The sequence below is a fragment of the Lentzea sp. NPDC058436 genome, assembly GCF_042721515.1.
In the GTDB taxonomy this organism is placed as follows: Bacteria; Actinomycetota; Actinomycetes; order Mycobacteriales; family Pseudonocardiaceae; genus Lentzea.
In genome coordinates this window covers 1-57455 of record NZ_JBHXLF010000008.1, presented here as the reverse complement: position 1 = coordinate 57455, position 57455 = coordinate 1, and the positions used below count along the sequence as shown (strand labels likewise).

Genomic DNA, 57455 nt, shown 5'->3' with positions numbered 1-57455 from the left:
GAACGGGTGGTCGCCGACTACAACGTGTCGCGGTACGAGGCGACGCAGAAGATCGACACGTACTACCTGTCGCAGTTGTCGGAGGACGCGGCGCCCGCGCTCGTGAGGCTGCCCGAGCACGAACGCTCGTGTGCGTTGCGGTGGATGAAGAACCGCACGCCCGAGAAGGACTGGCGGGAGTGGAACCTCGCGCGCCACAACGCGAAGAAGTCACTCGAAAGTGTTGTCGTGACTGAGGTCACCTGTGAAGGCGCGTACTCGGGCGAGAGGTAGTCCTTGACGTGGCTGTAAAGTTGCTCGGCTACCAGTTGTCGAAAGGGTGAGAAGTGACGCTCAAGTGACGATCGCGGCAGAACCCGTTGTCCTCCCATCGATGTTCACCGCAGGCGAGGCGCCCACACCGCGCACCCTCCTGGACATCCTGCGCGCGAGTGCGGAGACGCACCCGAACGCGCTGGCCGTCGACGACGGCACCACCGCGCTGAGTTACCGCGCACTGATCACGGAAGTACTGGAACTCAAGGACAAGCTCGCCGCCGAGGGCGTCGGGGTCGGCGACCGGGTCGGCATTCGCGTGCCGTCCGGGACGGTCGACCTCTACGTGTCGATCCTGGCGACCCTCGCGGCCGGCGCGGCCTACGTGCCCGTCGACTTCGAGGACCCGGACGAGCGCGCCGAGCTCGTTTTCGGTGAGGCACAGGTGAGTGCCGTGCTCGGCGAGGGCCGATCCCTTGTGCGGCACGGCACCACGCTCGGCGTGCCCGGCGAGCCCGGTCTCGACAACGACGCGTGGATCATCTTCACGTCCGGTTCGACCGGCAAGCCCAAGGGCGTCGCCGTGACGCACCGCAACGCCGCCGCGTTCGTCGACGCCGAGGCGGGCCTGTTCCTCCAGGAGGAGCCGATCGGGCCGGAGGACCGCGTGCTCGCGGGTCTCTCGGTCGCGTTCGACGCCTCCTGCGAGGAGATGTGGCTCGCGTGGCGCTACGGCGCCTGCCTGGTGCCCGCGCCGCGTTCGCTGGTGCGCACGGGCATGGACCTGGGGCCGTGGCTGGTCGAGCAGGAGATCACCGTCGTCTCCACGGTGCCGACGCTGGCCGCGCTGTGGCCGGTCGAGGCGCTGGACGACGTGCGGTTGCTGATCTTCGGCGGCGAGGCCTGCCCGCCCGAACTGGCCGAGCGGCTCGCCGTGCCCGGCCGCGAGGTCTGGAACACCTACGGGCCGACCGAGGCCACCGTCGTCGCCTGCGCCGCGCAGATGACCGGTCAGGGCCCCGTGCGCATCGGCCTGCCGCTCGACGGCTGGGAGCTCGTCGTCGTGGACGCCCGGGGCGAGGTCGTGCCCATGGGCGAGTCCGGCGAACTGGTCATCGGTGGCGTCGGCCTGGCCCGCTACCTGGACGAGGCCAAGGACGCCGAGAAGTACGCGCCGCTGCCCTCGATGGGCTGGGACCGCGCGTACCGCAGCGGTGACGTGGTCCGCGCCGAGCCGGAGGGTCTGCTCTTCCTCGGCCGCGCGGACGAGCAGATCAAGCTCGGCGGCCGCCGCATCGAGCTCGGCGAGGTCGACGCGGCCCTGGCCGCGCTGCCCGGTATCGCCGGTGCCGCCGCTGCCGTGCGCACCACGCGCGGCGGCAACCAGATCCTCGTCGGCTACGTCGTCACGGACGGCGAGTTCGACCAGGACGCGGCCGTCGACCAGCTGCGCGCCGAACTGCCCGCCGCCCTCGTCCCGCTGATCGCCGTGGTCGAGACGCTGCCGACGCGCACGTCCGGCAAGGTCGACCGCGCCGCCCTGCCGTGGCCGCTGGAGTCGATGGACACCGCTGGAGTCGTGTTCTCCGGCCTCGAAGGCTGGCTCGCGGAGCAGTGGGCCGCCGTGCTGGGCTCCGGACCGGCCTCCGAGGGCGCGAACTTCTTCGCCTCCGGCGGCAGCTCGCTCGGTGCCGCGCAGCTGGTCTCGACGATCCGCACGCGCTACCCGAGCACGTCGGTGCAGGACGTCTACCAGAACCCGACGCTGTACAAGCTGGCCCGCAGGCTGGAGTCGTACGGCGAGACCGCCGAGGTGCGCGAGGTCGCGCCGACGCCGCGCTGGACCGGTGTCGTCCAGACGCTGCTGATGGTCCCGCTGCTCACGGTCGCCGGCGCGCGCTGGGTCGTGGCGCTCACGGCGTTGTCGAACGTGCTGGGCTGGACGTCGGTGTCGTGGTGGTGGGTCGCGGCCGGGTTCGCGGTGTTCCTGAGCCCCGCCGGACGCCTCGCGATCTCCGCCGGTGGCGCACGCCTGCTGTTGCGTGGCGTGAAGCCGGGCACGTACCCCCGCGGTGGATCCGTCCACCTGCGACTGTGGACCGCCGAGATGCTGGCGCAGATGTCCCGCGCCACCGAGCTGTCCGGCTCCTGGGTCACGCACTACGCGCGGGCGCTCGGCGCCAGGATCGGCGAGGGTGCCGACCTGCACTCGTTGCCGCCGGTCACCGGCATGCTCAAGGTCGGGCGCGGCGCCGCCGTCGAGCCCGAGGTCGACCTGTCCGGCTGGTGGATCGACGGCGACAGGCTGCGCATCGGCCGCATCCGGATCGGCGCCGGCGCGACCGTCGGTGCCCGCAGCACCCTGTTCCCCGGCGCGCGGATCGGCAAGAAGGCCGAGATCGCGCCCGGTTCGGGTGTGCGCGGCTCGGTGCCGACCGGCCAGCGCTGGGCGGGCGTCCCCGCGATCCGCGAGGGCAAGGCGGCGCGCTCGTTCCCGTCGCGCCGCCCGGAGCGGTCGCGGTTCTGGAACCTGATGTACGGCGTCTCGTCCGGCCTGCTGGCCACGCTGCCGCTGCTCGCGGCGGCTCCGGCCCTGCTGTACGTGCTGCGCCGCCCCGTCACGCTGTCCTCCGCGCTGTGGGACGTCCCGGTCGCCTCCGCGATCTGGTTCGGCTCGTACGCGCTGATCGTGCTGGTCGCGGTGCGCCTGCTGGGCATCGGCATGCGCGAGGGCCACTACCCGGTGCACAGCCGCGTCGCGTGGGCGGCGTGGACGACCGAGCGGTTGATGAACAACGCGCGCTCGGCCCTGTTCCCGCTGTACGCGTCGCTGTTCACACCGGTGTGGCTGCGCCTGCTGGGCATGAAGGTCGGCCGTGGCGTCGAGGCGTCCACGGTGGTCGCGCTGCCGAAGATGACCAGGGTGGGCGACGGCGCGTTCCTGGCCGACGACACGATGGTCGCGTCCTACGAGCTCGGCGGCGGCTGGCTGCGGATCGCCACCGCACGCGTGGGCAAGCGGGCGTTCCTGGGCAACTCGGGCATGACCGCGCCCGGCCGCAACGTCCCCAAGGGCGGGCTCGTCGGCGTGCTGTCGGCCGCTCCGAAGCGCGCCAAGGCCGGGTCGTCGTACCTGGGCATGCCGCCGATGAAGCTGCCGCGCGCCGCCGAGGTGTCGGACCAGTCGCGCACGTTCGACCCGCCGAAGCACCTGATGTGGGCGCGGGCGATCGTCGAGCTGTGCCGGTTCGTCCCGGTGATGCTGAACGTCGCGCTGGTCGTGCTCGTGCTGTTCGCGCTGAAGGAGTTTGGGCTCTGGGCCTCCGGCCTCGTGCTGCTGGGCGCCGGTGTGGCCGCGTGCCTGGTCGCCGTGGTCGCCAAGTGGACGCTCGTGGGCCGCTTCAAGACCCGTGAGTACCCGCTGTGGTCGGCGTTCGTGTGGCGCAACGAACTCGCGGACACGTTCGTCGAGGTGCTCGCGGTGCCGTGGCTGATCGGGTTCTCCGGCGGCACGCCGATCATGAACCTGTGGCTGCGCTCGCTGGGCGCGTCCGTCGGCCGCGGAGTGTGGTGCGAGTCGTACTGGCTGCCCGAGGCGGATCTCGTGAAGCTGGGCGCCGGGGCGACCGTGAACCGCGGCTGCGTCGTGCAGACGCACCTGTTCCACGACCGGATCCTGCGCATGGACCGCGTGGAGCTGGGCGCCGGGTCCACTTTGGGCCCGCACGGCATCGTGCTGCCCGGCGCGTCGGTCGGCGACCACACGACGATCGGACCCGCCTCGCTGGTCATGCGCGGAGAGGATGTACCGTCGGGAACCCGTTGGCTGGGCAACCCGATCTCCGCGTGGACATGAGCTTCTCCGTACACCATTACGCGCTAGAGCTTGACTACAAGCCGCACTCCGCGCGCCTTTCGGGGCGCGCGGTGCTGCAGGCTTCGTGCGCCTCTCCGCTGTCGTCGTTCTCGCTGTCCTTCGGGTCCCTGCGGATCTCGAAGCTGCTGGTGAACGGCAGGCCCGCGCGCTACGGGCACGCCGGCGGCGTCCTGAACGTGCGGGCGGCCGTGCGTGGGGCGTTCACGGTCGAGGTCCGGTACTCGGGCACGCCCAGGCCGATCTCGACGCCGGAGTGGGGCGACCTCGGCTGGGACGAGCTGACGGACGGCTCGATCGTGGCCTCGCAGCCCATCGGCGCCCCGTCGTGGTTCCCGTGCCTCGACGAGCCGTCGTCGAAGGCTTCGTACCACCTGGAGGTCGTCGCACCCTCGCCGTACACCGTGGTGTGCAACGGGGTTCTGGTGGACGGCAAGGTCTCCGGCAGCACGACCAGGTGGACGTACTCGATGGCCGCGCCGATGGCGACCTACCTCGCGACCGTCCAGATCGGACAGTACGTCGAGGCGCTGCCGGACGTGTGGGCGCCTTCACGGCTCAAGCGCCTGGTGGCACACGACTTCGGCCGGCAGAACGCGATGGTCGAGCTGTTCTCGTCGCTGTTCGGGCCGTACCCGTTCACCAGGTACTCGGTCGTGGTCACCGACGACGCGCTCGACGTTCCCGTTGAGGCGCAGGGGTTGTCGACGTTCGGCGCGAACCACGTGGACGGACGGCGCGGTTCGGAACGGCTGGTGGCGCACGAGCTGGCGCACCAGTGGTTCGGCAACTCCGTCGGACTCGCCTCGTGGGAGCACATCTGGCTGAACGAGGGCTTCGCCAGCTATTCGGAGTGGTTGTGGTCCGAGGCGTCCGGCGGCCGGTCGGCGGACGCGTGTGCCGCGAGCGCCCGGGACCTGTTGCGGCGCCTGCCCCAGGACATCGTGATCGGACGGCCGCAGCGGTCGCAGTGGTTCGACGACAGGGTCTACAAGCGCGGGGCGCTGACGGTGCACGCGCTGCGCCGCGAGATGGGCGACGACTCGTTCTTCGCGCTGCTGCGCGAGTGGTGTGCGCGCCACCGGCACGGTGTCGTGACGACCGAGGACTTCCTGCTGCTCGCCGGGCACCGCGACCTGCTCACCCGCTGGCTGTTCAAGCCCGAACTGCCGCGCTAGGTGAACAGGCCCGGGCAACCTGGCCAACATGCGCTTTCCGTGCCCTCACCATCGCCGCTCTCACGTCGATCCTGGGTACACCGGCCGTCGTGACCGACGCACCCACGTCGGCGAAACCCGGTGACTGCATGGGGGTGCATCTCAGCTTCGCGCGGGCGTAGTTGTTCTTCCGAGCGGAGCCGTCAACGGCGATGGCTCCGCGTTACGCGGTCCACTTCCACACCAGCGGCGGACGGCCGCCCTTCGGCAGCGCCGAGGCGTGCTCGCTGGTGCGTTCGAGACCGGGCACGCGGTCCATCGTGCGACCGAGGTTGGCCGGGTAGGGCCGGTCCCCGGTCAGCGACTCGGTCACGTCGAGCGCCTGCGCCGTCGTGAACTCGCGCCCGAGCAGGCCCGCCGTGAACGCCACGTCACGCCAGAGCCTGTCCGCGAGCAACGGCCTGCAGTCGGCGACGATCCTGTCGTGGTCGAAGGCCAGCGCGGGCACGTCGTCCAGCCGCGCCCAGGCCGCCAGGTCACCGGTCGGATGGGAGACGGTGGCCCACAGGGCGACGGACAGCGTCGGGCCGCGCGGGTCGCGCGACGGCTCGTCGAACGTGGCGAGCTGGCCGGTCGCCGTCACGGACTCCTCGGCCAGGCCGAGCTTGCCCGTGACCGCCCTGGTGCTCGCGTCGCGCAACCGCTCGCCCCTGCCCAGCAGGACGCCGGGCAGAGCCAGGGCGCCCGCGAACGGCTCCCCGGCGCGCGGCGCCACCCCCACGAGCACCGCGCGTTCCTCCGGGTCAAACCGGAGCACGATCACGTCCACCGATACCAACGTCGACTCGATCACGTCGTGGATTCTCCCGCACCGCGTAGTCCGCCCTGGTCGGCCCCGCGCCGGTGACGAGCACGTCGACGTCGAGCAGGGTCTCCAGGTAGGCGACGGGATCGGACAGGTCTTCCAGGGTCTCGCCGGTGGCGACTCGAAGGCCGCTGGCGTCCAGGTGAGTCACCGCTAGTCCGTCGATACCCCCACAGCAATCGACGGCGTAGCGCAGCAGGTTCGCGTCCAGGTGGCCCGCCCGCCAGGCGCCCTGGAACTCCCCTGTGCCGTTGTGCGCCTCCGGGAACCTCGCGAGCACCGCCGGGTCCTCCGTCGGCAGCGGGCCGGCGCCGTGCCGGGTCTGGTAGGTCCTGGTCACGCCGATCACGCGTGCCGGTCGGCCGCCGAGCAGCTCCCGGGCGTTGCGCGGCACGACCGTCGACCAGGTGGTGTGCGGGTGGAAGCCGTAGGTCTCGTCGAGCAGGACGCCCTGCGCGCCCTCGAAGACGACTCGGCCCGCGTCGAGCAGCCCTTCGTGGCCCTGGGTGATGCGGACGGCGTCGGCGAACGAGCGGTAGAGCTCGACCAGCTCGTCCACGCTCGGGCCGTCGCCGATCAGCGGCTCGTAGAACCGCGCGAGAGCGTCGAGCTTCTGCCTGAGCCGCAACGGGTTCAGGCAGTCGCCGACGGTCGGGGCGGGGCCGGGCTCGCCGAGCACCAGCTGGTCCTCGACCACGTCCCCCTCGGCCGCCCCGGCGAGCAGCCCGTACCAGACGGTCTCGCCGATGCCCTTGCCGCACGACCCGTGCCGGTCGCCGCCGCGCGCCCTCTCACGAGCCCGGTTCGCGGCGACGTGGAACGGCGTCGTGAGCAGCGCGTCAGCGTCGATCGACATCAGCGACAGCGGGTCGGCGACGCCGATCTCCTCCAGCTCGCGAGACTCGGTCGCCAGCGCGATCGGTTCGACGAGCACGTACCGGGAGAGCCAGGTCGGCACGCCCGCGAGCGTGCCGGACCCGAACTGGCTGAAGGTGTGGTGCCGGCCGTCGGTGACCACGTTGTGCGCGGCCTGCGCTCCCCCGTTGAACCGCACGACGGCCGACACCGGGCGGTCGGCGCACAGCGCGTCGACCACCGCCCCCTTGCCCTCGTCGCCGAACCCCAGCCCGACGACGATCACGTGGTCGTTCATCAGCTCAGCGCCACGTCGTCGGGGCCGTCGATGCCGAGCGGCGCGGCCACGACCTCGCGCTTGCCGGTGCCGACCGCGACCAGCGCCTTGCCGACGGCCTTGCTCTCGGCGACCGACCCGATCTCGGCGAGGTCCACCAGGGCCTGGTCGAGGTCGACCACCTGCTCCTCCAGGCCGATCGTCGCGGCGATCAACTCGCACACGGCGCCAGGGTCGTCGAGCTTGAGGAAGTTCTGCCCGAGGATCGTCCGCCAGTGCTCACCGATGCTGTCGTCGTTGAAGTACGACGACTGGTTGGGGAGGATGAAGTAGACGTTCCACTTGCGGGCGAGCTCGCGGTAGACCGACACCGGGTCGATGTCCTGCTTGACGTCGTCACCGATGATCCGGCGGATGTGCCTGGCCTCCAGCCGCGGCTTGTTCAGCTCGTCGCCGATGATGAACAGGTAGCCCTTGCGGCCGCGCTTCTGCCACGCGTCGGTGACGACGTGCCGTGCGACGAAGTACGCGGCCAGCTCGTAGGACTCGCTCTTCTGCCCGCCGCCGTTGCCTTCGAGGAAGATGTCGCGCAGCTGCTCGTCCATGCGGTTGTCCGACTCGAACTGACCGACCTGCAGCGGTACGCGGTCGCTGTCGGCGTCCCCGATGCCACCGAACATCAGCTGCGGGTCCGCGAGATATCCCTTGCGCTGCAACAGACCGTGCAGCTTGCCGAGCTTGCCCTGCATGATCCGCGGCACCGCGCCCATCGACCCGGTCACGTCGAACAGCACGGCGATCGGTGTCGAGTCGGCGTGGTCAGGCGAGTCGCGGCACTCGCGGTAGGCCACCTTGAACGGGTCGAGCGACGGAGCGGCCTTCCAGCTCGACGCGGGCGTCGACTTGATCGCGGCGGTGTAGCCGAAGTCGGCGATTCCCTTGGCCGCGCGGAAGGTCTTCGCCGCGGCGTAGGCGTTGTCGTCCCACTTGCCGTGTCCCATGGTCATGCTCCTTCTGGAAGTGCGAACGGGCGGAAAACCCGTGGGCCGTAGAGGTCGTCGAGCAGTTCGTCGTACTCGTCGAGCAGGTCTCTCGCGTCAGGGCGCCTGGACGGACGGTCCTGGAGACAGCCCCGCGCGAAGGTTCGTTGCCGATGTTCGTTGTGTGCCAGCAGGTCGAGCATCAGCGTGTGTGCCATGTGGACGTCCGTGGCGGCCGTGACCGGTTCGCCCGCCTCGACCTCCGGCGGGTAGGCGATGGTGCGGCTGGTGGCGAGGAGCCGCTGGCCCTCCTCGACGGCGAACGACCAGCCGGCCAGCACGATCCCGTGCTGTTCCGGGTGCACCAGGACGTTCTCGGCGGTGACCGCGCCGTGCACCAGACCGATCTGGTGCGCACCGGCCAGTGCTTTGAGCAGCCTGCGGTGCATCCACGCGTAGTCGCGGCCGTCGAGCCCGTTCGGGAACGCGTTCTGAACGTCCTTCAGCGTCACGAAGCCCTTGCGCAGCGGGTCCAGGACCGTGAAGGCCCTGCTGCCCTTGGCCACGTCGCCCGACGTGTCGAGCAGGCGCGGGTAGAACGGCCGCAGCCACTGGTTCCGGTCCGTGAAGCGTTCGAGGGACCGCAGCGCGTGCCACTCGCCGTGCAGCAACGGGTTGAGAGCCGGGTTGCGCACGACCTTGACCACGTGCGGCCCGTCCGACTCGTACAGGTTGGCGATGCTGCCGACCGCGAACGGCTCCCCGACGCGGTAGACGCCGGTCCTGGTCCTGAGCTCGACCGTCGTGCTCTGGGTCCACTCGTGGTGCAGGCGGGTCAGGTTCGCCGACGCCGCGTGCGCCCTCGCACCGGCCGCCACGTCGGGGTGCAGGACCGAGGCCAGCGCGTGGTACAGGCGTTTCGCCTGCCTGCGCTTGTCCGGGTCGGTGGTGCGCGGCCCGAACAGGTCCTCGGCCGACCTGGCGCTCTCGACCCGTTCCAGGGCCTCCGCTGCGGTGAACATGGTTTGAGTCTTACAAACTCAAACCCAGGTTGCAACCCCCTTTTGGTCGCTGTGACTCAAACCGCAGGAGCGCGACCCGTCGTGAGGTGACTCATGGTGTTCCTCGCCCAGCGGGCCGGGTACCCGGCCCCGATACGGGAGGAGGAAACGTGCTGTTCGTCGTCATGGGCTGCTCCGTGGTCTTCGCACTGCTCGTGGTGGAGGTGATCCACCGGCTGGTGCGCCGCTTCACCCACAGCGGGAAGATGTACCGGCCCGGCCAGGTGTTCGGAGCGTTCCTGGCCGCCCAGATAAGCCTGAGCGTGTACCCGGTGGACGCGCCGGTGGTGCTGCACGTGCTGGGCATCGCTCTGATCCTGGCCAGTGCGTGGCTGCTGGCGGCGCTGATCAGCACCCTTGTGGACATATCTCTCTCGCGGATCCGCACGGACGTCACGGACAACCGGCACGCGCGGCGCGTGCACACGCAGGTCACGCTGGTGCGGCGGCTGGTGCTGGTGGTCATCGGCGTGCTGGCGGTGGGCGCGATCCTGATGACGTTCCCCGGTGCGCGGGCGGTCGGGTCGACGGTGCTGGCGTCCGCGGCGGTGATCGGTGCGGTGGCGGCGTTCTCCGCGCAGTCGTTGCTGGGCAACCTGATCTCGGGGCTGCAGATCGCGTTCAGCGACGCGGTGCGGCTCGACGACGTCGTGGTCGTCGAAGGCGAGTGGGGACGCGTCGAGGACATCACGCTCACGTACGTGGTGCTGCACCTGTGGGACGACCGGCGGCTGGTGCTGCCCACGTCGCACTTCCTGAAGACCCCGTTCGAGAACTGGACGCGCACGCAGTCTGCGTTGCTCGGGACCGTCGAGCTCGATCTCGACTGGACGGTGCCGGTCGAGGCGATGCGGCAGGAGATGCGGTCCATGCTGGAGGGCAGTGACCTGTGGGACGGGCGGGTGTCCGTGTTGCAGGTGACGCAAGCGACGCAGGGGTTCGTGCGGGTGCGTGCGCTCGTGAGCGCGGCCGACGCAGGCAAGCTGTGGGATCTGCGCTGCCTCACGCGGGAGCACCTGGTCGACTGGGTGCACCGTCAGCACACCGGTGCGCTGCCGCAGATCCGGACGCGCGCGGTCACCGGCGTCAAGAAGGCACAACCGGCCTCTGACCAGCACACGGACGCTCGGGTGTTCGGCGAGAGCGTGGACGGAGCGCTGCGTGAGCAAGCGTTTGCGGGTCCCAAGCAGTAGAACTTCCGGAAATCAGGTGCAACCGCCTGCCGAACCCGTTCCGTCCTCCCACCATGAGAAGACCGCTCGCCGTCGCGTTTTGCGCGCTGGCTCTCGGTAGCTGTGGTACGAACGGGTCCCCAACCGTGCCGTCCGCGGAGGTCCCTGTCGTGTCATCGGCGAAACCGGACAAGAACCGGATCGAGCAGGCGAAGCGCGACGGCCACCTCACAGTGCCACTGATGATCTCCGTGCAGCCGGGACGCGACGAGGAGGTCGAGCAGGCACTGACGAGGCTGGGCGCGACCGTCGAGTCGCGGGATCCCAGAATCGGCTACCTGCGCGCCGAGATGCCGGTCGACGCGGTGGAGAACGCGTATCTGATCACAGGTGTGTCCAAGGTGGACTTGGACGAACCGATGAGCAACAAGCTGCCGGAACCGTAGAAAGCCCCAGAATCTCGTGGATTCTGGGGCTTTCTACGTACTACCGAGCTGCTAGCTGACTGCCTGGACGATCACGGCGCCGGTACCGACAACGGTGTTGTCGGCCGTGCGCACCTCGAGCTCGCCACGCAGCACGCGGCCGGCACCGGGCTGGCCCAGCGGCGTGATGACACCCGTCGCGTTCCACGTCGCACCGGCGGCGCGCTCGGCGTTGGTGTCGGACACGGTGAGCGTGCCGAGACCGGCCGAGGTGAAGACGTCGAAGTAGTCGAACTCCGTGGTGCCCGCGGGCACCGCGTAGCCGTCCACCAGGGCGACCCAGTTGCCTGCGGCCGGGTTGTTGATGGTCACGGACTCCTCGGAGTCCGCGTCCGCCGACTGACCGGCGAGCACGCAGCTGCCCGACGTGCAGTTGTAGACCAGCAGGTCGAGGTCAGCGCCCTGGTCGGCGGTGTTGCTGATCGTGACGGTGAGCCGCGTCGAACCGGCCGCGACGGTGATCGGGTACTGCTGCTGCGCGAGGTTCGCGATGGTCGGGCGGGCCGTCTTGGCACTGCCGACCGAACCCGCCGCGAGCCGGCCGTTGAAGCTGGCCTGCGTGTTCGTGACGGTGTACGCGCGCTCGACCGGGGCACCCAGCGCCGCGGACGGGATGACGTCCGGGTTCGGGCTGATGGTCGTGCCGAGCACCGACGCGGTCACCGAGTACGGCGCCTCGGCGGCGTCGGAGGTGCGACGCGCCTCGATCACGATCTCCCACACACCGGCCATCGGGCTGGCGACCGTGCGGCTGGTGGGCGAGCCACCGGCACAACCGGCACCGGCGTCCGGGTTGTAGCAGTTGGTCGACGAGTTGACGTCGAAGCCGACACCCTGCGGGGTGTAGCGCAGGAAGCGGACCTGGCCCTTGCCGGCCTCGGCGCCGCCGCCGGTCAGGTCGACCTTCAGCGCGGTGGTGCCCTTGGGCACGTTCACGAAGAGGCTGGTCGACTGGTTGCGCGCGATCTTGCCGGACTTCGTGACCGAGAACTTGTTGGCGGCGTTGAAGTTCTCCGCCGCGAACACGGTGTTCAGGGTCTGCACGTCGACGCCGGGCGTCTCCGGGTTGTCGAGCTGCAGGACGGCGCTGTGGGCGCCCGAGTTCTTCGCCTTGATCTTGACGGGGAACTGGACCGGCGTGTTCAGCGGCAGCTTGATCTTCTTCGCCGCCGTGAACGTGCCGTCGTTGCCCTTCCAGGAGACGTTGAACGTCTCGTCCTGGTGGCCCGTGGTGCGGGTCAGCGTGTAGGTGCGGGTGTACTCCTGGCCCGCGGTCACGCCTTCGCGGTCGTGGATGCCGACACCGACGCCCGGCGTGGCCAGCAGGCCCGCGAGGACGGTGTTGACCGGGACGGACGTGGTGACCTGGTTCGGCACACCGTGCTTGTCCAGCAGCTTCCACGCGGCGTTGGTGTTGAACAGACCCGCGCCCTGCTCGTAGGCACCGAGGGTGTCCACGTAGTTCGCGCTGCGCTGGATCGCGTAGCGCAGCTCGGCGCTGGTCGGGCGCTGGCCGTTGTGCGTGGCCTTGTACGCGCTCACGAGCAGCGCGGCGGCACCGGTCGCCTGCGGGGAGGCCATCGACGTGCCGTTGAACTGCGAGTAGCCGGGCGGGAGGGCGTAGGTGCCGGTCACGGGGCCACCGGCCTGCCAGCGCGGCGTGGTGGAGATCGCCGAGCCGGGCGCGACGATGTTCGGCTTGAAGCCGCCGTCCTCACGCGGGCCGCGCGACGAGAAGCCGTGCAGGTTCTGCTTCTGCGCGGTCTTCGAGCCGTAGTTGGAGAGCCAGGTCTCCTTGGTGATGTACGAGCCGACGCTCACCGCGTCCGTGGCGACCGACGGGTCACCGACGGTGTTGGCGCCAGCGCCCGAGTTGCCCGCCGAGATGAAGATCTGGACGTTGTACTCGTTGATCGTGCGGTTGTAGAGCTCCGCACGGGCGTTGTTGCCGTCGTTGAGCGCCGGGAGGCCACCGATGGAGATGTTCACGACGTCGGCGCCGTTGCGCGCGGCGTAGAGGACACCGTCGATGAGACCGGAGCTGGTGCAGGACGGCGTCGAGAGGCAGGCCTTGATGGCGATGAGCTTCGCGCCCGGCGCCGCACCGGCCATCTTGCCGTCGAACATCTTGTTGGCGGCCGTGATGCCGGCGACGTGCGTGCCGTGCGCGGCGCCCGAGATGCCCAGGTTGACGTACGGGGTGCCCGCGTTGTCGTAGATCGAGCGGTCGGTCTGCACGACGAACGCGATGCGGTCGACGACGGGGGTCGCGGGGTTGTCGGTGCCGAAGAAGCCGACGTCCTGCTTGACCTTGTAGTCGATCATGCGCTTGTTGTTGGTGAAGTCGCCGTCACCGTCGGTGTCGACGAAGACTTCCTTCGTCGTGATGTCCTGGATGACACCGAACGAGTCCGTGCGGTCGCCGTCGCGGTTGATGTCACCGCCGGTCTCGCTGTTCGACAGGTTCAGGTCGCCCGCGGTCTCGCTGAAGAGGCCGAACGAGTAGGGGCCGCCGGTGGCGGGCGCCTTGTAGGTCTTGCCGCCCTCGGTGAACGTGCCGGTGCGGCCGGTCTTGGTCATGGTGACCCAGGTGCCGTCGCCGGAGTTCGTGGCGTTCGCGTTGTACCAGTCGATGATCTTGCGCTCACCGGTGCTGGTCGTCTGCAGGGCCGGCGTGTCCAGGTCGATGCCGGAGTCGATCACCGCGATGGTCGTGCCGCGGCCGTCCCACTTCGGGTGCGCGGTGGCGAACTGCGCCGCCTGCGTGTCCTGCGTCGGCATGTACGGGTTCGTGCGCGGCGTCTTCGAGTCCGGCGCCTTCTGCGGGGCCGGGTTCTCCATGCCTTCAGGGCGCGGGTTGTCCAGCGCGACCAGGCCGTCGACGTCCACGGTGCTGACCGAGGCCAGCTTGGCGGCCTTCTCCGCGTTCTCACGCGGGATGGTCACCTTGACGTAGTCGACGTCCTTCTCGGTCTTCTGGACCGTGGCGCCGAGCGCCTTGAGGTCGTTGACCGCGGCGTCGGTCTTGCCGTCCTCGGCGGCGACCAGCAGGTCGACGGTCGCCTTGCCCTCCTGGGCGGCCTGTTCGACGAGTGCGCGGTCCTGCTTGTCCAGCTGCTTGTCAGCGGCCGGCTGCTGTTGCTGTGATGCGTTCTGCGCGATGGCAGGGGTGGCGGCGAAGCCGAACCCGGTAGTGCCCAGCACCGCGGTCAGCAAGACCGTGCCGGTGCGGCGTCTCCAGTTCTTCACGGCGCATGTGCCCTTCGTGGGGTAAAGAGTGCTCCGAAGCACATCTCTTCGCCTCGCGAGGGGCAATCGTCGGAACAGACCAATTGTTGTTTCCACATTGGACTGTTCAGCGGCTTGAAAGGGCGCACTTTTAGTGCTGCGCGTTTCATTTCAAGCGTGGAACGAGCAACCACCCTCCAGTCAAGAGCTGATGGAGGGGAATGTCAAGGCTGTGTCAACGGTGAACGGCGTTGGCGTGTAACGAATCCCGTCACCGGACGATGGACCGATCGCTATTTCCGCCCATTAGACCGCGTAATCTCGCACGCAGCCGTCCGACCATCCCGACCGGCGCCGCGAGTGCTTTGGGCTGCGCTCCGCACACAGAACAACTTGCGCGGTGCTTCGCGAGCGCCTGCTCGAGTTCCGTCACCTGCTTCGCGGTCCGTTCGGGCACGAAGTCCTTTTTGATCGAGAGCAGGCTCAGCTCGGTCAGCACGTGCGTGCCGCGCCGGAGCTGCGCCGCGGGCGTGATGGTGTGGAAGAAGATCAGGTTCCGGCTGCGCTTGGGCTCGAACCCCTGGACGTCGCACCACTCGATGCTCGTCTGGCTGTCGAGGCCGCTCGACGTGATGCCCTCGGCCGTCAGCTTCGTGCCCATGGCGAACGTCCGCCACGCGACCGTCGCGCCCATGAGGAACCACAGGCCGCCGAAGAGGTACGCGTACCAGGGGCCGTCCTTGGCCGCGAGCGGACCGATGGCGGCCACGGCGATGCCGAGGCCGAACAGAACCCATCTCCACCTGGTGTGCATGTCTCCCTCCTGTGTACCCGAAAGCCGGGCGCCTAACATCGTTGCGTGCCAAACCAGGACGGCGGGATGCCGCTGCACGCGGAATACCGGGATCTGCCGGTCGTGCCTCCCGATCCGGTCGACCAGGTGGTCACGGGGTCGATTCCCGACCCGTCTCCCTACTTCCAGACGCCGGCGGCACTCGATCTGTTGAACGAACCCGTGTGCGTCGTCACGGGGCAGCCCGGAGTGGGCAAGACCCAGATCGCCGCGGCGTACGCCCGGCGGCGGCGCAAGGACGGCTGGCTGGTGGCGTGGATCAGCGCGGAGACGGCCGTCCAACTCGAGGCAGGGCTGGTCGAACTCGCCGACCAACTGGGGCTGTACCAGCCGGACGTCGGCACCGGCATCGTCTTGGCGCGTGTGCGCAACCACCTGCACACACGGTCTGGGTCCGCATTGCTGGTGTTCGACAACGTCGAGTCGCTGGACGTGGTCCGGCCGCACCTGCCGTCCTCCGGCTCCTGTCAGGTTGTGATCACCAGTACTGCGCGCGGGTCGCGACTCAGGCACGAGGTGCCGGTGGAGGTCTTCACCCCGGAGGCCGCGTCGCGGTTCCTGTGTGAGGCCACCGGACTCGACGACGCCGCGACAGCGGCCGAACTCGCCGCCGAACTCGGCCACCTGCCGCTGGCACTCGCGCAGGCGGCGGCAAGGATCAGGATCGATTTCTGGGACTTCGCCGGATACCTGGAGGCATTCCGCAACTTCCCCGTGGAGGAGCAGCTCGGCCGGGAGGACGACCCGTACCCGGTCAGCGTGGTCACCGCGATCCTGCTGGCGCTGGAACCGTTCCGGGGCAGCACACTCGTCCCGCTGCTGGGGGTGCTGTCACCGGACGGCGTGCCGCGGCGGCTGCTCCAGGGCTTCGCGAACGACGAGTTGAGGCGGCTGCGCAGGGCCTCGCTGGTGGAGTTCGCGGGTCGCTCCTCGGTTCTCATGCACCGCTTGGTGCAACGGGTGGTGCGCGACCGCGTCAGCGGGGTGGGGCTCGCCGCGAAGCTGCTCCTCGACCACGTCGAGTTCGGCGACGCCTGGCAGATCCGCCACCGCGGGAACGAGCTCGTGCAGCAGATCGACGCCCTGTGGGCCAACACCGATCCGGCAGCAGCCCCCGAGGTCACCAAACGGGTGCTGCTCCTGCGGGTGTGGCAGGCGGGCTTCCTCGGGAGCGCCGCGAACTTCTCCCGAGGCCGGGTGATCGCGGAGGAGGCGTACGCGCAAGCCGCCGCACGACTCGGCGACGACGAGGAGTTGCTCCTGCTCTGCCGCCAGGTCCTGTCGACCAGCGTTCCGACCGGGTCGGAAGATCTCCTGCCCCAGCTGCGGATCGACCTCGGCGTCAGCCGCGAGACGCGGGGTGCGGAGGACCCGGCCACGCTCACCGCGGCCCGCCTGCTCGGCACGTACTGCGCGCAGCACGGTCACGCGGAGGAAGCCGTCTCCGTGCTCGAAGAGGCGCTGGAACCGTGGCTGGACAAGCCCCTCCAGGCCGACGAGCACTTCGGCGCCCTGGACGACCTCGCCTGGGCGTACCTGCTCGCCGGCCGCGCGGAGGAGGCGGTCGCAGTGCTCGACCGGTCCCTCGACGCGAGGCCGGACGCGCTCTACACGAAGACGTTGCTCGACACCGCGTACACCCAACTCGGCCGGCACGCGGACGCACGGCGGTTGTGCGAGGAGATCTGGGACGCCTACCGGAAGACCGCCGGACCCGACCACCCGAACACCCTGTTCGCCGGCGCCAAGCTCGGAACGGCGCTCTTCCTCAACGGCGAACGCGACCTGGCCTGGAGCCTGCTGCTGGTCGTGCGGGCCATCGGCACCGACCTGCTCGGACCGGATCACCTGCTCGTGACCACGGCCGAAGGGGCTCTCCAGATCATTCGGCAGGACTGAGGGCTGTTCAGGCGCTACCTTGCGCCCATGGACCTGAAGCCGGTCGCCGACGAGCTCTACGGGCTGCCCCCGAAGGACTTCACCGCGGCCCGCAACGCCGCGGCCAAGCAGGCCGACGACAAGGACCTCGCGAAGGCCATCCAGGAGCTCCGCAAACCGTCCGTGGGCGCCTGGGCCGTCAACAAGCTCGTGCGGGACGCCCCCGAGGGCCTGGAGGAGGCGCTGGGCCTCTCCACGGCCAAGCTGACCATGCGGGAGCTCGGCCGCAGGCGCAAGGAGCTCATGGAGGCTCTGATCTACCGCACGCTGGAGCTCACGGGGCCGCTCGCGGACGACGCCGTCACGCAGGTCCGCAACACGCTGACGGCTGCGATGGCCGACCCCGAGTCCGCCGGGCAGGTGCGCGACGGGCACCTCACGAAGGGGCTGGAGTACTCCGGGTTCGGGTTCGCGCTGCCGGAGCCCGAACCCGCGCAGGACGGCGAGGACGCGCTCGCCCGCAAGCGCAGGGAACGGCAGGAGCGCAAGCGGGCCGAGGCGCAGCAGGCGCTGGACGAGGCCGAGCAGGCGCTCGGGGAGGCGCAGGCCGACCAGCTGGCGGCGAAGCGGGCGTTCGACAGGGCCGCGGAACGGCTGGAGGACGCCAAGCGGGTCACGTCGGGTGCGGAGAAGGCGCGCAAGGCCGCGGAGCGCAAGCTCAACGACCTCTCGTGAGCACCTGATCACCGGAAATCACCGAACCTGAAGACCAGCTGAAGGAATTGAGCCTGGTCACAGTGAAAGCCGACCGGAACACGACGGTCCGGTTGTACGTTCAACAAAGTGGTTGGCCGCTCGCGCTCGAGCTGCGCGCCAGGGCCTGTCCGACACCCCCAGGTCGGAGATGCCCTTCCGCAGGCGTCGCGTGCTCGCGCGGCGGTCGACCCGCCGTCGGCCGGCACTCCGGTAAACCCCCCTCACCGGTAGTGGCGGTCGGCGGCACCCTCAGAGGTTGTACTGGTCGTGCCGCTCGTAGAACGCGACCAGCTCGTCCGGCGAGAGGTTCTTCGCGTCCCCGACCTCCAGGAAGAAGTTCTCCCGCGCGATGCCCGGTGAGAAGAGGATCAACATCCGCGCCGGCGCGTCGCTGTCGTTGCGGAATGCGTGGGGCCGGTCCACGGGCACGTACAGGAAGTCGCCCTCGCCGGCGCGGGTCCACTCGTCCCCGTCGAGCAGCGTGATCTCGCCTTCGAGCACGTAGAACGACTCGGAGAACGTCCTGTGGAAGTGCGGCCGCGGTCCTGGCCGACGGGCCTCCATCCGCCACTCGAACAGCCCGAACTCGCCGTTGGTGACGGAGCCGGGCGCCACGAAACGCGTGGTCGGAGTGCTGAAACCCACCTCGGACGCCGGTCGGAACGACATGAACACCCTCCCCAAAAAGTGAAATTGACTCAGGTCTCGTGCGTGACCAGGGGCCGCTCTAGACTCGCCCGATGGCACATGACGCGGATGTCATCGTCGTCGGCGCGGGCCTCGCAGGTCTCGTCGCGACCGCAGAGCTCGCGGACGCGGGTCGCAAGGTCATCCTCCTCGACCAGGAGCCTGAGGCGTCGATCGGCGGCCAGGCCTGGTGGTCGTTCGGCGGACTGTTCCTGGTGGACAGCCCCGAGCAGCGCAGGCTTCGGGTCAAGGACTCGCACGACCTGGCGTTGCAGGACTGGATGGGCTCGGCGGCGTTCGACCGGGAGGAGGACCACTGGCCACGGCTGTGGGCACAGGCCTATGTGGACTTCGCCGCCGGTGAGAAGCGCCCCTGGCTGCACAACATGGGGGTGCGCTGGTTCCCGTTCGTGCAGTGGGCGGAACGTGGTGGCTACCTGGCGGACGGGCACGGCAACTCGGTGCCGCGCTTCCACGTCACGTGGGGCACCGGGCCCGGCATCGTCGAACCGTTCGAGCGCCGGGTGCGGGAAGGTGTCGCGAAGGGACTCGTGACGCTCAAGTTCCGCCACAAGGTCACGAGCATCAACGTCACCAACGGCGTGTGCGACGGCGTGTCCGGCGAGGTGCTGGAGCCGTCGTCGGTCGGCCGCGCGGAACCCAGCTCCCGCACCGCCGTCGGCGAGTTCTCGCTCAGCGCACAGGCCGTGATCGTCACGTCCGGCGGCATCGGCGGCAACCACGACCTGGTGCGCAGGAACTGGCCCGAGCGGATGGGCACGCCGCCCAAGTTCATGCTCGCCGGTGTGCCGGACTTCGTGGACGGCTCGATGATGGAGATCACGCAGAAGGCCGGCGGCGCGATCATCAACGCCGACCGCATGTGGCACTACCCCGAGGGCATCGCGAACTACGCGCCCGTGTGGTCGCGGCACGGCATCCGGATCCTGCCCGGCCCGTCACCGCTGTGGCTCGACGCCGACGGCAAGAGGCTGCCGATCCCGCTGTTCCCCGGTTTCGACGCGCTGGGGGCGTTGCAGCACATCACTTCGAACGGTCACGAGCACTCGTGGTTCCTGCTGAACAAGAGGATCATCGGCAAGGAGTTCGCGCTGTCGGGCTCCGAGCAGAACCCGGACCTGACGGGCAAGGACACGCGGGCCGTCCTGAAGCGCGCGCTGCCCGGCGCGGTCGCGCCGGTCGAGGCGTTCGCCCAGAACTCCAAGGAGTTCATCCAGGCGGGCACGGTCGCGGACCTCGCCCGCGGCATGAACGCGCTGACCGGTGACAGCAGGATCGACGCCGCCGCGCTGGAGAAGGTGATCGTCGAGCGCGACCGCCAGGTGACCGCCGGTCTGAGCAAGGACTCGCAGATCAACGCGATCCGCCAGACCAGGAACTTCCTGACGGACAAGCTGATCCGCGTCGTCGAGCCGCACCGGCTGCTCGACCCGAAGGCCGGTCCGCTGATCGCGGTCAGGCTCTCGGTGATCACCCGCAAGACGCTGGGCGGTCTGCACACCGACCTGTCGTCGCGGGTGCTCGACACGTCCGGCGAGGTGCTGCCGGGCCTGTACGCCGCCGGTGAGGCCGCCGGGTTCGGTGGCGGTGGCGTGCACGGCTACCGGGCGCTGGAGGGCACGTTCCTCGGCGGCTGCCTGTTCTCCGGACGGGTGGCGGGACGTTCGGCGGCGGAGGCCGTCAAGTAGTTCTCGCGTGGTGGACGCGGGTTGACGGTCCCCGAGCTTGCGGCTGTGCTGGAGGGCATGACGCAGATCGGTGTTCTGGTCGGCAACCCGCGGCCCGCCTCCCGCACGCTCCAGGCGGCCCTGGCCCTGCGCGAGGCGGTCGCCGCGACGCTGGGCGTGCCCGTCGAGGGGCCCGTCGTCGAGGCGGCGGAACTGGCACCGGCCGTGTTCACGGAACCGGACGCGATCAAGGCCGCGTTGCAGGTGCTCGGCCAGGCCGACGTCCTGGTCGTGGCGACGCCGACCTACAAGGCCGCGTACACCGGCCTGCTCAAGGCCGTGCTGGACCAGGCACCACCGGCCTGGCTCAAGGGCAAGGTCGTCGTCCCGCTGCAGATCGCGGCCGCCGACAAGCACGCGCTGGCCGTCGAGGTGCACCTGCGGCCGGTGCTCGCCGAACTGGGTGCCGTCGTGCCCCAGGCGTTCTTCCTCAACGAGGCGGCGCTGCCCGCCGACGCCACGACCTTCGACCTCGACGCGCTGAAGGTGCTGCGATGAAGGATCAGCTGCGCAACGCGCTCAAGCACCACGCCCAGGCCGTCACGATCGTGACGGCCAGCGGAGCCGAAGGTCCCGTCGGCACAACGGTCTCCTCGTTCACGTCGGTGAGCTTCGAACCACCGCTGGTCGTCGTGTGGATCGGCGAGGGCGCGTCGGTGTGGCCGGTGCTGCGGACCGCTCCCCTGTTCGCCGTGCACCTGCTGGAGGCCGCGCAGTCCGGTCTCGCGGACCTGTTCGCGTCGAAGGGCGTCGACCGGTTCGGTCCCGGTACGCGGTGGCAGTCCGACGACGACGGCGTGCCGTGGCTGCTGGACGCGCCGGTCCGGTTGCGGTGCAGGACCTCCCGGCGGATCGCGGTCGGCGACCACATCGCGCTGGTCGGCGAGCCGCTCGACATCACGCACACCGACATCGCGGCGCCCCTGGTGCGGCACCAGGGGCGCTACACCTCAGTCGCCTAGAACCTTGAGGATCTCCCTTGCCAGGAGGTCGTTCTGGCGGAACGCCGGGGCGTTCGTGTTCGGTCGCGCGAACGCCGCGTACGCCTTCCCGGTCGTGTAGGGCCCCACGGCGAACCGGACGGGGTCCTCGTCGCCGGCCTCGTTGATCAGCCTGCCCGCCGGCGACACCCGCACCAGACCGGCGGCGTCCTCGGAGACGTTGCCGACCGCGCGCAACGACCGCAGCACCGGGTCCGCCGTGCGCGACAACGAGTGCGTGGGCAGGCGGGCCTCGATCAAACCGTTGGCGCGCACCACCTCCGGTGTCGTCGCGCTGCCGGCCACGAAGGCGTCGTCCTCCGCCTCGACCCACATGTCGGCACCGAGGAACTTCACGATTCCCGCGCGGGACAACGCGAGCAGCTCCTCCAGCCGGTCCGGCGGCGGGCCGGAGGCGAGGTAGCTGAAGTAGCCGTGCCACCAGCCGTCGAACGGCATGAGGCCCGCCAGCTGGCCGTAGACCGAGAGCAGCGCCAGGAACGCCCCCAGATCGGCGCTGTGCCGCGGATCGGAGCGGCGGGCCACGTCCGCCTCGACGTACGAGCGCAGGTGCTCCTGGAACTCCTCGGCCGTGCCGAACGTGACGCCGGTCAGCGGGCGGTCGAGGCGTTCGAAGTCGATGCGGTCTGCCGGGTCGGGCACCGCCAGCAGTTCCAGCTCGCGCATCTCCTCGCTGTACCAGGGCAAGGCGGTGAACGACGCGGCGAACTCGACGAACGGCATCCGAACCAGGCCGGGGTGCCCGGTGAAGAGCTCGTGGTAGTGGCCCCACGCGATCTCCTTGGCCATCAACGGCCACACGTCGGCGCGGAAGTCGAGCTCCTGGCCCTGCAGCTCACCGGCGACGAAGAAGTGCGGCAACGACGGCCGCGTTCCCTGCAACCGGTAGCCGGTCTTCGAGTGGTACGGCACACCGCGCCGCGAACCCACGTACAGCGTCGGTTCGGCACCGGAGGGCAGGTAGGTCAGCCCTTCAGGGCCTCGCACGTACCGACCGCCGCGGCCCTCGGTCAGCAGCACCATCAGGTCGATGAACGCCAGACCGAACCCGCGCAGCACGACATCCCCGTGCACCGCCGACAGGTCCGCGTCGGCCGAGTACAGCGGCGGCACGTAGACCAGGCCGTGCTCCGACGCGTGCTCGGCGAGCTTGCGGTGCTCGGGCTCGGGGTCGGCGTCGAGGTGCCCCAGCGCGAGCACCACCACGTCGCCCCGCAGCGAGGTGCCGTTGTCGAGCCACACCCAGTTGCCGACGACCTTCAACGCAGTGGCCTGATGCACTGTGACAGAGATGTTCGGAGGCAGAGATTTCCTTACGTGGCCGAAGAACCACTCCAGGTACCGGCTCTGCACCTGACGTGACGGGAACGACGTCGGGTCGATGTCGATCCAGTCCGCGAGCGACGGGCCGGGACGGATCGGGCCCTCGCCGTCGAACGAGTCGTCCGTGAAGACCGTCACGTCCTCGGCCATGGAGTTCATGCGCAGCAACGGGGACTGGGCGTGCCGCCACACCCGGCCCGCACCCGGCGGGAACGGGTCGACGACGTGCACGGCCAGCGGCAACGCGGGCGACTGGGCGGCGATGCGTTCCAGCAGGCCGGCGGCACGGGGGCCGCCACCGATGACGACGAGTGAGCGCATGCGCGTCTTTCCGTTGGAGGGCAACGAAGAACAAGCCGCGCCCCTCAACGCGAACACCACCACGGTACCCCGCGCGTGCAAGCAAATCCCGCTCTGTGGACGTCGTTGCACCCGCCGATCCCGAGGTGTGCACTCGAAGAGCGTCTCCCTCAACGCGTCCCACTCCCACTACCAGTTCTGGGGAATCGGTCATGCCAGTTGAGTTTCTCGGGATCGCCGCCACGAACGACGGGTCGGAGACGAACCCGCGTTCGTCGAGCGGCGCGTTCGACAAGGACTACACGCTCAGGCTCGCCAGGGCCCACGAGGAGCACGGGTGGGACCGCGTGCTGTTCGCGTACGGGTCGGGCGCTCCGGAACCGTCGGCGGCCGCCGCGTACCTCGCCAGCAGGCTCGACAAGCTGCAGATCCTGCTGGCGCACCGGCCGAACGTGTCCTACCCGACGTTCGCCGCCAAGACGTTCGCGACGCTCGACCAGATCAGCGACGGCCGGCTGACCGTGCACTTCATCACCGGCGGCACCGACCACGAGCAGCAGCGCGAGGGCGACTACCTGACCAAGGACGAGCGCTACTCCCGCACCCGCGAGTACATCCAGATCGTCAAGAAGGCCTGGACCAGCAGGTCCGCGTTCGACCACGACGGCGAGCACTACCACTTCGCGGACTTCGTGAGCGACGTGTTCCCCGTGCAGCAGCCACGCCCGAACGTGTCGTTCGGCGGCTCCTCCCCCGCGGCCTACGCGGCGGGCGGCGCCGAGGCGGACATCTTCTGCCTGTGGGGCGAACCGCTGGCCGAGACGGCGCAGCAGATCGAGTCGGTGAAGCAGGCGGCGAAGGACGCGGGCCGCACTGACGTGCCGCGGATCCAGGTCGCGTTCCGGCCGATCATCGCGCCGACCGAGGAACTGGCCTGGGAGAAGGCGCACCGGACGGTCGAGCGGATCGAGGCGCGCAAGGCGGGCGGCCCGTTGAGCCGCCGGCACTCGCTGACCAACCCGGAGAACACCGGCTCGCAACGGCTCCTGGCCGTGGCGGAACGCGGTGAGCGGTTCGACCGCGCCCTGTGGACGCCCACCGCGAAGGCAACGGGCGGCGCGGGCAACTCGAACGCGCTGGTCGGCACCCCGGAGACCGTCGCGCAGGCGTTGCTGGACTACTACGACCTCGGCGTCGACGTCCTGTCGGCCCGCGGCTACGACCTGCTCGACGACGCGATCGACTTCGGCCGGTACGTGATCCCGATCGTGCGCGAGGAAGTGGCGAAGCGAGACCGGGCCAAGGCGGCATGACGACTCTCGAAGTGCGCCGCGTCCGGCAGTCGGATCCGGAAGCGGCGCCGTTGGTCGCAGAGCTCACGCACGAATACACGACCCGCTACGGGCCAATGGGCGCAGAGGAGATGCAACGACCGGCGGACGTGTTCGAACCGCCGAACGGCCAGTTCCTTCTGCTCGTGGAAGGCGGAGTGGCCGTCGCGGGTGGCGCGTTCAAGCGGTACGACGACGAAACAGCCGAGATGAAGCGCATTTGGACCCATTCGCAACACCGCAGGCGCGGATTGGCGCGGCGGGTGCTCGTCGAACTGGAGAACGAGGCCAGAACGTTTGGGTACACCAGGATCTACCTGACCACGGGCCCGCGCCAGCCGGAGGCGAAAGGGCTGTACCTGGCGACCGGTTACACACCGTTGTTCGATGTTGAGACAGACCCGCTGACAATTGGCCCGCTGGCCTTCAGCAAGGTGATTCATTAGTTCAAACGAGTGAATTCGTGGCCGATCAGTCGATTCCTGACCGGGATTCGAGGTTCGGTTGGACAGGTTGTGACTGATCAGTAAGCTTGTCGGTCGGACCTGCCAGCGGATCATCCGGTCTCCACGAATGGCCATCTGAGCTGAATGAACATGGTCGACACCCACGAGACCGCCGTGCAGTGGGCGGCGGCGATCTCCAGCACCCTCGTCGCGAACTACACGCGCGAGAAGCTCCAGCAACTGCTCGGCGGCTACGTCGAGCAGTTGCTCAGCGGTGGCGTCACGGAGGCCCGGCGGGTGGGCCGGTCGATGGTGGAGCACGACCTCATCACCTCGGCCACGCTGGAACGGACGATCAAGTACCTGGGTGAGCACTCGACGGTCACGCCTGCACGGCTGGCCGCGCTCGCCGCCGGGTACGCCGAGGGCCTGCGCGACCGGACGCTCGACCAGCAGGAGCTCACCCGCACGGCCGCGATCAACACGATGCGCAGGGCCGAGAGCGCGGTCAGGGCGAGCGAGGCCAAGTTCCGGGCGATCTTCTCCAGCGCCGCGTTCGGGATCATCGTGAGCGACCTCAAGGGCGAGATCATCGACGTCAACGAGGCGTTGCTCGTGATGCTCGACCACAAGCACGAGGACGTGCGCCGGATGAGCGGCCGCGACCTGGTGCACCCGGACGACAGGGAGGGACTGCGGCAGCTCACGAAGCAGCTGATCGCGTCCGAGCACGACAACGTCCGGGTCGAGAGACGCATGGTCCGCAGCGACGGCGAGACGATCCAGACGCACATGGCGATCTCGGTGGTGCGCGAGGAGGACGGCATGCCGCCGTACCTCGTCACGATGGTCGAGAACATGGACGAGATGCGCGCACTGCAGTCGCAGCTCGTGCGGCAGAGCCTCAACGACATGCAGACGGGCCTGCCGAACCGCTCGCAGTTCCTCGGCTGGATCGAGGGCGCGGTCGGGTCGAAGGGCCCTGACACGCTCGCGCTGGTCCAGATCGACGTCGACGGGTTCCGCGGCATGAACGACGCCTTCGGCCACGACGTGGGCAACCGGGTGCTGATGCACGTCGCGACGCACCTGCGGGAGGTCTTCACCGAGGACGTCGGCAAGGTCGCGCGCATCGGCGAGGACGAGTTCGGCGTCCTGATCAGGGACCCGCGCGACATCCCGTCCGTCATCGCGCTGATCGACGAGTTCACCGCGCGCCTGGAGGAGCCGACGTGGATCAACGGCCACGGCGTCGGCGTGACGACCAGCGTCGGCGTCGTGGTGCGGGCGGCGCGCGGCGGTGACGCGGTGGACCTGCTGCGCGCGGCGGACGTGACGGTCGCCTGGGCCAAGCGCGACGGCAAGGCGCAGTGGGCGCTGTACGACCGCGAACGCGACCGGCGCGACAGGGAGAGGTACGCACTCGCCGCGTCGATCCCCGGCGCGCTGGAGGAGGGCCAGTTCCGCATCGACTACCTGCCGCTGCGCTCGCTGGCCGACGGCTCGGTGCTCGCCCTCGAAGCCAAGATCGTGTGGGACCACCCGGAGCAGGGCGTGCTGTGCCCCGAGGTGTTCCTGGGCCAGGCCACCGAGAACGGCATGATCGTCCGGCTCGTGCGCTGGGCACTGGAAGAGGCCTGCGCGCAGGTGGCCGAGTGGCACGCGGAGCTGGGAGCCCGGACGCCCGCGCTGACGATCGACCTGCCGCTGCGGCTGTGCCAGGAGCCCGAACTCGTCGCCGAGGTCCTCCGCGTCCTGGACCGCACCGGGCTGCCCGCGTCGTTGCTGCGATTCGAGCTGCACGAGCACGTGCCGACGTTGCTGAACGAGGACCAGCTCGACGAGCTCACGATCCTCACCGAGCGCGGCGCCGGTCTGGTCGTGGACCAGGTGAGCGGCGGCAACGTCCGCGTCAACCGGCTGCGCGTGCTGCCGTGGAGCGGCGTGAAGTTCAACAGCGCCGTCGCCCACGCCTTCGGGGCCGACGCGATCCGGATCGAGGAGCGCGCCGCCGTCGCCCTGCTGAAGTGGGCGACGAGGCTGAGGCTTCCCCTGTACGCCGACGGCGTGCGCACCGCCGCCGAGGCGGAGCGGCTGACGGCGCTGGGCGTGACGGGGGCGCAGGGCCCGCACTTCGGTCCGGCGCTGTCGGCCGGCGAGACCACCGCGCTGCTTCTCGGCTAGTAGCGAGGCTCGGCTGGTTCTTCTCAGCTGGTTCTTATCAGGGTTTTCGAGGGTTTCGGCACAGGTTGCTCACAAGGTCGGGGTCCATCGTGGAGTCATGACCGAGCAGAGCTTCCCCGCGATGAGCGGGTCACTGGTGGAACCGCAGCCCGTCGTCGTCGCCCCGAAGTTCTGGCGCCGAACGGCCCCGATGCTCACGGCCGCGGCACTCGTCGCCGGCCTGTTCGGAGGCGTCACCGGAGCGGTGATCGCCTCGCCGGACTCCACCCCCGCGACGTCCTCCGTCGCCGCGCAGACGATCTCCAACACGTCCACTCTGGACTGGAGCGCCGTCGCCTCGGAGGTGCTGCCCTCGGTGGTGCAGGTGAACGTCGGCAACGGCCTCGGCTCCGGCGTGATCCTGTCGTCCGACGGCAAGATCCTCACCAACAACCACGTCATCGCCTCGGCAGGCGGCCAGATCACGGTGAAGTTCAACGACGGCCGCGAACTCCCCGCCACCGTCGTCAACGCCGACCCCACGTCGGACCTCGCCGTGCTGCAGGTCTCCGGCGCGTCCGGCCTGACGCCGATCAAGTGGGCGGACTCGGGCTCGGTGAAGGTCGGTGACGCGGTGATGGCCATCGGCTCGCCGTCCGGCCTGCAGGGCACCGTGACGACCGGCATCGTGTCCGCGCTGGACCGCAAGGTGACCGTGCCGGGCGAGACCCGTCGTTCGTCTTCCGTGTCGTACCAGGCGATCCAGACCGACGCGTCGATCAACCCGGGCAACTCCGGCGGTGCGCTGGTGAACGCGGCCGGTGAGCTGATCGGGATCAACTCGGCGATCTACTCGCCGGCGTCGAGCAGCGGGGAGGCCGGGAGCGTGGGGATCGGGTTCGCGATCCCGTCCAACACGGCGAAGCAGATCGTGGGCGAGCTGAGCTAGGAGGTCCAGAGCGCGGAGATCGGCAGACAGGTCATGCCGTTGCCGAAACTCCCCGAATGTTCACCGCTGTAGAGCACGAACCCGGCGAGGAACCTGTCACCGAGCCGTCGTTGCAGCAGACGCAGGCCGCGGAAGTCGTCAGCCCTGACGGATTCCGCGGCCTTGACCTCGATGCCGATCACACGGCCCAGGTGGTCTTCCAGGACGGCGTCGACCTCGTACTGGTCGCGGTCGCGGTAGTGGTGCAGAGTCGCACGTGTCTCCGACCACGTGAGCTGACGAGCGAGTTCACCCAGCACGAAGTTCTCCAGCAGCGCGCCCTCGTCGGCACCGAGGTGCGCGGCGATCCCGGAGTCGACGAAGAGCACCTTCGGGGTTGCCACCGCACGGGTCGTGGCATTGGCCGACCACGCGGGCACCGTTCGCACGAGGTAGATCGTTTCGAGGATCTCCACGTACCGCTTCACCGTGTTCGTGCTGAGCCCGAGTTCCCCAGCGAGCCGGTTGAAGCTCAGCATGCCCGCTGTCTGCGCGGCGAGAAGCGACATCAGCTTGCGCATGTCGCTCGCCTTGTCGATGTCGGCGACCTGTTTCACGTCGCGCGCCATGAGGTCTGCCAGGTACCCCTCGAAGAACTTGGTGCGACGGCGAGGACTGTCGCGAAGCAACGCTTCCGGATAGCCCCCGCGCCTCGCGCGTGCCAGGTAGTCCTTCTTGCGCAGCTCCCGCCACTCAGCACGTAGTTCTGCACCTCGCAGGAAAGCCGAGTCCACGAAACCGTCCGTGGTGCCGTCGATCTCGCCCTGCGAAAGCGGCCACAGCTCGACTGTTTCCGAACGGCCGGGCAAGGCGTCCGGCAGTTCCTTCAGAGCCAGCAATCGGGCCGACCCCGTGAGCAGGAACCGTCCCGGTCGCGGATCCCGATCAACCGTGTGCTTGATCTCCAACCACAGGTCGGGCACACGCTGGACCTCATCGATCAACAACAGGCCGTCGTGCCGAACGAAGGCTCCAGGGTCGGCCTCGGCGATCGCGCGAACCGGTCCCTGGTCGAGGTACCGGGCGGCTCCGCCGTGCTGGCGGAGCACCTTCTCGGCCAAGGTGCTCTTACCAACCTGACGCGCACCGTTCAGCACCACGACACGCGTGTCCAGCAACGCCTCGGCCACGAGCTCGGCCGCACGTCGAGGGACGTAGTCAACAGCTTCCCGCACCACGTCACCATACCGTTCGAATGCACATCTGCCGAGTTGACCACTGCACATCTGCCGAAGATCACGCCATAGATCTGCCGAAGATCACCCTTTCGATCTGCCGAAGATCAGGACAGCCAGTCCGGGCGCAACGGCATGTGCGACGTCGTCCCGTCCAGCCTCACCCCGAGGATCTGGTGCAGCTGGATGTTGTTGCGGTCGAACCCGAGCCGCGACGCCGCCAGGTAGAGCCGCCACACCCGTGCCCGAGCCTCCCCGACCTCCTCCACGGCCTCGTCCCAGTGCGCCTCCAGGTTGCGGCCCCAGGCGGCGAGGGTCAGGGCGTAGTGCTCGCGGATGTTCTCCTCGTGCCGCACCTCGAACCCCGCGTCGTGCATCTGCGAGACGAGGTGGCCCGGCCCGACGAGCTCGCCGTCCGGGAACACGTACCGGTTGATGAACGGGCCGGACAGCGCCCGCTGCTTGTTGTCCGGGCGGGTGATGCAGTGGTTGAGCAGCCGGCCGCCGGGCTTCAGCTTGCGGTACAACGCCGAGAAGTAGCCCGGCAGCTGCGCCTTGCCGATGTGCTCGGTGAGGCCGATGGACGACACCGCGTCGAAGCCCGTCTCGCGCACGTCGCGGTAGTCGAGGTGGCGCACCTCGGCCAGGTCCGAGAGGCCCGCCTCGACGATCGCCTTTTGCGCGTACTCCGCCTGGTTGCGCGACAACGTCACGCCGATCGCCCGCACGCCGTACTCGCGGGCGGCGTGCATGACCATGCCGCCCCAGCCGCAGCCGACGTCGAGCAGCTTCATGCCGGACTTCAGGCCCAGCTTGCGGGCGACGAGGTCGTGCTTCTCGAACTGGGCTTCCTCCAAAGTGGACTCCGCCGACGGGTACACCGCGCAGGTGTAGGCCATCGACGGGCCGAGGACCCACTCGTAGAACTGGTTCGAGACGTCGTAGTGGTGTGCGATGGCCTGCGAGTCGCGGGCCTTCGAGTGGCGCATGCCGTGCAGGCGGGTCTCCTGCGGCGGCGGCGCCACCTTGTGCGAGAAGCGGATCCGCCCCAGGAACCGGAGCAGCTCGACCCGTTGCAGCACGGGCAGTTCCCGCAGCGAGAACTCGGACAGTTGGGAGAGGCCGGCGTGCACGTCGCCGAGTATCTCCAGGTGACCGGTCACGTAGGCGCGGGCCAGGCCGAGCTCACCCGGCGCGGATGCCAGGTAGGACAGGGCTTCCGGCGTCCTGATGTCGATCGAGACCGGAGCTGAGTCAGGCCCGGCGGCACTGCCGTCGTAGGCCTTGAAGCGAACGTCGTTGCCACCCGTGATGCGCTGGAAAATGGAGGCCAACCGCATTCATCGTCCCCTGACACACTTGGCGTACAGATCAGGCAGGCGGTTCGTCTGGTCGTACCGGGCCTTCACGGACCGGTAGTGCGAACCGTTGTAGTGCCGCCAGAACTCGTCCTCGCTGTAGTAGGAGTCCGAGTACAGCGACTTGTGGCCACCCAGCCGCGCCACCTCGCGCTCGATCAGCCGGTTGCGGTCACCCATCTTCTCCCCCGGTCGCACCGGGACCTCCGACCAGAAACCGACGTTCACGTACAACGTGTCCGCGTCCATCGGGTACAGCGGCCAGCCCGTGTTGTCCCGCAGGCGGACCGGGCACAGCCACACCGGCGAGATGCCGATCTCGCGGTCGAAGAAGTCGAGGAAGTCGGCGAGACCGGCGACCGGGATCTCCACGTCCTGGATCACCGGTTCGACGTCCACGCGCGGCCTCAGCTGACGGTGCTTCGCGACGAGCTTCCGGTACACGTCCGAACGCAGGTAGCGCTTCGGCCACATGCGACGGACGACCGGGTTCTGCGCGCCGAACGCCCGTGAGCACCAGAACCAGTCGGTGTCCCAGCGCCACAGGTAGTCGTGGATCGTGAGGTGGTCCGTGCGGCGCTTCTGGATGGACCGGTAGTAGATGTCGTTGCCGGTGTAGTCCGACGTGTAGGGCGCGATGTCGACGTAGTGGCCCAGCGTCAGGTACATCTCGCCCCTGGAGAACACCGTGCCGTCGACGAAGTCCGCGGAGCCGTCCTCGCACACCTCCTCGATGACGGCGGCGCACTCCTCGAACGAGCCGAACGGCACGTGCCGCAGCCGGACGTACTGGCGCACCGGTTCGAGCTCGATCTCCAGCCGCAGCGCGTACCCCAGCGTCCCGTAGGAGTTGGGGAACGAGCGGAACAGGTCGTCGTCCGGCTTCGTGACGACGACCTCGCCGTCACCGGTGAGGATCTCCAGCTCCCGCACGGACTCGTGCGGCAGCCCGTTGCGGAAGGACGTGGACTCGATGCCGAGCCCCGCCACGGCACCGCCGATGGTGATGGTCTTGAGCTGCGGCACCACCAACGGCATCAAACCGTGGGGAAGTGTCGCGGCGACGAGGTTCTCGTAGGTGGTCATGCCCTGCACCTGTGCGGTGCGTCCGGCCGGGTCCACGGACAGGACCTGGTCGAACCTGCCGACGTCGAGCCCGCCGGCCTGGTCGGCGCGGAAGCGGAAGAGGTTCGACGTCTTCTTCGCGAGCCGCACTGGCGCACCTTCGCGCATCGCGGCGTACTGCGCGCTCAGCGCAGCCACGGCCGAGTTGTGCCCATGGTCACTCACGAGAACGACGTTATTCCTCGTCACCGCCGTTGTCGCGCCCAAAAGCCCGAATGGGCCAGCGATCTCCTCCGGCACCCTGTCCGAAGTTACTTGCGAGTAGTAACGTGCCGGGCATGGCAACGCACGAGGTGACCAACCAGGTTCCGCCGCTGAGCGGTCACGACGTCGCGGACGACCCAGCCCTGCTCAGCTGGGTCAACGACGCCGAACTGCACTCGCTGGGAAGGCTCGCGGGCAGCCACGAGTGGCAGGAGCACGGCCGCCTCGCAAACGCTTTCCCGCCGGTGCTGCACACGCACGACCGGTACGGGAACCGGATCGACGAGGTCGAGTTCCACCCTTCCTGGCACGAACTGATGAACGTCGCCGTTACGCACGGTTTGCACGCCTATGTCGACGGTGGGCACGTGGAGCGCGCGGCGAGGTTCTACGTGTGGTCCCAGGTCGAGGCCGGCCACGGATGCCCGATTTCGATGACTTACGCGGCTGTGCCCGCTTTGCGCGTCGCGCCGGAACTGGCCGAAAGCTACGAATCCCTTCTCACAGCGCGGAACTACGACTTCGGACTGCGCGCGCCGCTGTCCAAGCGTGGCCTGATCGCCGGCATGTCGATGACCGAGAAGCAGGGCGGTTCGGACGTCCGGGCGAACACCACGGTCGCCCGGGCCGTCCAGGACGGCTACGTGCTGACCGGGCACAAGTGGTTCACGTCGGCGCCGATGTCGGACGTGTTCCTGACGCTCGCGCAGGCCCCCGGCGGACTGACGTGCTTCCTGGTGCCGCGGGTGCTCCCGGACGGCACGCGCAACCGGTTCTTCCTGCAGCGCCTGAAGGACAAGCTCGGCAACAAGTCGAACGCGTCCGCCGAGATCGAGTACGACGAGGCGTTCGCGCACCGGATCGGCGACGAGGGCCGCGGCGTCCGCACGATCATCGAGATGGTCAACACGACCCGCCTCGACTGCGTCCTGGGCACGGCCGCCGGCATGCGGCTCGGGCTGCGGCAGGCCGCCCACCACGCGGCGCACCGCAAGGCGTTCGGCAGCTACCTGATCGACCAGCCCGCCATGCGCAACGTGCTGGCGGACCTCGCGATCGAGTCCGAGGCGGCCACCACCACGGCGATGTGGCTGGCAGAGCACCGGCCCCGGCTGGCGCTCGCCGTCACCAAGTACTGGGTCTGCAAGCGCGGCCCGGTGCACGCGGCCGAGGCGTTGGAGTGCCTGGGCGGCAACGGGTACATCGAGGACAGCGGCATGCCGCGGCTGTTCCGCGAGTCGCCGCTCATGTCGATCTGGGAGGGCTCCGGCAACGTCGCCGCGCTGGACGTCCTGCGCGCGATGAAGAAGGAACCCGAGTCGGTGCAGGAGTTCCTCGCCGCCGTCACCGGGGTCGACCGGCGCATCGACAGGGCGTTGAACGAGCTCGGCACCGCTCTGTCCGATGTGGACGAGTCGCAGGCGCGCCGGATCGTGGAGAAGATGGCGCTGATACTGCAGGGTGCCCTGCTCGTCAAGCACGGGCACCCCGCCGTGGCGGACGCGTTCCTCGGCTCACGGCTCGGCGGCGACTGGGGAGTCGCGTTCGGCACGCTCCCCAGGTCGACGGACTTCGCCTCGATCATCGACAGGGCTGTTCCCAAGCTCTAGGCGGGGCACCCGTTCGGCAGCCTCGGCGAGTCCGGCCCGTACAGGTCGCCGGTCAGGAACACGCACGTCGGCTGCTGGTCGAACTGGTAGATGTCGCCGATCTCCAGGATCGTGAAGTTCCGCGTCTCGCCGACCCTCGACTCCTTGAAGTTCGTGCGCCCGGTAGCGCCGAAGAACTCCAGCTCGCGCAACTCACCGCCGATCGCACCCCGGTGCGGGGTGGTCCCGGCCAGCCTGGCCTGGGCGTTGCGCACGGCGTCGAGGAAGAGCCCTGCCGCGTCGTAGGCGACGGCCATGTGTTCGCCGGGCCACGGCTTGGCCGGCTTGTCCTCGCGCGGCAGCGACGACTCCTGGACCTCGCTCGCCAGCCTCTTGTAGCCGGCGCAGAAGGCGTCGAGCGGCAGGCCGCCGCGCACCCTGTCGTCCGGCTTGCCGTCCACACAGGACTTGCCGGCCAGCACGACGAGTCCTGCCATGCTGACGTAGGACACGCGCATGCCGGCCAGCGCGTCGCGCTTGCGGCTCGCCTCCTGCGCGATGAACCGGATGATCGCGTCGTCGGCGACGATGCGCGGCAGCCTGTTCTTGTCGTAGCAGTTGCGGCCGACCGCCTGCAGGAACTCGCCGAAGTGCTCCTCGCGGCCCGCGAAGAACACGAGCTCGGTGGAGTGGTCCTCCACGCACTGCGACGGCACCTCCTGCGGTCCGCCCAACCACTCCCGCGCCTCGAACGGCACGCCGGACTTCGCCAGCTCCTGTCCCAGCACGGCGACCAGGTTGTCCAGGTAGACGTCCTCCTGCTGCAGCTTCGGGTGGTGGATCGTCACCTTGGTCGCGCCGACGTGCTGCGCGTACCGGCGGACGAGGTCGGCCTGCCGGACGTTGCCGGGGATCAGCTGGAAGTACATCGTCGAGAGCTTCGGCAGCGACGCCTCGGTGAGCGTGGTGCCGATGGTCGGCACGCCGAGCGACCCGAGCGAGGTGATGACCTGCCTGGTCTGCTCGACGCTGCGGTCGAGCCCGATCACGCCGATGATGCTGGGATCCCGTTCCAGCAACGGGTTCAGCATGTTCGTCAGCACGTCGTGGGCGCGGATCATCTTCGCGCCGCCGTTCGCGATCACGATGCGCAGCAACGGTCCCGAGCTCGACCTGTCGTTCTGCTGCCGCTGCTTGAGCAGCATGCCCTCCAGCTCCTCGGCGCGCGAGTGGTCGGCGTCGGGGTTGCTGTCCTTGTGGGTGAGACTTGAGAAGTAGAGCAGCGAGACCAGCGGGCGTGCGGGATCCGCCTCGTACAGCCGTTCCGCTTCGTCGTTCTGCGCGAACACCGCCTGCTGCGTCCACCGCAGCCGTTCGTTCGAGCCGAACACCTGGCTGCTGTTGTCGCTGTAGCCCAGGCACTCGACGTTGCCGTCGACGTCCATCAGCCGCGTCGAGATGCCCGGCGAGATAGCGGAGCCGAGGATCGAGCAGTTCGCCTCGACGTGGTTCTGAGCGGTCACGAACCCCGGGATGAGCAGCACCGCGACCACAGCCGCGATGATCGCCTCCAGCCGCCGTGACTTGGCGAGCCAGCGCACCGGCGCCGCGCGGAAGGCGGGTGCGGCCTTCCACTTCTTCTTGGCGGGGTCGGGGAAGGGCAGCCTGATCATCAGGTAGCGGGCGTCCGGCGCGAGCATCTGCCGTTTGCGCGGCAGCTCCTCGCGCCACGTCGTCAGCGCCTCCGCGGTCTCGTCCGGCGCGACCGGTGTCGTGCCGAGCCGCTGCGACAGCGCCGGCTGCACCGAGCTGGCCGCGATCACCAGCAACGGGTCCAGCTCACCGGTCTCGTTGCGGACGTCGTTGATCAGCTCCAGCAGCTCCCAGCCGCCGTTCTCCTTCGTCACGCCGTCCAGCAGCACGGGGATGTACGCCGTGCGCCGCCAGCCTGCCCTGCGCGGCAGGAAGCGCGAGCGTCTTCGGTACGCGATCCGCAGGTCCTCCAGGAACGCGTGCACGAGCAGCAGCTTGATCTGCTCCTCGTTCTCCGACTCGCGCCTGCCCAGCGTGAGGCGCTCGGCGAACCCGAGGAACTCGATGGAGTGGTTGGGCAGCGCGAAGTTCTGCCCGCGCATGAACCACTTCGACTCGCGCGCGAGCCCCGGCACCCGCTTGCCGAGCCACCGGAAGCCCGCCTTGCTGCCGACCCAGGCGACCAGCCCGAGCCCCAGCCGCGTCACGAGGTTCGGGATGAACGCGTCGACGGCCCGGTTGAGCTCCTCGCCGTTCCCACCGGTCTTGCCGGTCCACTGCCGCAGCAGCTCGATGACGCTGGCCCGGTCGTCCCTGCCGGGTTTGCGCGGCAGCCGCTTGCTCGTGAGCCAGTCGACGAGCCGGTAGTGGTCGAACCGCGTGAGCCGTTCGGTGCCGACGTGAACCTCGGCCAGCCGATGACTCAGCACGTCCAGCAACGGCAGCAGAGGCGGTGTCTCCCGCGCTTCCGGCGGCCATCTCTTGTCGACTTCCGCGCCCACCGCGGCGACGTCGACATAGGCGTGCGGAATTGCCGGGCGACCCTCGTCGAGCTTGTGCTCCAGCGCGTGCAGGAATGCCGTCGGACTGGCTTCGCTCTCCAGGTAGAGGATCGGAAGCGGCTGGTCACCGACCACTTCCTCGGTCTTGCTCCGGTAGAAGAAACCGGGCCTGTCACAAAGACCGTGAACGACCTCTAGAAGAACGTTCAAACCGGGGAAAACGGGCTCTGTCCGGCTAGCTGTCATCAGCACCCTCACACTCGTGCGGAAGGCAGATGACGCTAGCCGGACAGACCGTTTGGAACAGGCGGTTTGAAATTATTCAGCCGGAACGGACCAGTGCTGCTTAAAGGCCCAGCTCGCGGGCGATCAGCATCTTCTGCACCTCGGAGGTGCCCTCGCCGATCTCCAGGATCTTCGCGTCGCGGTAGAACCGCCCGACCGGGTACTCGTTCATGAAGCCGTAGCCGCCGAAGATCTGCGTGGCGTCACGGGCGTTGTCCATCGCCGCCTCGGACGACACGAGCTTCGCGATCGCCGCCTGCTTCTTGAACGGCTCGCCGCGCAGCATCCTCGACGCCGCCTCGTAGTACGCGAGGCGCGAGGTGTGGACGCGGGCCTCCATCTCGGCGATCTTGAACTGGATCGCCTGGTAGCTGCCGATCTTCGCGCCGAACGCCTCGCGCTCGTGGGCGTAGCGGACCGACTCGTCCACGCAGCCCTGGGCGAGGCCGACGGACAGCGCGGCGATCGCGACGCGGCCCTCGTCCAGCGTGCGCAGGAACTGGGCGAAGCCGCGGCCGCGGGTGCCGAGCAGGTTCGCGGCCGGCACGCGGCAGTCCTGGAAGGACAGTTCGCGGGTGTCGGAGGCGTTCCAGCCGACCTTGGAGTACTTCTTCGACACCGTGAAGCCCGGGGTGCCGGACGGGACGATGATCGAGGAGATCTCCTTGCGGCCGTCGGGCAGCGTGCCCGTGACGGCGGCGACGGTGACCAGGCCGGTGATGTCCGTGCCGGAGTTCGTGATGAACGCCTTGGTGCCGTTGATGACCCACTCGTCACCGTCGAGGCGCGCGGTGGTGGTCAGGCCGCCCGCGTCGGAGCCGGAGCCCGGCTCGGTGAGGCCGAACGCGCCGAGCTTCTCACCGGACGTCAGGGACGGCAGCCACTCGGCCTTCTGCTCGTCGGTGCCGAAGCGGTAGATGGGCATGGCGCCCAGCGAGGTCGCCGCCTCCACCGTGATCGCGACCGACGAGTCGACGCGCGCAAGCTCCTCCAGCGTCACGCACAGGGCGAAGTAGTCGCCGCCCATGCCGCCGTGCTCCTCCGGGAACGGCAGGCCGAGCAGGCCCATCTGCCCCATCTTCGCGACGATCTCGTACGGGAACTCGCAACGCTCGTAGAAGTCGCCGATGACCGGCGCCACCTCGTCGCGCGCGAACTCCTCGACCGTCTTGCGCAGGTCCTCGTACTCGCTCGGGAGCCTGAAGTCCACCATTGCTGTCACTCCTCGTGAGAGACGACGAGGGCCAGCACCTGGTCGAGTGCGACCTGCTGGCCTGCTTGCACGTTCACTTCGGCGAGCACGCCGTCGACCGGTGCGGTCACGGTGTGCTCCATCTTCATGGCCTCGACCACGAACAACGCTTGACCGGCGGTCACTTCCGCGCCCTGCTCCGCTCGAACGACCAGCACCGTGCCGGGCATCGGCGACTTCACCGGGCCACCGGAGGCCGCGGCGCCGTCGGCGGCACCGACCAGGAACTCGGCCTCGACCAACGCCCAGGAGGCGCCGTCGTGGCCCAGCCACAGGACGTCGCCGTCACGAGCCATCGCGTAACGGCGTGAGCCGACGAGCAGGTCGGCGCCTTCACGACGGGCCCGCGCGCGCACCGGTTCTCCTGCGCCCACAACGACTTCCTCGCCGCGCACGCGCACGTCGACGTCGTTGATCCGCCAGGTCGTCCAGGCGTGCTCACCGACGCGCCAGCCGGAGAGCTGGTCCCACGGGTCGTCGCCGTGCGGCTGCAGCGAGCGCTCCAGGCCGGCCGCCACGTACACGTCGTCCGGGATCTCGGCGGACGTCAGCGCGTCCAGCTTCCGTTCGACCAGACCGGTGTCCAGTGCGCCCGCGCGGACGTCGGGATCGCGCAGGAGTGCCCGCAGGAACGGGATGTTCGTCGTGACGCCGAGCAGCACCATCCTGCCGAGCGCGTGGTCGAGGCGTCGCAGGGCCTCTTCGCGGGTGCGGCCGTGCGCGATGACCTTGGCGAGCATCGGGTCGTAGTCAGAGCCGACGACGAGTCCCTCGTACAGACCGGAGTCCACGCGCACGTCGGACGGTTCGCTCAACGCCAGCACGCGGCCGCCGGTGGGCAGGAAGCCGCGCGACGGGTCCTCGGCGTAGACGCGGGCCTCGACCGAGTGCCCGTTCAGCTCGACGTCGAGGTCGAGGGGTTCGCCGGACGCCACGCGGAGCTGCCACTCGACGAGGTCGACGCCCGTGACCATCTCGGTCACCGGGTGCTCGACCTGCAGCCGGGTGTTCATCTCCATGAAGAAGTAGTCGCCGGAGGCACCGTCCACGATGAACTCGACGGTGCCCGCGCCGACGTAGCCGACGGACTTGGCGGCGTCGACCGCGGCGGAACCCATGGCCTCGCGGACCTCGGGCGTGAGGAACGGCGACGGCGCCTCTTCGATGATCTTCTGGTGCCGGCGCTGGAGGCTGCACTCGCGCTCACCGAGGTGGATCACGGTGCCGTGCGCGTCGCCGAGGACCTGGATCTCGATGTGGCGCGGGTTCGTGATGAACCGCTCGATCAGCAGCGTGTCGTCACCGAACGACCCGCGCGCCTCACGCCGTGCGGACTCGATCGCCTCGCGCAGCGCCGATTCCTCGTGCACCAGCCGCATGCCCTTGCCGCCACCGCCCGCGGAAGGCTTGAGCAGCACCGGAAAACCGATCTCCAGTGCCGCTTCGGCGATCTCGTCGTCGGACATGCCCGCACGCGTGCGGCCCGGCACCACGGGAACACCCGCCGCCGACACGGTCAGCTTCGCGCGGATCTTGTCGCCCATCGCGTCGATCGCCGACGCGGGCGGTCCGACGAACACGATCCCCGCCGCGTCACAGGCAGCGGCGAACGCGGTGTTCTCGGCCAGGAAGCCGTAGCCGGGGTGGATCGCCTGCGCACCGGTGGACACAGCGGCCGCGACGATCTTCTCGATGGACAGGTAGCTCTCACGGGCGGCCGCGGGGCCGATCCGCACGGCCTCGTCGGCCAGCTTGACGTGCAACGCCTCGGCGTCCGCGTCGGAGTACACGGCGACGGAACGGATCCCGAGCGACCGCAACGCGCGGATCACCCTGACCGCGATCTCCCCGCGGTTCGCCACCAGAACGCTGTCGAACATGATCACATCCGGAAGACGCCGTAGGAAACATCGTCGATGGGCGCGTTGGCCGCGCTGGACAACGCCAGCCCTAGCACCGTGCGGGTGTCACGCGGGTCGATGACGCCGTCGTCCCACAGCCGCGCGGTCGAGTAGTACGGGTTGCCCTGGTCCTCGTACTGCTGGCGGATCGGCGCCTTGAACGCCTCTTCGTCCTCTGTGGACCACTCGTCGCCGAGCTGGTCGCGGCGCACCGTCGCCAGCACGGAGGCCGCCTGCTCGCCGCCCATCACGGAGATGCGGGCGTTGGGCCACATCCACAGGAAGCGCGGCGAGTACGCCCGGCCGCACATCGAGTAGTTGCCTGCGCCGAACGAGCCACCGATGATCACGGTGAACTTCGGGACGCGCGCGCAGGCCACCGCCGTCACCATCTTGGCGCCGTGCTTGGCGATGCCGCCCGCCTCGTACTCGCGGCCGACCATGAAGCCGGTGATGTTCTGCAGGAAGACCAGCGGGATGGACCGCTTGTCGCACAGCTGGATGAAGTGCGCGCCCTTCACGGCGGACTCGCCGAACAGGATGCCGTTGTTCGCGACGATCCCGACCGGGTGGCCGTGGATGCGCGCGAAGCCGGTGACGAGCGTCTGCCCGTACTCCTTCTTGAACTCCTGGAACTTCGAGCCGTCGACGACCCGCGCGATCACCTCGCGCACGTCGTAGGGCGTCCGGGAATCCGTTGGCACGACACCGTAAAGATCGCTGTCGACCGCCGGCGCCTCGATCGGCGCGACGTCCCACGGCCGCTGTGCGCGCGGGCCGAGCGTCGAGATGATCGAGCGGACCATGCGCAGCGCGTGGGCGTCGTTCTCCGCCAGGTGGTCGGTGACGCCGGACGTGCGCGAGTGCAGGTCGCCGCCGCCGAGGTCCTCCGCGGACACGACCTCACCGGTCGCGGCCTTCACCAGCGGCGGGCCGCCGAGGAAGATCGTGCCCTGGTTGCGAACGATGATCGCCTCGTCGCTCATCGCCGGCACGTACGCGCCACCGGCGGTGCACGAGCCCAGGACCGCCGCGATCTGCGGGATCCCGCGAGCGGACATCGTGGCCTGGTTGTAGAAGATCCGGCCGAAGTGCTCGCGGTCCGGGAACACGTCGTCCTGCTTGGGCAGGAACGCGCCGCCGGAGTCGACGAGGTAGACGCACGGAAGGTTGTTCTGCAGCGCAACTTCCTGCGCGCGCAGGTGCTTCTTCACCGTGACCGGGTAGTAGGTGCCGCCCTTGACCGTGGCGTCGTTCGCGACGATCACGCACTCACGGCCGGAGATCCGCCCGACGCCGGTGATGATGCCCGCGGCCGGAGCGTCGTCGCCGTACATGCCGTTGGCGGCCAGCGGTGACAGTTCGAGGAACGGCGAACCGGGGTCGACCAGCGTGTCGACGCGCTCGCGCGGCAGCAGCTTGCCGCGGTCGACGTGACGCTGACGCGCCTTCTCGGGACCGCCCCGCGCGGCGACGGCCAGCTTGCTCCGCAGCTCGTCGACGAGCGCGGTGTGCTCCTTGGCGTAGCGGTCCGACGGCTCGGCTGCGCTGCGCAGGACAGGTGCGTCCATGCTCCCCAGACCTCAGGTTAGCGGGCGTTAACAAAGCCATGTTAGCGCCCGCTAACCCAGCGGTCCACCAGAGCGGCTCAAGAGTGACCCGAACGCAGGTCAAGGCCTCTTTTGAGCACTCTCACGTTCCGGAAAACCTACCCGATCGCCGCCCGCAGTGCGGGCAGGTAACCGCCGGAGTGACCCGCGCGGTTCGGGTGGTACGACTCCTCGACCGGCCAGCTCAGGCTGTTGAGCCACCAGCTCGACGAGCAGATCTCGTGCCCGGTGAACGCGCCGCGCACGTCGACGTACCCGAACCCGGCCGCCGCCGCCCGCGCGCCGATGGTGGCGTGCAGCGCGTCACTGCCGGAGTTGATCGCGGCCCGCTTGGTGTCGCTCAGGCCGACGTTGCAGGAGCCCGGCACCTTGTAGAGGCGCGGGTAGCCGAGCACGACCACGCGCGCCGACGGCGCCTTCGACTTGATCGTCGCGTAGACGTTGTTGAGCAGCCCGGGAAGCGTGTTCGCGGCGTAGGCCTTGGCCGTGTTCACCCGGTTGGTGCAGTCCTGGTCCGTGCCGAACGTGCAGGTGGTGATGACGTCGGTGAAGCCGGCGTCGTTGCCGCCGACCTGCACGGTGACCAGGTTCGTGGCGGCTGTCAGGTTGTTCGCCTGAGCGATGACGTCACCTGTTCGCGCGCCGGAACAGGCCACGGACTTGAAGGTGGCGGGCGCTGTCGCCGCCGCGTACAGGGCTGGATACGCGAGTGGACCGCGCTTGCAGCTACCGCTCGACCCGTCGTAGCTGCCGGTCCCGAGACCGGAGGCGTACGAGTCGCCGAGCGCGACGTAGTTGACCGGGGCCGCGCTGGCGGGGTTGGCGAGCGCGATGACGGCCGCGGCGGCGGTGACCACCGAGGCGAGGAGGTGGGCAGGACGCATCGAAGACTCCCGAAGGGGCCGCAGGGGTTGATGCATTGCGGGTCAATGGTTACTCACGGGTAAGGCCTGTGTGAAGTATTGGTCAATAGTCAACGAATGGCCCTGCTACCTGCGTGAATTCCCCCCATCGGCGGATTGTTCGAGCCGACTGGTTTCGGGCATGAAAAAGGCAGGGACCCCTGGAGGGACCCCTGCCTCGTGTTTCGCCGGTGCGATCAGCGGCTGGTGTCGAGGTAGTACTCGACACCTTCGTGCGTCGGCTCGTAGTCGCCCGTCGTGGCGTAGACGTCGATCGTGTCGTTGCCGTAGTTCACCGGAAACGCACGGAGGTACAGCACGGGCCATGCTTCACCCGGAACGACGAGGTCGGGGTGGTAGCAGTCGATTCCTCCATCGGTGTCCTCGCACGACCAGCCATCACCCCACGACTGCACGTCGAGCAGTTCCGGCACGGAGAGGAACACGGTCGCACCCTGCTCGTTCTCGTCCCCGACGTCCCGCAGCTGCACGGAGAAGTCGAAGGGACCCCGCGAAACCCACCGCACCCCGGTCTCGGTGACGCGCTCGTAGGTGGTGGCCGACGTGTCCAGCGACATCCGGATGTCGATCGGCGCCGTCTCCCCCTCGGCGGCGTTCGCGACGGACGTGCCCGAGAAGGCGACCACTCCGGCGACAGCGGCGCACAACAATGCCTTGATCATGGAACTCCCCCAGAGTTCGTATTGGTTCAACCACTTTGAGGACGCCCGTCCGCCCGCCGGGTTGCGCCGGCCCCGAATCGCGGGACCCGACGTCAGGTAAACGCCTGCTAACCTCCTTCCGTGGTCGAGAAACCCTCACGTCGGGACCAGATCCTCAACGCCGCGGCAGAGCTCTTCGCGCGCCACGGCTTCCACGGCGTGGGCATCGACGACATCGGCGCGGCCGTGGGCATCTCCGGCCCCGCGCTCTACCGGCACTTCCGCAGCAAGGACGCGATGCTCGGCGAGATGCTGACGTCGATCTCCGAACGACTGCTCGACGGCGGCCAGTCCCGCGTCGAAGCCGCCTCCGACGCCGACGAGGCGCTGCGTGAACTGATCGGCTGGCACGTCGACTTCGCGCTGGACGACCCGGCGCTCATCACCGTGCAGATGCGCAACCTCGCGAACCTCACCGACCCGGACCGCCGGCGCGTGCGCGCGTTACAACGCCGCTACGTCGAGGTGTGGGTGGAAACGATCCGCCGCACCGTGCCCGGATTCGACGAGCCGACCGCCCGTGCCGCCGCGCACGCCGTGTTCGGTCTGATCAACTCGACGCCGCACAGCGCCCACCTCGACCGGGACCAGATGGCGGCCCTGCTGTCGCGGATGGCGCTCGCCTCGCTGACGCCCGCCGTGGTGGCGTCCTAGATCAACCCCCGCTGGTGGGCCGCCGACACCGCGGAAGCCCTGTCCGGCACCTCCAGCTTGGCGTACACGTGCTGCAGGTGCGTCTTCACCGTCGCCTCGCTGATGTGCAGCACCGCCCCCACCTCGCGGTTCGTCTTCCCGCGCGCGACCAGCGCCAGCACCTCCCGCTCCCGGCTGCTCAACGCGGACACGGCCACGGGCGTGCGCACCCGTTGCACCAACCGGGCGGCGACCGAGGGCGACAGCACGGTCTCGTCGCGTGCCGCCGCCCGCACCGCCCGGAACAGCTCTTCGCGCGGTGCGTCCTTGAGCAGATAGCCGATGGCGCCGGCCTCGATCGTCGGCAGCACGTCGGCATCGGTGTCGTGGGTCGTCAGCACCAGCACCCGCGTCTCGGGCGCACGCGAGCGGATCGACCGGACGAGGTCGGCCCCGGACGGGGCGGGCAGCCGCAGGTCGGTGACGGCGACGTCGGGACGTACGGCCGCGATCACGGTCAGCGCCTCGGTGCCACTCGCCGCCTCCCCGACCACGTCGAAGTCGTCCTGCGTGCCGAGCATGCCGCGCAGACCGTCGCGCACCACCGGATGGTCGTCCACGACCACGATGCGGATCATCGGGCGTCCAGCGTGACGTTGACGGCGGTTCCGGCGCCGGCCGAGGACTCCACGGTCACCGTGCCGCCCAGCAGTGCCACCCGTTCCTCCATCGCGGTCAGGCCGAAGCCGCGCACCGACGGGTCGAAGCCGGCGCCGTCGTCCACGACGTCCAGCACGACCACGTCCTCCATGTACGACAGTGTGACGTCCACCCGGCCGGCCCGAGCGTGCCTGCCCGCGTTCGCCAGGGCTTCCTGTGCGGCGCGCAGCACGGCGACCTCGGTCTCCGCGGCCAGGACACGCGCGTCACCGGTCACCGTGCACGACGCGGGCACGCCGTGTTCCTCGCGCCACGCCACCACGGCCCGTTCCACCGCCTCGCCGAGCCGGGCGTCGCGCAACGGACCCGGTCGCAGCGCCTCGATCGACCGGCGCACCTCGACGAGGCTGTCGCGCGCCAGGCGACGGGCGGTGGCGATGCGGCCGCGCACCGGATCGTCAGCAGCCGTCAGCTCCTCCGCCACCTCCAGCTGCGTCACGATGCCGGTCAGCCCCTGCGCGACGGTGTCGTGCATCTCGCGCGCGACCCGTGCCCGTTCCTCCAGCACGTGCAGGCGCGCGTTCTCGGCGGACAGCAGGGTCAGCCGCTCGCTGATCTCGCGGCGGCGGATCACCTCGCGTTCCATCACGCGGATGATCCAGCCGACCAGGATCGCCATCGGGGTGGTGACGCCGAGGTTGATCAGCAGCGTCGAACCGACGTCGGTGCCCTGCGGCACCAGCCACAGCCAGCTCACCACCAGCACGCCCGCGTAGGCGAGCCAGCCGGGCAGCGCCAGGAACGAGAGGCCGTAACAGGCGGGCACGAAGATCGCGAACGCCGTGTCGTGCAGCAGCAGGACGAACGTCCCGGCGAGCAGGCCAGCGAAGTACAGCAGCATCACGCCGGTCCGACGCTCCCACCACGACGGGTGTGCCACGACGAACCACCAGTGCCACACCACCAGTGCGGCGACCACCAGCAGCGGCACCAGGGCGGGCCCGCCCACCAGGTGGACGGCCGTCGCCACGGCCAGCAGGCCGTACGGCGCGAGCGCCCACACCAGGTTCCACCGGCGTTCCTGCTCCACCATGGACGTCACGCCGGTGAGCTTCGCAGCTTCCGCGCCTTGCGGAGCAGGGTTTCCGCCGGTCCCGGCACGCCCCTGCGCCCGAGCAGGTCGGCCAGCACCACCGAGACGAGCCACGTCGCCAGCGCCAGCAGCGCGACCTCCGCCGACCCGAGCGTCCCGCCCAGTCCGAACGTGTAGGGCTTGAGCAGCACCACGAAGACGACGGACTGGAACAGGTAGCAGCTCAACGACCGCTCCCCGCAGGCCGTGACGGCCCGCACGACGACGTTGGTCCGCTTGATCCGCACGGAGATCAACCCGATCAGCGCGGCGTACCCGAGTCCACCCGCGACGCCGGTGACCGCGTGCAGAGCGCCCAGCTGCCACAACGCGGAGGTGTGCCAGAAGCCCGCGACCGCGAGTCCGCTGGGCAGCCCGCCGAGCACGGCCGCGCCGAGACCCCAGGTCGCGACGTGCCGCAGCAGCCGCTGGTGCCGTTCCGGTTCGGCCAGGACGTCACGACGGGCGGCCCAGACGCCCACCAGAGCCGCGGCGCCGACCCCGAAGAGCCCGAACGGGACCAGCAGCCACTCCAGCGGTTGCATCGCGATCGCCTTCAGCGGGTCGGCGGTCTCGAACGACCAGAAGAACGACCTCTGGCCGTTGGGTGGCGTCGCGTAGGCCTGTCCCTGGACCACCGCCGTCAGCACGAGCCAGAAGCCCGCGACCACCAGCAACGTCCTGTCCTTCAGCCGGCTCATCACGATCACCGCGAACCCGAGCAGGCCGTAGAGCCCGAGCACGTCGCCGGGGAACAGCAACAGGGCGTGGAAGAACCCGAACACGATCAGCCAGACGTTGCGCGACCTGGCCCGTTCCGGCGCCATCCGAGCGACGCCGTACGCGAACAGGAAGGCGAACATCGGGTACGCGCGGGCGTCGACGAACGTCACCACGAAGGCGCTGACCAGCCGGTCGAGCAGGTCCGTCTCGACGATGTGCTGCCGCACGCCGTACGGGCGGCCGTAGAGGAAGACGGCGGAGTTCGCCAGCGCGATCAACGCGAGCATGCCGCCGCGAGCCAGATCAGGTGTGAGCAGGCGTTTCATGTTTCGAGCCTCGCCGCGCGGCGCCCAGGGCGGCATCGGCCGTGTCTCCGGCCCGCATCCACCGATCGACGGATGGCGTGCGCCTGACCTGGCGAACTGGCGATCAGCCGAGACCCTTCCGTAACCTTGCCCGACAATGGGCGCTCGCAAACTCCTCCTCCGCCTCCCGGCCTGGTTCCGGTTCACGGTCATCACGCTCGCGGTGTTCGTGTGCGGCGTGATCGCCTCCAGACCGGCCACGGGTGACAACGGGGTGCCGCCGAGCGCCGACGTGATCGCCGCGGCCAACGCCGTCGACGCGTTCGTGTCTCCGTCGCCGACGCACGACCCGTACCTCAACCTGCCGTCGGACTTCGCGCGCGAGATGGGCCGCGATCCCAAGACCGTGACGGCACCGGACGGCACACTGCGGGTGGTCGACGCGAGCGGTGGCTGCTCGGGACCGGCGGGCGACACGGAGTGGGACTTCAGCGTCGCGTGCCGGGCGCACGACCTCGGCTACGACCTGTTGCGCTACGCCGACAGCAAGGGCGATCCGCTCGGACCGCAGGCCCGCAAGGCGCTGGACGACCGGCTCACGACCGACCTGCACGCGCAGTGCCGGCTGAACCCGCGCGGCGCCGGGCAGAGCTGTCACGCGGTGGCCGAGACCTACGCGCTGGGGCTGAAGTTCAACTCGTGGCGGCAGCGGTGGAGCGCGCCGGGTCACGAACCCGTGGTGGCGTGGGCGTTCGGCAGCGCCGTCGTGGTGTTCCTCCTGCTGGCGCGGCTGCACGGCCGTCGCCGCGAGGACCCGTCGGCCAACTCGCTGCCGCTGGTGCTGGCCCACGCCGAACAGGACAGGTACGCGACGTTCCTGCGGCTCTTCAGCCTCTCGCTGCTCGTGCTCGGCGAGACCGTGGCGATGCTCGCGCACCTCAGAGGGTTCGGCACGTCGTGGCTGTGGGCGTTGCAGGCGGTGCCGTTGTTCTTCTTCGCGGGCGGGCACGCGAACCTGCGCAGCTGGCAGGCACATCAGGGCGGCTTCGGCTGCTGGGTGTCGAGCCGGACGTCGTGGCTGCTGCGGCCGGTGCTCGCGTTCGTGCTGCTGTGGGTGGTGCTGTTCGCGGCGCTCAACCTGCTGGACGTGAAGGTGGACGCCTACAGCCGGCTGATCACGCATCCGTTGTGGTTCCTCGGGGTCTACCTGCTGGCGGTTGCGGCGACGCCGGCGGCCGCGTGGCTGCACGAGCACTTCCGCCGCACCGCGCCGTTCGTGCTGGTGCTGGTGACGCTGGGCGTCGAGGTCGCGCGCACGTCGGCGGACTGGAAGACCGGCGGGTACGTCAACCTGATCGTCGGCGCGTTGCTGATGCAGCAGATCGGGTTCTTCTACGCGGACGGCACGCTGGCCACCCTCTCCCGCAGGCTGCTGGCCGCGCTGGGCGCCGTCACCCTGCCCGCGCTGGTGTTCTTCAGCAGCTACCCGCGGTCGATGATGGTGCTCGGCGTGGCGCAGATCTGCCTGGCGCTGCTGGCACGTGGACGGCTCACGGCGTGGCTCGACGGCCGGTTCTGGCACGTCGTGGACTTCACCCGCCGCTCGCCGATGACGGTGTACCTCGCGTACCTCGCCGGGGTCGGCGCGCTGGTCGGGCTGCTCGGGCTGACGCAGGCGCCGATCTGGTTCGTGCTCGGGCTGGTGCCGCTGATCCTGCTGTTCCACCGGTTCGAGCGGCGCCTGGTCAAGTCCACGAAGCTCGCGCACGAGTCGCACCGCACGCGGCTCGCGACGGCGATGGGCGTGTCGTTCGGGACGCTCGGCGTGCTCGGGTTCGTGGTCAGCGGGTTCCTCGGCGACGGGGTGCTGGTGCTGCTGCCGGTCGACCCGTTGCAGAACCTCATCCACCTGCTGCTCGGCTGGTACCTGATCCACACCGCCCGCCACGGCAGTTGCGACACGCGGTTGCCGTGGCTGCTCACGGCGCTGGCGTGCGTTCCGCCGATGCTGGCGCTGGACCCGGCTCCTCCGGTGGTGGTGCTGCACGCCGTGGCGATCGGCCTCGCAGTGCTCGGAGCCATCCCCAGGTCACGGCCGCGCACACCGGCAGCCACAGCAGGCGCTGCCACACCCAGTCCGGATGATCTGGTGGCTGCTGGAGCCCCGGCAACGGCCCCCACGCGCTGAGCGCCAGCGTCACCGTGACCAGCGCGCTCTGGTGGGCCAGGAAGATCCCCAACGCGCGCTTGTTCAGCCACACCACGGGTTTCGCCGTGCCGAGCCTCGTCAGCAGCGGTGCGATCGTGAGCACCAGGCCGATCTGCGCGAACGCCAGCGCGAGCGTCGCGTAGTTCGGCGGGTTGAGGTTCGACACGGCCTCGCCCGGTATGCCCACGGCCGACACCGGATACCCGCCGAACGTCGTCAGCAGCGCGTACCCGAGCACGCCCGCGACCAGCAGCGGAGGGCCGGAGATCCGCCTGCGCGCCAGCGAGTGCCCGAGCTGCCAGGCCGCCCACCACACCGCGTACGGCACCACCAGCACCAGCACGACCGGCACGAGCACACCCCACGAGTGCTCGTCCAGCTTGCGCACCAACGGTTTCATCGCCAGCAGCACCAGGTAGACGCCCAGGAACCACAGCGGCGTCGTGACCAGGAACCCGATGTTCCAGGCGGTGCCCTGGTCGACGCCGCGCAGCACCAGTCCGAAGAGGACGGCCGCCCAGCAGCCGAGCATCAGGAACGTGGGCGCGGCGAGTTGCTTGAGCCGCGCGAGGAACGACGTCTTCGAGTGCGCGGCCGCGTACCCTCCGACGAAGAAGAACAGGCCGAGCGTCTGCAACACCCACGAGACCGGGGTGAGCGACGTCAGGTGCTTGAGCGGGCTGTCGACGTACATGCCGGTCGGGGTGTCGACGAGAGCGGTGACCAGCCAGTGGCCGAGGACGACGGTGATGACGGCGAGGGCTCGCACGGCGTCGATGAACGGGTTCCTCACAGCTGGTCCTCCGACACGATCCGCACCAGCGCCTTCAGCGTCTCGGTGCCCGGTTCGTAGTACGTGTCGTGCTTCCCGCCCTCGAACCGGAGCACCGTGGCCCCGAAGCCGTCCGACGCCGGATCGGTGCCGTGCCCGAGGTCGAACAACCGGGCGTGCGGCACGAACCGCATCCAGTCCCCGCCCGACCGCAGCGCCCAGACCTTCGCGCGGGTGTCCAGCTCGGCGACCGAACCCGCCCGCACACCAGGGCTTCCGGTGAACACGATGTCGTCCACGTCCAGGTCGTGCGCCGCGAGCCCGACCACGACCGACCCGTAGCTGTGGCCGATGACGTGGACGTGCCCCGGTGTCCGCAGCGCCCGCACGAAGTCGACCAGCGCGAGAGCGCCCTGCCGGGCCAGTGACCCGGTCATCGCGTCCACCCCGAGCCCCTGCGGCGTCCGGTACCCGAGCCACGCGACCACCGCGAGATCGGACCGGTGGGCCTGCTCGTGCAGGTTGGACGCCATCCGCCCGATCGTGCGGTCGAACCGGTCGACGTCCACGTCGGACCCCGGCACGACGACCACCACGTCGCGGGCGGTCGAGAGGTCACCGACGACCGCGACCCGGCGGGCGACGTCGGAACGCCACTGCGCGATCGACGGCGCGACCGACGGCAGGGCGATCAGCAGGAGGAACAGGACGGCTCGGCGCATGTCCCAGAAGCTAGGAAGACCACGGCCCCCGGATCGTCACACCAGAGCGCCATTACCCCGGTATCACGAGCCCGCTCTCGTAGGCGGCGATCACGGCCTGCGCGCGGTCGCGGAGCCCGAGCTTCATCAGCACGCGGCTCACGTGCGTCTTGACGGTCTGCTCGGCCAGCACCAGATGTGCGGCGATCTCGGCGTTCGACAGGCCCTGCGCGATCAGCACGAGGATCTCGGTCTCGCGTTCGGTGAGGACGCTCAGCTGCGCGGGCTTGACCCGTTCGGAGCGGCGTGACCGCACGAAGTCCTCGATCAGCCGCTTGGTGATCGACGGCGCCAGCAACGCCTCGCCGGCCGCCACCACGCGCACGGCGTTGAGCAGCTCACGGGCGGGCGCGTGCTTGAGCAGGAACCCGCTCGCCCCCGCCTGCAACGCCTCGTAGACGTAGTCGTCGAGGTCGAACGTCGTCAGCACCAGCACCTTCAGGCCGCCGGTGCCGTCGAGCAGCAGCCGGGTGGCGGTGAGCCCGTCCATCTCCGGCATGCGGATGTCCATCAGCACGACGTCGGGTTCGACCGTACGCGCCAGCGCGACGCCCTGCACCCCGTTGCCCGCGGCGCCGACGACCTCGATGTCCTCCTGGGCGTTCAGCAGCGCGGAGAAGCCCTCGCGCACCATCTCCTGGTCGTCGACCACGACCACCCTGATCACTTGTCCCCCAACGGAATCCTCGCCCTGACCATGAACCCGCCGTCCTCGGTCGACTTCACGGTCAGAGTGCCACCGTGCACCGCGACGCGTTCCCGCATTCCCACAAGTCCCTGCCCGCTGCCCCCGCCGCGGGACGGCCCTCCGGCCGTGTTGCGCACCAGCACGTCCAGCCGGTCGCCGTCGCGGCGCACGTGGACGGACGCCTTCGAGCCGGGCGCGTGCCTGGTGGCGTTCGTGAGCGCCTCCTGCACGATCCGGTACGCCGTGAGGCCGACCGCCTCCGGGACGTCGTCCACGTCGATCTCAGCCTCGTCACCCGGCCTCGCCAGCTCGGTGATGCGGCTGATGCCGGGCTGCGGTTCGCGTTGCGCGACCTCGCCGTTGGTCCGCAGCACGCCCAGCAGGCGTTGCATGTCGGTGATCGCCTCCCGCGCCGCCTCACCGACCTCAGCGAACTCCTTCTCGGCCTCCTCGTTGAGGCCTTTGAGGCGGTAGGGCGCGGTCTCGCACCTCACGACCACCAACGACATGTGGTGCGCCACGACGTCGTGCATCTCGCGCGCGATGCGAGCCCGTTCCTCCAGGGCGGCCTTGGCGTCGCGCTCCTGCTCCAGCTCGCGTTCCGCCCTGCCGCGGGCGCCGAGCAGGTAGACCACCGCGCTGACGATGGGCACGAAGAGTGCCATGTCCGCGGCCTGCGGTTCGGAGGCGATGATCAGCGCCATGGTGATCAACGTCGCCGTGATGACGATCGCACGCGAGTAGAACGCGACGACCACGACGAACAGCGGTGCGGCGGTCCAGTACTGCATGGCCGCGGCGCCCTCGCCCGCTATGAGGATGCTCACGAAGTAGAAGCCCGGCACGGCCAGCCGCCAGGCGTAGAGCGGCGACCGGACCAGCAGGACGTACGGCCCGACCGTCACGAGGAAGATGACGACCCACCAGCCGTCCGAGTCCGCCTGGCGCACGTAGCCGGCGCTCGCGACGATCCCCCACACCAGGGCGTAGATGATCAGCGCGGCGTGCACGGGAACGCGCAGCCGGCCGAGCGGCCCGGCGAGCACTCGGGTGCGATCGGGACCGAGAACGGTTCGGTACAACGCGCGGAACACCAGCCGATGCTAGGTCGATCCGCGAATCCGCACATTGACCTGCGGAGTGACATACCGAGGTATGACTCTGATCAAGATGGGGCATTGCGAACGCGTGACATCGCGCGGTAGGCAGTACCTGTGAAACCACCACAGGATCCAGATCGCTGGTCGCGGCTCACCGCCGTGGCCGGTGAGGCGCTGGCTGCCGCCAGGGCCGGGGAAGACGCTGTGGCGGTGGACCTCGTGACCGGGTACCTGAGCGGGTCGCCCGAGGGCAACGAGGAGATCCGTGAGCTCGTGCTGCTGCTGTTCGCAGAGTGCAGCAGCATGGTCAGCGCACTCGGTTCCGGCGGCGCCACGCCCGTGAAGATGCAGGTCTTCGACGAGGAGGGCAACGAGGTCCAGATCGACGACGCGGACCCGCCTGTCCGCACGGCGATCCGCGCGTTGCTGGCCGAGGTGCACGGTGACCAGGACGCGGCGTCGGAGCAGATCGAGATCGCACTGGCCAACGGCCAGCCGCAGGAGCTCGCGACCGTGGTCTTACAAGCCCTGCGGTGGACGTTGAAGCTGGCCATAGAGTGCGAGACGCGCGACCTGCCCGTCGCGTCGTGGATCACCGCGTCACTGGACGACCAGCCTTGACGTGCAGCAGAGCGTCCACACCGGCCATGAGGTGCTCGTCGAGCGGGAAGTAGCCCATCTCCAGCCTGGTGTCTTGCCGGGACGGTCCGCTCGGCTTGTCCTTCGTGACGCCCCAGGTCGTGAACCGGCTCTGCAGCTGGCCTTCCGGGGTGGCTTTGTCCGGTTCGCCCAGTCCGAACGAGTCGTTGCGGCCGAGCGTGCCGCCGATGACGGTGTACTGGTCACCGAGGATCGGCGCCACGAGCGCGCCCGCGGAGAACCACTCGATCCGTTCGCCGGCCATCTCCATCGAGGAGTTGGTGCGCTGCAGGTGGGCGTTGTGCGCGAACACGAACGTCGGGCCCTTCGACGCTTCCGCGCGCCTGATCTCCAGCAGGTTGCGCGCCATCACGCCGTCGCGCATCTGGCACAGGCGGTTGAGGCGCACGCCCAACGGGTTCGGCTCGGCGCACTCCCGGTGGTACTGGAGCAGGCTGAGCCCGGCTTGGAGGTGCGTCTCCGCACGGGACCACGCCTCGTCGGTGGTCTTCCGCCCGTGCAGCCGCCGGAGCATCCCCGTGCCGATCTCGCGCAGCCTCACGGCTTCTTCCGACTGCCCCGGTGACTGCTCGGAGTGGAGGACGGCCTCGTCGCGGCTCCACTTCTCGTCGTCGATCGTGAGGTCGACGTCCTCACCCAGGAAGTCGCGGGCGTGTTCGAGGTAGGCGCGCGGGCTGGGAGCGCTGGTCGTCTCGGTCTGGAAGTCGAAGCCGTGGAACGACAGGCGGGCGTCCGGCGCCCTGTCCGCGTTGTACTCGCGCATCCACTGCACGAGCTCGCGGTTGGCGGGCCAGTTCTCGCCGAACGTGTGGGAGAAGCCCTCCTTCATGACCACGTCGAGGTCGCCGGGCGCGCCCTGCACGTAGTCGTTGACGAGGAGGCCCCTGATCCGGCAGCTCTCCAGGGCGATCGAGCGGAAGCCCAGGCCCGCCAGCTGCTCGAACAGCTCGTTGCGGATCCAGGTGTGGGCGTGTTCGCGGTGGGTCGGTTCCCCGAAGCCGAGCAGTTCAGTGAACGGGGTGATGAACTCGCGGATGTCCTGGCTCATGTGGTTCAACCGTAACATTGAAAGGACTATTGAAACTTCGGCACGATTCTCACTGGTACTGCCCGCTAAAGTCTCAACCGTGCGACCAGCTGACCTCGCCCGCGAGCACGGCCTCTCGACCCAGGCGGTGCGCAACTACGAGGAGTCCGGGTTCCTCCCGCCAGCGGAGCGCACGCCGTCCGGCTATCGCGTCTACACCGAGGTCCACGCCGCCGCGCTGCGCACGTTCGTCGCGCTGATCCCCGCCTTCGGGCACGCCCGCGCCGGCCAGATCATGAACTCGGTGCACGCCGACGCACTGGACGACGTGCTGGAGTGGATCGACCGCGGGCACGAGCAACTGATGCGCGACCGCTCGACGCTCGACTCGGTCAGCCACGCGGTGCAGGACCTGACCGACGTCGAACCGGTTCTGGAGCCGCGCACGATCGGTGAGCTGGCCCGGCGTCTCGGCGTGACCCCGGCGACGCTGCGCGCGTGGGAGGACGCCGGAATCCTCGTTCCGGCAAGGGAGACGACCGGCTACCGCGTGTTCCGGGCGGAGGACGTCCGCGACGCCGAGCTCGCGCACCTGCTGCGGCGCGGCGGCTATCCGTTGGCGCGCATCGCTTTGGTGGTCGAACAGATCCGCACGGCGGGCGGCACCGACACGCTCGGTGCCGCCCTCGCCGACTGGCGACGCCGCCTCACCGCACGGGGTCTGGCGATGCTGGCCGCGTCCGCACGGCTCAGCGAGTACCTGAACGCACGGGCACCAGCTCCGTGACGAGCGCGCCGACCTGTTCGCTCTCGATCAGGAACGCGTCGTGCCCGTACGGCGACCCGATCACCCGCAACCCGTCCGCTCCCGGGATGCCCGCCGCCAGCTCTTCCTGCTGCGCCAACGGGTACAGCCGGTCCGAGTCGACGCCGGCCACGATCGTGCGCGCCGAGACCTTCCGCAGGGCGGCCTTGATCCCGCCCCGCCGGTACCCGACGTCGTGCGAGTTCATCGCCTCGGTCAGCGTGACGTAGCTGTCCGCGTCGAACCGCCGCGACAGCTTCGCCGCGTGGTGGTCCAAATAGGACTCGACCTCGAACCTGCCGTCGTCCTGGAGCTTCCTCCCGAAGCGCGCCTGCAGCTCCTGCTCGCTGCGGTAGCTGATGTGCGCGATCCGCCGCGCGATCCCCAGTCCCTCCAGGGGATCGGCCTTGATCGCGTGCACCTGCGCCGACGCCAGCGCGATCTGCTCCGCCGACGCCGCGGCCGTCGTCGCCAGCAGCAGCAACGACTCCACGCGTCCGGGCTCGCTCACCGCCCACTCGACGGCGCGCATGCCGCCCATGGACCCGCCGAGCACCGCCGCCCACCGCTCGATGCCCAGGTAGTCCGCGAGGTGTACCTCGGCCGCGACCTGGTCGCGGATGGTGATCGCCGGGAAACCGGGGTACTGCCAGGGCCCCGTGCTGCCCTGGCAGCCGCCCAGCACGTTCGGCGCCACCACGAAGAACCCGTCGAGCGGCTTGCCCTCGCCCACCAGGGAGTCCCACCAGCCCGGCGTGGGGTGACCCGGCTCCACGCCCCCGGCGACATGACTGTCGCCGGTCAGGGCGTGGAGCACGAGCACCGCGTTGGAGGCCTCGGCGTTCAAGGTCCCCCACGTCTCGTACGCGAGCTGGAAACCCGGCAGTTCCCCGAACGTCTCGGCGTGGCTGAACCACTTCCGCCGCCCGTTCGGATCGCCGAACCGCCAGCCGCCCACTACAACTCGGACTTCGCCGCGGTGAAACCGGCTTCCAGGTCCGCCTTGAGGTCCTCCAGGCCCTCCAGGCCGACCGACAGCCGCACCAGGCCGGGCGAGACACCCGTGACGAGCTGCTCCTCCGGCGTGAGCTGGCTGTGCGTCGTCGAAGCGGGGTGCACGATCAGCGACCGCACGTCACCGATGTTCACCAGCTGGCTGAACAGGGTCGTGCCGTCCACGAACGCCCGTCCGGCCTCGACACCACCGCGCAACTCGAAGCTCACGACCGCGCCGGCGCCCTTGGGCAGGTACTTCTGCGCGTTGGCGTGGAACGGCGACGACGGCAGGCCCGCGTAGTGGACCTTCTCGACCTCGTCACGGCCTTCGAGCCACTCGGCGAGCGCCTGCGCGTTCTGCACGTGCCGCTCGATGCGCAGCGACAACGTCTCGATGCCCTGGATCACCAGGAAGCTCGTCAGCGGCGCGATGGCCGCACCCGTGTCCCGCAGTCCCTGCACGCGCAGCTTCGCCGCGAACGCCCCGTGCCCGAGCACAGGCCAGTACTGCAGCCCGTTGTAGCTGGGGTCGGGCTCGTGGAAGTCGGGGAACTTCTCGGCGCCGTACTCGAACTTGCCGCCGTCCACGACCACACCGGCGATGGCAGTGCCGTGCCCGCCGAGGTACTTCGTCGCCGAGTGGATGACGATGTCGGCCCCGTGCTCCAACGGCCGCAGCAGGTACGGCGTGGGCACCGTGTTGTCGACGATCAACGGCACGTCGTTCGCGTGCGCGACGCCGGCGACACCCTCGACGTCCAGCACGTGCGACCGCGGGTTGGCCAGCGTCTCGGCGAAGAACAGCTTGGTGTTGGGCCGCACCGCCGCCTGCCAGGCGTCCAGGTCGTCGGGGTCGTCCACGAAGGACACCTCGATGCCGAGCTTCGGCAACGTGTAGTGGAACAGGTTGTAGGTGCCGCCGTAGAGCGACGCACTCGACACCAGGTGGTCACCGGACCGCGCGAGGTTCAGGATCGCGGCCGTCTCAGCGGCCGACCCGGAAGCGAAGGCAACGGCAGCCACGCCCCCTTCGAGAGCGGCGACCCGCTGCTCCAGCACGTCCTGCGTGGGGTTGTTGATGCGCGTGTAGATGTTCCCGGGCTCGGCCAGCGAGAAGAGGTCCGCACCGTGCTGCGTGTCCCGGAAGACGTAGGAGGTGGTCTGGTAGATCGGCGTGGCGCGAGCGCCGGTGGCCGGGTCGGGCGCGGCGCCCGCGTGGATCTGAGCGGTTTCAAAGGACCAGGACATGGCTGTGCTCCAGAACGTTCGCTGATTTCCTGACGGGACTGCGATCAACGAGAGCGACGACAGGCCATGCTGGTGACGCGCACGTAATCGACGTGGCGTCGGCTAACCAGCGACATGGTCATAGTCGACGAATGTAAGGGGCCACACGGTCCCATGGACACCCCGTCCAACAGGTGAGACCGCATAGGCTGATCGCATGCGCACAGCTCTGGTCGGCTACGGACTAGGTGGGGCGGCCTTCCACGCCCCGTTCATCGAGGCAACCCCCGGCCTGCAACTCTCGGCAGTGGTCACCTCGAACCCGAAGCGCCAGGCAGAGGTGGCGGACCGCTACCCGTCGACCCGCCTTCTGTCCTCTCTGGACGAAGTCTGGCAAGGCGACTTCGACCTGGTCGTCATCACCACCCCGAACCGCTTCCACGCCACCCACGCCCGCCAGGTCCTGGAACACGGCCTCAACGTGGTGGTCGACAAGCCCTTCGCAGGCTCCGCCATGGAGGCAAGAGCCCTGGCCTCCATCGCCTCCTCCCGAGGCCTGAGACTGGTCCCGTTCCACAACCGCCGCTGGGACGGCGACTTCCTGACCGTCCAACGCCTCCTCACCTCGAACACCCTGGGCAAGGTCCACAAGTTCGAGTCCCGCTTCGAGCGCTACCGCCCAGAGATCAAGTCGTCCTGGAAGGAATCAGGCGACCCAGCGGACCTCGGCAGCATCCTCTTCGACCTGGGCACCCACCTCATCGACCAGTCGGTGGCCCTCTTCGGCCGCCCCGCGTCGGTGCACGCCGAGATCGCCACGGTCCGCCCCGGGGCCCGCGCCGACGACGACGTCTTCCTGTCCCTGACGCACGAGGGCGGCGTCCGCTCCCACCTCTGGATGAGCGCGCTGGCAGCAGACCAGGGCCCGCGCTTCCGCGTCCTGGGCCACGACGCCGCGTACGTGAAGTACGGCATGGACCCCCAGGAGGACCGCCTCAAGGCAGGCGACACCCCCGCAGGCCCAGGCTGGGGCGAGGACCCCGAGCCAGCCTGGGGCACGCTGAACGGCCAGCCGCACCGCACGGAGCCAGGCGCCTACCAGGACTTCTACGCAGCAGTGGCGGCAGGCGAGGTGCCGGTGTCGCCGCAGGACGCGGTGACGGGCCTGGAGGTGATCGAGGCGGCGAAGCAGTCGGCGGCGACGGGAGACGCAGTCCGCCTCTGACGCACGGGTACCGCGATGCCGCAGGACAGGCGCGATGCCGCAGGCGAGCCGTGTGATCGGTGCGACGCCGCAGGCGAGCCGTCCTTACCAAGAGGAACCGGCGGTGGGGTCCCATCACGAGTCGCGCCATAGCACTTGCTGCACCTGAGGAGGGGTGTCAAGCGGACACGCTTTTCGTCCGCTTGACACCCC

General features: G+C 69.4%; 46 protein-coding genes and 1 pseudogene (1 of these 47 running past the window's edge). 20 read left to right on the top strand and 27 right to left on the bottom strand.

The features are described 5' to 3' along the window. The 3 genes from ACFWN2_RS26900 to ACFWN2_RS26890 all read left to right on the top strand — a co-directional run. A protein-coding gene (locus ACFWN2_RS26900) for a DUF4153 domain-containing protein (RefSeq protein ID WP_382431876.1) crosses the window boundary here: on the top strand, nt 1-273 show its 3' portion. It extends 1371 nt beyond the left edge of the window; 273 of the gene's 1644 nt are visible here — the last part of the coding sequence; its start codon lies beyond the left edge, outside the window; it ends in the stop codon at nt 271-273. 100 nt (nt 274-373) lie between these two features. After that, on the top strand, nt 374-4111 hold the full coding sequence (locus tag ACFWN2_RS26895; RefSeq protein ID WP_382431874.1) for a Pls/PosA family non-ribosomal peptide synthetase: 3738 nt from the start codon (nt 374-376) through the stop codon (nt 4109-4111). Between the two features lie 71 nt (nt 4112-4182). Further along, nucleotides 4183-5307, top strand: coding sequence for a M1 family metallopeptidase (locus ACFWN2_RS26890; RefSeq protein WP_382431872.1), 1125 nt, complete (start codon nt 4183-4185; stop codon nt 5305-5307). A gap of 202 nt (nt 5308-5509) precedes the next feature. Here the strand turns inward: ACFWN2_RS26890 and ACFWN2_RS26885 are convergent, their stop codons facing one another. Genes ACFWN2_RS26885 through ACFWN2_RS26870 form a run of 4 tightly spaced genes read right to left on the bottom strand, consistent with a single transcriptional unit; the run spans nt 5510 to nt 9285 of the window. Beyond that, on the bottom strand, nt 5510-6103 hold the full coding sequence (locus ACFWN2_RS26885) for an NUDIX hydrolase (RefSeq protein ID WP_382431870.1): 594 nt from the start codon (nt 6101-6103) through the stop codon (nt 5510-5512). Then, on the bottom strand, nt 6090-7304 hold the full coding sequence (locus ACFWN2_RS26880) for an adenylosuccinate synthetase (protein ID WP_382431868.1): 1215 nt from the start codon (nt 7302-7304) through the stop codon (nt 6090-6092). The genes ACFWN2_RS26885 and ACFWN2_RS26880 overlap by 14 nt, the downstream gene beginning before the upstream one ends. Further along, nucleotides 7304-8284 carry a hypothetical protein gene (locus tag ACFWN2_RS26875; RefSeq protein ID WP_382431866.1) on the bottom strand — a complete coding sequence of 327 codons (981 nt, stop codon included), beginning with the start codon at nt 8282-8284 and terminating at the stop codon, nt 7304-7306. The genes ACFWN2_RS26880 and ACFWN2_RS26875 overlap by 1 nt, the downstream gene beginning before the upstream one ends. Before the next feature lie 2 nt (nt 8285-8286). Further along, entirely contained in the window at nt 8287-9285 is a 999-nt protein-coding gene (locus ACFWN2_RS26870; RefSeq protein ID WP_382431864.1) for an adenylate cyclase, read from the bottom strand. 149 nt (nt 9286-9434) lie between these two features. On the opposite strand from ACFWN2_RS26870, the gene ACFWN2_RS26865 reads away from it, so the two are divergent. Continuing rightward, a complete protein-coding gene (locus ACFWN2_RS26865; RefSeq protein ID WP_382431862.1) occupies nt 9435-10517 on the top strand; it encodes a mechanosensitive ion channel family protein in 1083 nt (360 codons plus the stop codon). A 149-nt stretch (nt 10518-10666) separates the two neighbouring features. Further along, nucleotides 10667-10942 (top strand): hypothetical protein, encoded by a 276-nt coding sequence (locus ACFWN2_RS26860; RefSeq protein WP_382431860.1) that lies wholly within the window; start codon nt 10667-10669, stop codon nt 10940-10942. Nucleotides 10943-10993: 51 nt separating this feature from the next. Here ACFWN2_RS26860 and ACFWN2_RS26855 read toward each other — a convergent pair whose 3' ends face one another. Both ACFWN2_RS26855 and ACFWN2_RS26850 read right to left on the bottom strand, forming a co-directional pair. Next, entirely contained in the window at nt 10994-14230 is a 3237-nt protein-coding gene (locus ACFWN2_RS26855) for a S8 family serine peptidase (protein ID WP_382431858.1), read from the bottom strand. A 250-nt stretch (nt 14231-14480) separates the two neighbouring features. Next, the gene (locus tag ACFWN2_RS26850; RefSeq protein WP_382431856.1) at nt 14481-15023 is read right to left on the bottom strand and encodes a hypothetical protein; all 543 of its coding nucleotides are present in this window, start codon (nt 15021-15023) and stop codon (nt 14481-14483) included. 45 nt (nt 15024-15068) lie between these two features. On the opposite strand from ACFWN2_RS26850, the gene ACFWN2_RS26845 reads away from it, so the two are divergent. Together ACFWN2_RS26845 and ACFWN2_RS26840 are read left to right on the top strand one after the other, a co-directional pair. Then, nucleotides 15069-16961 carry a tetratricopeptide repeat protein gene (locus tag ACFWN2_RS26845; RefSeq protein WP_382431854.1) on the top strand — a complete coding sequence of 631 codons (1893 nt, stop codon included), beginning with the start codon at nt 15069-15071 and terminating at the stop codon, nt 16959-16961. Between the two features lie 27 nt (nt 16962-16988). Beyond that, entirely contained in the window at nt 16989-17675 is a 687-nt protein-coding gene (locus tag ACFWN2_RS26840; protein ID WP_382431852.1) for a hypothetical protein, read from the top strand. A gap of 270 nt (nt 17676-17945) precedes the next feature. Here ACFWN2_RS26840 and ACFWN2_RS26835 read toward each other — a convergent pair whose 3' ends face one another. Further along, entirely contained in the window at nt 17946-18365 is a 420-nt protein-coding gene (locus ACFWN2_RS26835) for a cupin domain-containing protein (RefSeq protein ID WP_382431850.1), read from the bottom strand. A gap of 71 nt (nt 18366-18436) precedes the next feature. Between ACFWN2_RS26835 and ACFWN2_RS26830 the strand changes: the two genes are divergently transcribed. The 3 genes from ACFWN2_RS26830 to ACFWN2_RS26820 are packed head-to-tail and all read left to right on the top strand — an operon-like array spanning nt 18437 to nt 21093. Further along, nucleotides 18437-20092, top strand: coding sequence for an FAD-binding dehydrogenase (locus tag ACFWN2_RS26830; protein WP_382431848.1), 1656 nt, complete (start codon nt 18437-18439; stop codon nt 20090-20092). 21 nt (nt 20093-20113) lie between these two features. Then, complete coding sequence (locus ACFWN2_RS26825; protein WP_382431846.1) at nt 20114-20629, top strand: NADPH-dependent FMN reductase; 516 nt, start codon at nt 20114-20116, stop codon at nt 20627-20629. Continuing rightward, nucleotides 20626-21093, top strand: a complete 468-nt coding sequence (locus ACFWN2_RS26820; RefSeq protein WP_382431844.1) for a flavin reductase family protein — start codon at nt 20626-20628, stop codon at nt 21091-21093. The genes ACFWN2_RS26825 and ACFWN2_RS26820 overlap by 4 nt, the downstream gene beginning before the upstream one ends. On the opposite strand, the gene ACFWN2_RS26815 is transcribed toward ACFWN2_RS26820, so the two are convergent. Beyond that, on the bottom strand, nt 21082-22776 hold the full coding sequence (locus tag ACFWN2_RS26815; RefSeq protein WP_382431842.1) for an FAD/NAD(P)-binding protein: 1695 nt from the start codon (nt 22774-22776) through the stop codon (nt 21082-21084). The genes ACFWN2_RS26820 and ACFWN2_RS26815 overlap by 12 nt on opposite strands. Nucleotides 22777-22967: 191 nt before the next feature. On the opposite strand from ACFWN2_RS26815, the gene ACFWN2_RS26810 reads away from it, so the two are divergent. The 4 genes from ACFWN2_RS26810 (at nt 22968) to ACFWN2_RS26795 (ending at nt 27644) form a co-directional block, all read left to right on the top strand. Further along, a complete protein-coding gene (locus ACFWN2_RS26810) occupies nt 22968-24068 on the top strand; it encodes an LLM class flavin-dependent oxidoreductase (RefSeq protein WP_382431840.1) in 1101 nt (366 codons plus the stop codon). Next, complete coding sequence (locus ACFWN2_RS26805) at nt 24065-24532, top strand: GNAT family N-acetyltransferase (protein WP_382431838.1); 468 nt, start codon at nt 24065-24067, stop codon at nt 24530-24532. Before ACFWN2_RS26810 ends, ACFWN2_RS26805 begins: the two co-directional genes overlap by 4 nt. 150 nt (nt 24533-24682) lie before the next feature. Continuing rightward, nucleotides 24683-26716, top strand: coding sequence for an EAL domain-containing protein (locus ACFWN2_RS26800; protein ID WP_382431836.1), 2034 nt, complete (start codon nt 24683-24685; stop codon nt 26714-26716). A 97-nt stretch (nt 26717-26813) separates the two neighbouring features. Next, the gene (locus tag ACFWN2_RS26795) at nt 26814-27644 is read left to right on the top strand and encodes a S1C family serine protease (RefSeq protein ID WP_382431834.1); all 831 of its coding nucleotides are present in this window, start codon (nt 26814-26816) and stop codon (nt 27642-27644) included. Here ACFWN2_RS26795 and ACFWN2_RS26790 read toward each other — a convergent pair. From ACFWN2_RS26790 to ACFWN2_RS26780, 3 genes are all read right to left on the bottom strand, one after another. Continuing rightward, entirely contained in the window at nt 27641-28858 is a 1218-nt protein-coding gene (locus ACFWN2_RS26790) for an ATP-binding protein (protein ID WP_382431832.1), read from the bottom strand. The two genes, ACFWN2_RS26795 and ACFWN2_RS26790, sit on opposite strands and share 4 nt — an antisense overlap. A gap of 107 nt (nt 28859-28965) precedes the next feature. Beyond that, entirely contained in the window at nt 28966-30198 is a 1233-nt protein-coding gene (locus ACFWN2_RS26785; RefSeq protein ID WP_382431830.1) for a class I SAM-dependent methyltransferase, read from the bottom strand. Then, complete coding sequence (locus tag ACFWN2_RS26780; RefSeq protein WP_382432251.1) at nt 30199-31548, bottom strand: FAD-binding oxidoreductase; 1350 nt, start codon at nt 31546-31548, stop codon at nt 30199-30201. It abuts the gene before it with no gap. A gap of 71 nt (nt 31549-31619) precedes the next feature. Here ACFWN2_RS26780 and ACFWN2_RS26775 point away from each other — a divergent pair, with 71 nt between their 5' ends. Continuing rightward, nucleotides 31620-33155, top strand: coding sequence for an acyl-CoA dehydrogenase family protein (locus tag ACFWN2_RS26775; protein WP_382431828.1), 1536 nt, complete (start codon nt 31620-31622; stop codon nt 33153-33155). Here the strand turns inward: ACFWN2_RS26775 and ACFWN2_RS26770 are convergent. The 6 genes from ACFWN2_RS26770 to ACFWN2_RS26745 all read right to left on the bottom strand — a co-directional run bounded on the left by ACFWN2_RS26770 (nt 33152) and on the right by ACFWN2_RS26745 (nt 42301). Beyond that, nucleotides 33152-35803, bottom strand: coding sequence for a hypothetical protein (locus ACFWN2_RS26770; RefSeq protein WP_382431826.1), 2652 nt, complete (start codon nt 35801-35803; stop codon nt 33152-33154). The genes ACFWN2_RS26775 and ACFWN2_RS26770 overlap by 4 nt on opposite strands. Before the next feature lie 211 nt (nt 35804-36014). Next, complete coding sequence (locus ACFWN2_RS26765) at nt 36015-37166, bottom strand: acyl-CoA dehydrogenase family protein (RefSeq protein WP_382431824.1); 1152 nt, start codon at nt 37164-37166, stop codon at nt 36015-36017. 5 nt (nt 37167-37171) lie between these two features. After that, complete coding sequence (locus ACFWN2_RS26760) at nt 37172-39085, bottom strand: acetyl/propionyl/methylcrotonyl-CoA carboxylase subunit alpha (RefSeq protein ID WP_382431822.1); 1914 nt, start codon at nt 39083-39085, stop codon at nt 37172-37174. Between the two features lie 2 nt (nt 39086-39087). Further along, a complete protein-coding gene (locus ACFWN2_RS26755; RefSeq protein WP_382431820.1) occupies nt 39088-40677 on the bottom strand; it encodes a carboxyl transferase domain-containing protein in 1590 nt (529 codons plus the stop codon). A 137-nt stretch (nt 40678-40814) separates the two neighbouring features. After that, nucleotides 40815-41600 carry an SGNH/GDSL hydrolase family protein gene (locus tag ACFWN2_RS26750; protein WP_382431818.1) on the bottom strand — a complete coding sequence of 262 codons (786 nt, stop codon included), beginning with the start codon at nt 41598-41600 and terminating at the stop codon, nt 40815-40817. 215 nt (nt 41601-41815) lie between these two features. Beyond that, nucleotides 41816-42301 (bottom strand): hypothetical protein, encoded by a 486-nt coding sequence (locus tag ACFWN2_RS26745; RefSeq protein ID WP_382431816.1) that lies wholly within the window; start codon nt 42299-42301, stop codon nt 41816-41818. A gap of 120 nt (nt 42302-42421) precedes the next feature. Between ACFWN2_RS26745 and ACFWN2_RS26740 the strand changes: the two genes are divergently transcribed. Then, the gene (locus ACFWN2_RS26740) at nt 42422-42994 is read left to right on the top strand and encodes a TetR/AcrR family transcriptional regulator (RefSeq protein WP_382431814.1); all 573 of its coding nucleotides are present in this window, start codon (nt 42422-42424) and stop codon (nt 42992-42994) included. Here the strand turns inward: ACFWN2_RS26740 and ACFWN2_RS26735 are convergent. The 3 genes from ACFWN2_RS26735 to ACFWN2_RS26725 are packed head-to-tail and all read right to left on the bottom strand — an operon-like array spanning nt 42991 to nt 45814. Beyond that, nucleotides 42991-43611 carry a response regulator gene (locus ACFWN2_RS26735; protein WP_382431812.1) on the bottom strand — a complete coding sequence of 207 codons (621 nt, stop codon included), beginning with the start codon at nt 43609-43611 and terminating at the stop codon, nt 42991-42993. The two genes, ACFWN2_RS26740 and ACFWN2_RS26735, sit on opposite strands and share 4 nt — an antisense overlap. Then, entirely contained in the window at nt 43608-44726 is a 1119-nt protein-coding gene (locus ACFWN2_RS26730; RefSeq protein WP_382432249.1) for a sensor histidine kinase, read from the bottom strand. The genes ACFWN2_RS26735 and ACFWN2_RS26730 overlap by 4 nt, the downstream gene beginning before the upstream one ends. A gap of 5 nt (nt 44727-44731) precedes the next feature. Beyond that, entirely contained in the window at nt 44732-45814 is a 1083-nt protein-coding gene (locus tag ACFWN2_RS26725) for a DUF418 domain-containing protein (RefSeq protein WP_382431810.1), read from the bottom strand. A 136-nt stretch (nt 45815-45950) separates the two neighbouring features. Here ACFWN2_RS26725 and ACFWN2_RS26720 point away from each other — a divergent pair. Beyond that, a pseudogene (locus ACFWN2_RS26720) lies at nt 45951-46412 on the top strand (hypothetical protein); the annotation flags it as partial. 1360 nt (nt 46413-47772) lie between these two features. Here ACFWN2_RS26720 and ACFWN2_RS26715 read toward each other — a convergent pair. Genes ACFWN2_RS26715 through ACFWN2_RS26700 form a run of 4 tightly spaced genes read right to left on the bottom strand, consistent with a single transcriptional unit; the run spans nt 47773 to nt 51317 of the window. Further along, entirely contained in the window at nt 47773-48795 is a 1023-nt protein-coding gene (locus ACFWN2_RS26715) for an acyltransferase (RefSeq protein WP_382431808.1), read from the bottom strand. Then, nucleotides 48792-49496, bottom strand: coding sequence for an alpha/beta hydrolase (locus tag ACFWN2_RS26710; protein WP_382431806.1), 705 nt, complete (start codon nt 49494-49496; stop codon nt 48792-48794). Before ACFWN2_RS26710 ends, ACFWN2_RS26715 begins: the two co-directional genes overlap by 4 nt. Nucleotides 49497-49548: 52 nt before the next feature. Continuing rightward, nucleotides 49549-50202 (bottom strand): response regulator, encoded by a 654-nt coding sequence (locus ACFWN2_RS26705; protein WP_382431804.1) that lies wholly within the window; start codon nt 50200-50202, stop codon nt 49549-49551. Beyond that, nucleotides 50199-51317, bottom strand: coding sequence for a sensor histidine kinase (locus tag ACFWN2_RS26700; RefSeq protein WP_382431802.1), 1119 nt, complete (start codon nt 51315-51317; stop codon nt 50199-50201). The genes ACFWN2_RS26705 and ACFWN2_RS26700 overlap by 4 nt, the downstream gene beginning before the upstream one ends. 120 nt (nt 51318-51437) lie before the next feature. Between ACFWN2_RS26700 and ACFWN2_RS26695 the strand changes: the two genes are divergently transcribed. Next, complete coding sequence (locus ACFWN2_RS26695) at nt 51438-51944, top strand: hypothetical protein (RefSeq protein WP_191301702.1); 507 nt, start codon at nt 51438-51440, stop codon at nt 51942-51944. Here ACFWN2_RS26695 and ACFWN2_RS26690 read toward each other — a convergent pair. Further along, nucleotides 51916-53031 carry an erythromycin esterase family protein gene (locus ACFWN2_RS26690; protein WP_382431799.1) on the bottom strand — a complete coding sequence of 372 codons (1116 nt, stop codon included), beginning with the start codon at nt 53029-53031 and terminating at the stop codon, nt 51916-51918. The two genes, ACFWN2_RS26695 and ACFWN2_RS26690, sit on opposite strands and share 29 nt — an antisense overlap. 79 nt (nt 53032-53110) lie before the next feature. Between ACFWN2_RS26690 and ACFWN2_RS26685 the strand changes: the two genes are divergently transcribed. After that, nucleotides 53111-53797: a TioE family transcriptional regulator gene (locus ACFWN2_RS26685; RefSeq protein ID WP_382431798.1), complete on the top strand. Its 687-nt coding sequence runs from the start codon at nt 53111-53113 to the stop codon at nt 53795-53797. Here the strand turns inward: ACFWN2_RS26685 and ACFWN2_RS26680 are convergent. Together ACFWN2_RS26680 and ACFWN2_RS26675 are read right to left on the bottom strand one after the other, a co-directional pair. Then, entirely contained in the window at nt 53760-54773 is a 1014-nt protein-coding gene (locus ACFWN2_RS26680; protein ID WP_382431797.1) for a homoserine O-acetyltransferase, read from the bottom strand. The two genes, ACFWN2_RS26685 and ACFWN2_RS26680, sit on opposite strands and share 38 nt — an antisense overlap. Then, entirely contained in the window at nt 54773-56059 is a 1287-nt protein-coding gene (locus tag ACFWN2_RS26675) for a bifunctional o-acetylhomoserine/o-acetylserine sulfhydrylase (RefSeq protein WP_382431795.1), read from the bottom strand. Before ACFWN2_RS26675 ends, ACFWN2_RS26680 begins: the two co-directional genes overlap by 1 nt. Before the next feature lie 196 nt (nt 56060-56255). On the opposite strand from ACFWN2_RS26675, the gene ACFWN2_RS26670 reads away from it, so the two are divergent. Further along, on the top strand, nt 56256-57263 hold the full coding sequence (locus ACFWN2_RS26670; protein ID WP_382431793.1) for a Gfo/Idh/MocA family oxidoreductase: 1008 nt from the start codon (nt 56256-56258) through the stop codon (nt 57261-57263). Nucleotides 57264-57455: the final 192 nt, after the last annotated feature.

What these genes read in the sequence shown, in the direction of transcription:
- ACFWN2_RS26895 (WP_382431874.1), top strand. Translation starts at nt 374, where the DNA reads ATGTTCACCGCAGGCGAGGCGCCCACACCGCGCACCCTCCTGGACATC.
- ACFWN2_RS26880 (WP_382431868.1), bottom strand. Translation starts at nt 7,304, where the DNA reads ATGAACGACCACGTGATCGTCGTCGGGCTGGGGTTCGGCGACGAGGGC.
- ACFWN2_RS26875 (WP_382431866.1), bottom strand. Translation starts at nt 8,284, where the DNA reads ATGGGACACGGCAAGTGGGACGACAACGCCTACGCCGCGGCGAAGACC.
- ACFWN2_RS26870 (WP_382431864.1), bottom strand. Translation starts at nt 9,285, where the DNA reads ATGTTCACCGCAGCGGAGGCCCTGGAACGGGTCGAGAGCGCCAGGTCG.
- ACFWN2_RS26850 (WP_382431856.1), bottom strand. Translation starts at nt 15,023, where the DNA reads ATGCACACCAGGTGGAGATGGGTTCTGTTCGGCCTCGGCATCGCCGTG.
- ACFWN2_RS26840 (WP_382431852.1), top strand. Translation starts at nt 16,989, where the DNA reads ATGGACCTGAAGCCGGTCGCCGACGAGCTCTACGGGCTGCCCCCGAAG.
- ACFWN2_RS26835 (WP_382431850.1), bottom strand. Translation starts at nt 18,365, where the DNA reads ATGTCGTTCCGACCGGCGTCCGAGGTGGGTTTCAGCACTCCGACCACG.
- ACFWN2_RS26830 (WP_382431848.1), top strand. Translation starts at nt 18,437, where the DNA reads ATGGCACATGACGCGGATGTCATCGTCGTCGGCGCGGGCCTCGCAGGT.
- ACFWN2_RS26820 (WP_382431844.1), top strand. Translation starts at nt 20,626, where the DNA reads ATGAAGGATCAGCTGCGCAACGCGCTCAAGCACCACGCCCAGGCCGTC.
- ACFWN2_RS26815 (WP_382431842.1), bottom strand. Translation starts at nt 22,776, where the DNA reads ATGCGCTCACTCGTCGTCATCGGTGGCGGCCCCCGTGCCGCCGGCCTG.
- ACFWN2_RS26810 (WP_382431840.1), top strand. Translation starts at nt 22,968, where the DNA reads ATGCCAGTTGAGTTTCTCGGGATCGCCGCCACGAACGACGGGTCGGAG.
- ACFWN2_RS26805 (WP_382431838.1), top strand. Translation starts at nt 24,065, where the DNA reads ATGACGACTCTCGAAGTGCGCCGCGTCCGGCAGTCGGATCCGGAAGCG.
- ACFWN2_RS26800 (WP_382431836.1), top strand. Translation starts at nt 24,683, where the DNA reads ATGGTCGACACCCACGAGACCGCCGTGCAGTGGGCGGCGGCGATCTCC.
- ACFWN2_RS26795 (WP_382431834.1), top strand. Translation starts at nt 26,814, where the DNA reads ATGACCGAGCAGAGCTTCCCCGCGATGAGCGGGTCACTGGTGGAACCG.
- ACFWN2_RS26785 (WP_382431830.1), bottom strand. Translation starts at nt 30,198, where the DNA reads ATGCGGTTGGCCTCCATTTTCCAGCGCATCACGGGTGGCAACGACGTT.
- ACFWN2_RS26775 (WP_382431828.1), top strand. Translation starts at nt 31,620, where the DNA reads ATGGCAACGCACGAGGTGACCAACCAGGTTCCGCCGCTGAGCGGTCAC.
- ACFWN2_RS26765 (WP_382431824.1), bottom strand. Translation starts at nt 37,166, where the DNA reads ATGGTGGACTTCAGGCTCCCGAGCGAGTACGAGGACCTGCGCAAGACG.
- ACFWN2_RS26760 (WP_382431822.1), bottom strand. Translation starts at nt 39,085, where the DNA reads ATGTTCGACAGCGTTCTGGTGGCGAACCGCGGGGAGATCGCGGTCAGG.
- ACFWN2_RS26755 (WP_382431820.1), bottom strand. Translation starts at nt 40,677, where the DNA reads ATGGACGCACCTGTCCTGCGCAGCGCAGCCGAGCCGTCGGACCGCTAC.
- ACFWN2_RS26750 (WP_382431818.1), bottom strand. Translation starts at nt 41,600, where the DNA reads ATGCGTCCTGCCCACCTCCTCGCCTCGGTGGTCACCGCCGCCGCGGCC.
- ACFWN2_RS26745 (WP_382431816.1), bottom strand. Translation starts at nt 42,301, where the DNA reads ATGATCAAGGCATTGTTGTGCGCCGCTGTCGCCGGAGTGGTCGCCTTC.
- ACFWN2_RS26735 (WP_382431812.1), bottom strand. Translation starts at nt 43,611, where the DNA reads ATGATCCGCATCGTGGTCGTGGACGACCATCCGGTGGTGCGCGACGGT.
- ACFWN2_RS26730 (WP_382432249.1), bottom strand. Translation starts at nt 44,726, where the DNA reads ATGGTGGAGCAGGAACGCCGGTGGAACCTGGTGTGGGCGCTCGCGCCG.
- ACFWN2_RS26725 (WP_382431810.1), bottom strand. Translation starts at nt 45,814, where the DNA reads ATGAAACGCCTGCTCACACCTGATCTGGCTCGCGGCGGCATGCTCGCG.
- ACFWN2_RS26710 (WP_382431806.1), bottom strand. Translation starts at nt 49,496, where the DNA reads ATGCGCCGAGCCGTCCTGTTCCTCCTGCTGATCGCCCTGCCGTCGGTC.
- ACFWN2_RS26690 (WP_382431799.1), bottom strand. Translation starts at nt 53,031, where the DNA reads ATGAGCCAGGACATCCGCGAGTTCATCACCCCGTTCACTGAACTGCTC.
- ACFWN2_RS26675 (WP_382431795.1), bottom strand. Translation starts at nt 56,059, where the DNA reads ATGTCCTGGTCCTTTGAAACCGCTCAGATCCACGCGGGCGCCGCGCCC.
- ACFWN2_RS26670 (WP_382431793.1), top strand. Translation starts at nt 56,256, where the DNA reads ATGCGCACAGCTCTGGTCGGCTACGGACTAGGTGGGGCGGCCTTCCAC.